Genomic DNA, 55903 nt, shown 5'->3' on the forward strand with positions numbered 1-55903 from the left:
GCTCCCATCGCCCCGCGCCGCCCCCACGCGCCGCGCGCAGCTTCCACTGCACCGGCGAACGCAGCTCCCCGCCCCCCGCGCTGCCCCCGCGCGGTGTTTCGCTGCATGGCGGCGGTCGGCTCATCCTTGCGGTAGTTCCGTCTCTCATAATAGGTAAGTAAACCGCACAGATCTCCTTATTGTCCTTTAAAGAGAAAATAATGCATCTTGGCAGAAAGCCAGATATAGATAAGCGGCGCACCGACGAAATCCTGTACATGTCTAGAAGTAACGTTTTGCTCCTGCATAGGCGGCACCATAATAGTCATCCCCGAAAATATATTCCAACTGGACTCCATCCCTTGGATCCGTATCCGCGTTAATCATCAAATCGTTTCCTAAATAGATCGCGACGTGAGTGATTGTTTTTGAGCCATGTTCTTTAAAAAATACGAGATCCCCTTTTCTTAATTGGCCTTTTGGAACATGGCGCCCATATTGATACTGCCAATTGGACGTACGGGGCAACTTGATGCCGGCTCTACCATATACGTATTGAGTGAATGACGAGCAATCCAATGCGGCCCACGGTTTTTCCGCCCCCCACACATAAGGAACATCAAACTGGTCCTTTGCTACGGCGATGATGTAATCCGCTTTTTCCTCCCAGCTCGCGTTCGGGGATATCGAGGGTGGAGCGGTGGGGACATTGATCACTAGACCGGGGAAAATGTAGTGAGGATCTTCTACGCTCGGATTGGCTTCAAGCAAATAGGAAAGCGGAATCCCATTTTTCTGGGCAATATCCCAAAACGTATCGCCAGCTTGTATTCTATAAGTGGTTCGGGACACCTCGCTCGCCGGGATTAAACCAGACGCCGATTTATGATTGTGAGGAAGGCTGATCAACAAACCTCTCCAAATATTTTTCGGATCTACCAGAGAATTGATCTTTTGCAGCTCGGACACATCTACTTGAAATTCCTTGGCGATGGATGAAAAGGTCTCGTTCCCTTTAGCTGTATATTGATCATATGGAACTGCAAAGCAGGTTTGCGCGAGGATTGCATTTGCAAGTGCAACTGCGGCGATAATAAGCTTTCTCAAATGAACTCCTCCGTTTATTTTTTTTATAGGATATCCTGACCTGCGGTTTCCTTATCCAGACAACGCGTTTTTCCTCTATGAATAAAGAAAATGGGGCTATGATAACAATTGCAATGCATTTGCCAGACTCTGATGATTCTAAAAAACCCGTTATCCTCCTATTCTTGAATAACTTCCCCGCCTCAGGTTACACTGAAATGTATAAGGAACCTCTTGGCAAAGCATGAAATTGTGATATAATAAAGTCAAAGTCAAAGAAAGTCAAAGTCAACAAACGGTAGCCGTATAACGAATTATACGGGGATCTTTGCCGGACGAGGCGGCATTTCGTGTCGGCTTCACGTTTGAGCATGGGGAGGGATGTTGAATTGCGTAATATCTCCGATATTATCGAACGATATCTAAAGGGTATTTTGCATGAGAGTCCTGAAGGAACCGTTGAAATTCAACGCAATGATTTGGCTGACGAGTTTTCCTGTGTTCCATCGCAAATCAATTACGTAATCAGTACAAGATTTACTCTGGAAAAAGGGTACCTGGTGGAGAGTAAGCGAGGCGGCGGTGGTTATATCAGAATCCGGCGAATCGAGCTGCCAGGCCCGACTAGCTTGCACACGCATCTCCATCAGACGATTGGCGATGAGATGGGTCAAACGGCTGCAGAAGGGCTAATATATCAATTGGAGGAAGCCCGATTCTTGAACAGCCGGGAGGCAGCGCTCATGAGAGCGGCCATTTCCAGAGAAGTATTAATGCTTAAATTGCCTGAACGAGATCAGCTTCGGGCAAGGATTATGAAGGCCATGTTGATTTCACTATTAGGTTAATGAGTCTATCCGTAAGGGAGGGGACGTCCTATGCAATGTCAGGAATGCGGCAAACGACCTGCAACACTGCATTTTACCAAGATTGTGAACGGTGAGAAAACTGAATTTCACATCTGCGAAGCCTGTGCGAGAGAGAAGGGAGAGCTTATTCCGGGAACATCAGGTGGATTTTCTATCCATAACCTGCTATCCGGATTGCTGGATTTTACGCCTGGAAATCATACTCAGGGCAGTAAAGCTCCGGAGAACCTTCGCTGTGAAGAGTGCGGGCTGACCTATTCCCAATTTAGCAAAATTGGACGCTTTGGATGCAGCTCCTGTTATAAATATTTCAACGACCGTCTTGACCCTCTCTTCAAAAGAGTGCACGGCAATACGGTACATGTGGGCAAAGTCCCTAAAAGAGTGGGCAGCCACCTTCAAGTCAAACGTAAGCTCGATGATCTCCGCAAAGAGCTGCAATATCGGATTCATCAAGAAGAATTCGAGGAAGCCGCAGCCCTTCGAGATCAAATTCGCGAGCTTGAGAAGAACATTTCCGCAGAGTAGGAGGAGAGTGCGATGGCAAATCTTCGGTTTACAGAACAACCGCTTAGCGAATGGATGAGAAGCGGAGGCAAGGAGTCCGAAATCGTCATTAGCAGCCGTGTCCGAATTGCGCGAAATTTGCTGAACAGGCCGTTTCCTATGCTGGCCACCAACCAGCAGTCCGAGGATGTACTGAATCAGCTGGAAAGCGTATTGACAGACGAGCGGATGCAGCAATTCGGGCAACTCTCGCCGATACTGCTCACGGATTTGGAAGAGCTGGATAAGAAAGTGCTCGTAGAGAAGCATCTGATCAGCCCCAACTTAGCCAATGAGTCCAGAAGCGGCGCCGTATTCATCAGTGAAGACGAAAGCTTAAGCATCATGGCGAATGAGGAGGATCATCTTAGAATCCAATGTCTATATCCTGGGCTGCAGATCGAAGAAGCTTGGGAGAAAGCAACTTCGGTGGATGATATTTTTGAAGCGCATGTGGATTATGCCTTTGATGATAACCGCGGCTTTCTCACCAGTTGTCCTACGAATGTAGGAACAGGGCTTAGGGCTTCGGTCATGATGCATTTACCGGCACTGGTGCTGACTCAGCAAATTAACCGGATATTATCTGCTGTATCCCAAGTCGGTTTGACGGTTCGCGGAATTTATGGCGAAGGCAGCGAAGCTACGGGGAACTTGTTTCAAATCTCAAATCAGATTACACTGGGACAAAGCGAATCTGAAATTATTGAAAATTTGTACAGTGTCGTTATGCAAATTATCGAACACGAGAAGTCGGCCAGAGAGAGATTGCTGTCGGAATCTCGCCTGCGGATGACCGATCGCGTCATGCGTTCCTATGGCATATTGTTATATGCGGGGATTATGGACTCGAAAGAGGCGGCGCAGCGGCTGTCCGACGTCAGACTCGGCGTGGATCTGGGGTTGATCGACACGTTGTCTGTACAGGTACTGAATGAATTGAATGTCATGACCCAGCCTGGTTTTTTGCAGAAAAAGTTCCAGGTCAGCATGTCTCCGAGCGAACGTGATATGTATCGCGCTAAGCTGATTCGAGAGAAATTGGGTAAATAAGAAACAACATTCATGGAGGTGTAGGAGTATGATGTTTGGAAGATTTACGGAGCGTGCCCAGAAAGTATTGGCACTTGCCCAAGAAGAAGCGGTACGGCTTGGACATAACAATATTGGAACAGAGCATATTTTACTTGGATTGATTCGCGAAGGCGAAGGAATTGCGGCTAAAGCGCTGATCGGCCTCGGCCTCGGTCTGGAGAAAATTCAGGATGAAGTTGAGACTTTAATCGGACGCGGCCAAGAGCAGCCAGCGAACATTGCATATACACCAAGAGCTAAGAAGGTCATTGAACTATCCATGGATGAGGCTCGTAAGCTCGGCCATACTTATGTAGGAACAGAGCATATTTTGCTTGGCCTGATTCGCGAAGGCGAGGGCGTTGCTGCGCGAGTGCTGAACAATTTGGGCATCAGTTTGAACAAAGCGCGCCAGCAGGTGCTGCAGCTGCTTGGAAGCAGCGAGGCAGTTTCAAGCCACCATGGTACGCCAGCGAATGTGAATACACCAACGCTTGATAGCTTGGCTCGTGATTTGACGGAGTCAGCCAAAGAGAGCAACCTGGATCCTGTCATTGGCAGAAGCAAAGAAATCGAACGGGTCATTCAGGTGCTCAGTCGCCGGACGAAGAACAACCCAGTCTTGATCGGTGAACCAGGTGTAGGTAAAACTGCGATTGCCGAGGGCTTGGCCCAGAAAATCATTAATAATGAAATTCCTGAAACTCTGCGTGATAAAAGAGTTATGACGCTTGATATGGGTTCTGTCGTGGCCGGAACAAAATATCGCGGTGAATTTGAGGATCGTTTGAAGAAAATAATGGACGAAATCCGTCAAGCCGGGAATATCATTCTGTTTATTGACGAATTGCATACATTAATCGGTGCAGGCGGGGCAGAGGGGGCGATTGACGCTTCCAATATCCTGAAGCCGGCACTCGCTCGCGGCGAGCTGCAATGCATCGGGGCAACGACATTGGATGAGTATCGTAAATACATCGAGAAGGATGCTGCACTAGAGCGCCGCTTCCAGCCAATTACAGTCGACCAGCCTTCCGTCGATGAAGCCATTCAAATTCTGCATGGACTTCGCGACCGTTATGAGGCTCACCACCGCGTGAAAATTACGGATGAAGCGATTGAACAGGCAGTTAAGCTGTCTGACCGCTATATTCAGGATCGCTTCCTGCCGGATAAAGCGATCGACTTGATCGATGAAGCGGGTTCGAAGGTAAGACTGAACTCTTACACGGTGCCGCCTAATCTGAAACAGCTGGAGAATCGTCTTGAGGATATTCGCAAAGAGAAGGATGCCGCGGTGCAAAGCCAGGAGTTCGAGAAAGCTGCGGCGCTGCGCGATACAGAACAGAAAATTCGCGAAGAGCTGGATGTCACGAAGAATCAATGGAAAGAAAAGCAAGGCCGTACCGATTCCGAGGTAACGCCGGAGGATATCGCCCAGGTCGTAGCCAGCTGGACCGGTATTCCGGTGAGCAAGCTGAAGGAAGAAGAAACGGAAAGATTGCTCAATATGGAGCAAATCCTGCATGAACGCGTCATTGGGCAGGACGAAGCCGTGAAGGCGGTCAGCCGGGCCATTCGCCGGGCGCGTGCTGGACTGAAGGATCCAAAGCGTCCAATGGGCTCCTTTATCTTCCTCGGCCCTACAGGGGTCGGTAAGACGGAGCTGGCGCGTGCACTCGCCGAAGCGATGTTCGGCGATGAGAATGCCGTGGTTCGCATCGACATGTCGGAGTACATGGAGAAGCATTCCACTGCACGTCTCGTGGGTGCCCCTCCCGGATATGTCGGGTATGAAGAAGGAGGGCAACTTACGGAGAAGGTGCGCCGTAAACCTTATTCCGTCGTACTTCTGGATGAAATCGAGAAGGCTCACCCGGAGGTATTCAACATCCTGCTGCAAGTGCTCGAGGATGGCCGACTGACTGACTCCAAGGGACGCGTAGTGGACTTCCGCAACACCTTGATTATTCTTACCTCGAACGTCGGGGCGGAAGCAATTAGACGCAATACGCGCCTTGGCTTCACTGCGGTAGAGGATTCAGGAGCCGATTATGACAATATGAAGGGCAAAGTGATGGAGGAGCTGAAGAAAAGCTTCCGTCCAGAGTTCCTAAACCGGATCGATGAAATCATCGTCTTCCATTCCCTGGAGAAATCGCATATCGGCGAAATTGTAACCTTGATGGCCGAAGAACTGCGTAAACGACTGCAAGAGTTCGATGTGGACTTCATCTTGACAGATGAAGCGAAGGAGTTCCTCGCTACAGAGGGCTTCGATCCAGCCTACGGTGCGCGTCCGCTTCGCCGGGCCATTCAGAAGCATATCGAGGATCGCTTGTCTGAAGAGTTGCTGACCGGTAATGTTAAGAAAGGCGACTCGTTGACGATCGATGTGGATAATGGCGGCTTGTCCGTGAAGAAATCGGGGACTTTCTCCAAAAGCGCCAAGTAATATCAAGTTATGCTGCACAGCGCTTAATGCATTTTCTTAGTGCTCGCTGTGATGCAATTTAGGCAAGACAGCTTGGGAAACAGATGTTTCTCAAGCTGTCTTTTCGTGATTATTCCCATATTTACGCAAACCGCCCGAAAAACCTTTACGTTAAATCTGAAACAATGGTAAACTTTGAGTGTTACCCTTCACGGGCTGCAAGGTTGTTAAATTTTGCAGATTTTTAAGGAGAGAGAAATGGTTAAAGTAAAAACGAAGTTTTTTTGCTCGGAGTGCGGATATGAATCGCCGAAATGGTATGGAAAATGCCCAGGCTGCGGTTCATGGAACTCTATGGTCGAAGAAACGGAGAAAGTTGTCAAGACGCAGGGGATGTCCTCTGGTCTATTTCATACGAAAGAAAAGCCGCTTCCCATCATAAATATAGAGAGCGGCAAAGAACCACGCATCGTTACAGGAATCGGAGAGCTTAACCGCGTGCTTGGCGGCGGAGTCGTCCCAGGTTCGCTCGTGCTCGTCGGCGGCGATCCTGGGATCGGCAAATCGACACTGCTGCTGCAGACGTCCTATGAAATGGCCAAGGCTGGGTTGAAAGTCCTGTATATATCCGGAGAGGAATCGATCCGTCAAACGAAGCTGAGAGCGGAAAGACTCGATGCTTTGGCTGAGGAGCTATATGTCCTCTGTGAGAGCGATATGGATTCCATCGAAGCCGCGATTGATGATCTGCAGCCGAATTTTCTCGTCATCGACTCGATTCAAACCGTCTATCTGCCGGAAGTAACCAGTGCGCCGGGTAGCGTATCCCAGGTTCGCGAATGTACCGCACGCTTCATGCGGATCGCCAAAGGCCGAGGCATCGCCACAGTACTAGTCGGGCATGTGACGAAGGAAGGGGCTATCGCCGGGCCGCGTCTGCTGGAGCATATGGTGGATTGCGTGCTGTATTTTGAAGGAGAGAGGCATCATTCTTACCGGCTGCTTCGTGCTGTGAAGAACCGTTTTGGTTCCACGAACGAAATCGGCATATTTGAAATGAATGAATCGGGCTTGACCGAGGTTATCAACCCGTCGGAGCTGTTTCTCTCTGAACGGCCGCTTGGCGTAGCGGGGTCTACGGTTGTGGCGAGTATGGAAGGCACTCGTCCGATGCTGGTGGAACTGCAGGCGCTGATCGCCTCGACGCACTTCCCTTCGCCGCGAAGGATGGCGACCGGAGTCGATCATCACCGGATGGGACTGATTATCGCGGTGCTTGAGAAACGGATGGGCATGTTCCTGCAAAACCAGGACGCTTATGTGAACCTCGCTGGCGGAGTGAAGCTGGATGAGCCGGCTGTCGATCTCGCCATCGCCGTAAGCATCGCCTCCAGTTTTCGCGATGTTCCAACCAAGCCGGATGATGTCATCTTTGGAGAGGTCGGACTAACTGGAGAAGTTCGGGCTGTCTCTCGGGCGGAGCAGAGAGTGAGAGAAGCCGCCAAGCTTGGCTTTAAACGCGTTATTCTGCCGGAGAAAAGCATGAAGGGCTGGCAGAGTCCCGCGGGAATACAATTAATTGGTGTAAATACTGTTGCAGATGCGCTAGCTGTCGCGTTAGATTAGGGGGCATTTATTTCATGAAAGAAAATACCCATGCGGAGAAAATGAATGATTTGCTCAGGCTCGTTGCACCCGGCACTGCTTTTCGCGACGGACTAGAGAATGTGCTTCGTGCCAAGACCGGTGGACTAATCGTGGTAGGGTACAGCCCGGAAGTGATGGAAGTGGTGGAAGGGGGCTTCTCCATTAACTGTGACTTCTCGCCGAACTATTTATACGAGCTGGCAAAAATGGACGGAGCCATCATTATGAGTGAGGATCTCAAGCGAATTCTGTACGCGAATACGCAGCTCATTCCCGATTCCTCCATATCCTCCTCGGAAACCGGGATTCGCCACCGAACGGCGGAGCGCGTAGCGAAGCAGACGGGCAAGCTTGTCGTATCGATTTCCCAGCGCCGGAATATCATTACTTTGTATCAGGGCGCTCTCCGCTATTCCCTGAAGGAAATCGGTGTGATCCTTACGAAAGCAAATCAAGCGATCCAAACGCTAGAAAAATACAGAGCTGTCCTGAATCAGGCGTTAACCAACCTAACGGCTTCGGAATTTGAAGAGCTGGTAACGGTACCCGAGGTCGTCAACGTCATCCAGCGGGTCGAAATGGTTATTCGCATTAAGATGGAGATCAAGCGATTCATTAACGAACTTGGCTCCGAGGGACGATTGATCAGTATGCAAATGGAAGAACTGGTTAGCAATATGGAGGAAGAAGCATGGCTTCTATACAAAGACTATGCCAAGGAGGATAACGATGAAGCGATTCGTGAAATTATCCTTGGATTGAAGCGCTCCAGTGACGATGAGCTCCTCGAAATGAGCCATATCACCAAGCTGCTTGGCTATCCGGCCTCTGCCGCCATGTCCGAAGATTTAGTTTCACCGCGCGGCTACCGTGTATTAAACAAAATTCCGCGCTTGCCTAACGTTATCATTCACAATCTAGTTGAGTGTTTCCGGCAGCTTCCAGGGGTGCTTATGGCGACGATTGACGAGTTGGACGAAGTGGATGGCATTGGGGAAGTTAGAGCCAGAACAATTAAAGAAGGGCTGAAGCGACTGCAGGAACAGGCTTTTATTGATAGACAGATCTAAAGGCAGGTTTAACTCTACTTGGCAATTAAAGTAATTCGATTCATTATCCGATAATAAAATTATTGGAAAATTATACGAGGTGAAGAGATGATTACAAAATCACTTCCGAATGTATTTACCCTGGGGAATTTATTTCTTGGGATGCTGGCGATTATATTTGCATTCGACGGGAAATACAGCATGTCCGCGATCATGGTCATTGTCGCAATGCTGCTCGACGGCTTGGATGGGCGGGTAGCCCGGGCGCTCAACGCTCAAAGTGAATTTGGCAAGGAACTGGACTCTTTATCGGATATCATATCATTTGGCGTTGCTCCGGCACTACTGATGTATTCCATTGCATTCAGCGGCATCCATCCTGGAATCGCGTGGGCCGTCACGGCTATATTCCCCATGTGCGGAGCACTGAGATTAGCCCGGTTTAATGTACAGAAGGGAATACCCGGATATTTCATCGGCCTCCCGATCCCAGCAGCAGGTGGAGTCATTGCTACGCTTTCATTGTTTCATAAAAACATCACGGCACCATATTTTATTTGCGGCATTCTTCTTGTTTCCTACTTGATGGTCAGCTCCGTAAGGTATCCGAACTTTAAGAAGATTGGTCTTCCAAAGAAGGGAGTAGCCCTGGCGCCGCTTGTTGTGCTGATAGCTGTAGTGGTTGCTGTCTTTTTCCCCGAGGAATTATCCAAAATGATCTTCGTTCCGCTAGTTATCTACGCCGCATATGGTCTCAAACAGAACTTCGACAGACTGCTCGGCCGCAGCAAGCAAGCGGATGAAGACGAGGCCGAGGAGGCTTACCATAACCGTTGATTTAAAAAATTAAAAGCATGGCTGCCGGTTGCGGCGTCCATGCTTTTTTTCTTGTATAGCGCATCCCGAGGAGGGAAAGCGTCCCGCGCACAACCTGAAGCGCATCCGCGGAGGGAGCAGCGTGCAGGAGCGTCGCGGTTCCTCCTGCAGGGGAATCCAGGGGCACAAACCCTTGAGCCCCTCCCTAGGTAGGGAGGGGGCGGGTATGAAATCCTTATTTATGACAGGTTAAACAATCCCAAAGTGGAGCATTTCTGTGATTCACGTCTGACGACTTCATCCATGTCGATCTCAAGCAAATTGCAGAGTGCTGACATATAGAAGAGATTACGCCCCAACTCATTGGTGATTGCATCCCGGCAGTTCTCGCACAGTTCTCCTTGAACATGCTTGCGAATGGTTTCCTTCGCTTGCAGTAAATCAGTGCCGGGTTCAAATTGTTGCTTCGTGGCGTGAAGCTCAATGCAACCGCATTCAGTCACAGACTTCGTGACGGAGCGGACGACGGACGCGTTAGTTTGTCCCATTTTAGATAGGACGTCGAGTAAACTGCGGTGACGGAGTAACAAATCGGAAACTTGTTCTTGAAAAGATTGAAGGCTTTGAGCGCTCATTTTTCCATCCACCTCAAATATTATGAATTGAGTTCATTATATGCCACATTTTCCCCTGATATCAAGCCGGAATTGCCGTAGTAGCGGGTATTGTGCAAAACTAACATTTCGATACAGGCCTCGAAATCGGCCAGAAAATCTCACTGTGTTGCAATAAAAGGGGATCTGTGTCAGCTAATTCCTCATGGGGTGTCGGTATGCTGTAGGGATATAACTATACGTTTGGTGAGAGGCTCCATGCTCTGAGAGCACCGCGCGCAGCTCCGCTGCATGATGGCGGTTGGTCGACCACATGCAGCGGATAGAGGTGTTTCAACAAGTCTAGAAGAAATAGGAATGCAGGAAAAATTTACGTACTTGCCCTGCACCTATTTTGCACGTTCATCCTAATGTAAATGGATTTATTGTAGTTAATTTCTGCGGCAAGGAAGGGTTATAGAATTAAATGGATTTCATGTCGTTAGAAGAAGAGAAATAGTCTATTTTAGGGGGATTCTTGATTTTAAGATCATCAAACCCATTTAATCCGCTGAAATATTCGTTTTGAGCATAAATAGATACATGAAATCCATTTAGCGAACATCAATCACCTTAGTAGTGACAGCAGCCTAGCCTGGCATACACACCTTCAGTGGCCCATTAACGCGCCTTGGTAGCATATGAGTCTGATATACGCCCTTCGTGGCACATCAAGCCCCCTAACAGCATATGAGTCTGGCATACACACCTTAGACGGAGCCTTTATAAGACAGAATGGAATGAGATGCTGGCAAGGGCTGAATAGGGAACAACGGGTAAGCTGCATGTGCCCATGCATGTACCCAATTAATTTTTTTGCCGCCGAAGATTACGCCTCCATAAATTGGATCATACTGGATAAAGAACATACTTTATTTGGAGGTGAAGAGGGACATGGTAAAAAGATGGTTAATGATCATGTCCGCTTTGAGCGGTGCATGGCTCGGGTATACGATGGACGGTCTGATCGGTCTATTTCCACAGCCTTTGCGCGCTTGGCTCGGCGGAATGAGCCCTCTGATGTCGCATTTGCTGTTGGCGGCGGTCGGGGCTATTTTGTGCGTATTCATGTTCTCCCTTGTTGCGGATGTCGCATCTGCGAGAATAAGACGGTGGATTGAAGCGATCACCGAAATACCTATGAGTGAAATGATGGCCGGTGCGGCCGGGTTAACTGCAGGACTACTACTTTCTTTAATGGTCTACCCTGTCTTGTCCTTGCTTGGTTCTATGGAGAGCTTCGCACAGTTTGCGATATCGGCCCTGTTAGGCTACATGGGGCTGAGAGTGGGTCTAGCGAAGAAGGAAGAGCTGTCCTCGTTCTGGAAATCGGGCAAATGGGGAACCGCTGGACAAGGGGAAGAACGCAAGCTGGAGGAGCATAAGATTCTCGATACGAGCGTCATTATCGATGGGCGAATCGCTGACATTTGCAAGACGGGGTTTATCGAAGGGACGATCGTCATTCCCGAGTTCGTACTGGAGGAGCTGCAGCATATCGCCGATTCTTCGGATTTGCTCAAACGCAATCGCGGGCGGCGGGGACTGGATATTTTGAATAAAATCCAGAAAGAACTCGATGTCAAAGTGATGATCTACGAAGGGGACTTTGAGGAAATTTCCGAGGTGGACAGCAAGCTGGTCAAGCTGGCAAAGGTACTGCAGGGTAAAGTCGTTACGAATGATTTCAACTTGAACAAGGTTTGCGAGCTGCAGGGTGTGTCCGTACTCAATATTAACGATCTAGCGAATGCTGTTAAGCCGGTTGTATTGCCGGGAGAAGAGATTATGGTTCAGGTCATTAAGGACGGCAAGGAGCATGGTCAGGGGGTTGCCTATTTGGATGACGGCACCATGATCGTCGTTGAAGGAGGCCGGGATTATATCGGCACCATTACCGAGGTGCTTGTCACGAGCGTTCTTCAGACTTCAGCTGGCCGGATGATCTTCGCCAAACCGAAACTGTTGGAAAAAGCCCAGTAAAAGCGTTATGATGGGAATACATGCGTCAACGCACGCAATTCCAACGGATGAGGCAGGGAAATAGAGTGGTACAAGCTAACAGCGCCAGCGCTGGTGTCGTTATCGTGGCCGCTGGCCGCGGTACGCGCATGGGTACGAAGGAGAGCAAGCAGTATCTCATGCTGCAAGACAAGCCCATCGTCATTCACACGCTAGAGGTGTTTGACCGCCATCCTCTAATTACCGAGATCGTGCTGGTTACCGGTGAGCAGGATGTGGAACGGGCCAGAGCGTGGATCGATGAGTACGGGATTACAACTTCAATCAAAGTCATTCCGGGCGGCGCCGAGCGTCAGCACTCCGTATACCAAGGGCTGCTTCAAATGAGCTCAACTTGGGTACTGGTGCATGACGGCGTCCGCCCTTTTGTCACGGAAGAGCAGGTGACATCCTGCTATGAAGCGGCTATAGCGCATGGGGCATCCGTGCTGGCCGTTCCGGTGAAGGATACGGTCAAACAGGTGGATGAGCAGGGCTGGGTGACCGCTACGCCGGATCGCCGCAGTCTGTGGGCCATTCAGACGCCGCAGGCCTTTTGTCGTTCAGATCTCATGCAGGCCCATGAGCAAGCTGAGCGGGATGGATTTGTGGGCACGGACGACTCGATGCTTGTGGAGCGTCTTGGCGTCTCTGTTCGCGTAGTAGAGGGAGCTTATAGCAACATCAAGATAACTACGCCTGACGATTTGGATTACGCCGAGTTTATCCGTGGACACAAGGAAGCTAAGGGGAGAGAATAACGCATGATTAGAATTGGACAAGGGTTTGACGTGCATCAGCTCGTTGAAGGCAGACCGTGCATTATCGGCGGTGTCACGATCCCTTTTGAGAAGGGACTGCTCGGACATTCCGATGCCGATGTACTGCTGCATGCGGTAACGGACGCGGTGCTTGGCGCATTGGGACTCGGGGATATCGGCAGGCATTTCCCCGATACGGATCCGGCATTCAAAGATGCGGACAGTTTGAAGCTTCTTCAACAGGTATGGGCTATGGCCGTAGAACGCGGCTATCGTCTTGGCAATCTGGATGCGACGATTATAGCACAACGGCCTAAGATGGCCCCGTATATCCCACAAATGGTCGAAGTCATCGCCGGGGCGCTTCAGGCTGATCCAAGCCAGGTGAATGTTAAGGCAAGCACGACGGAGCAGCTTGGGTTCAACGGCCGGGGGGAAGGAATTACGACTTTGTGTGTTGTATGCCTGACGAAAGATATGGTATCATCTTAAAATCATTTTTGAAGATTGGATTCGCTTATTCATTCCAGGAGGGGATTGGTTATGACGGAGGTTCGTGTGCGCTATGCCCCGAGTCCAACGGGACATTTACATATCGGCAATGCGAGAACCGCGCTATTCAATTATTTGTTTGCGAGACACCACGGGGGCAAACTGATTATTCGAATCGAGGATACTGACGTGAAGCGCAATGTCGCTGGCGGAGAAGAGAACCAGCTAACTTATTTGAAATGGCTTGGCATCGATTGGGACGAGAGCATTGATGTGGGTGGGGAGTATGGCCCGTATCGCCAGACGGAGCGGCTTGATCTATACCGTAAATACTGGCAGGAGCTCCTTGATAAAGGACTGGCTTATCGCTGCTATTGCACCGAAGAGGAGCTAGAGCAGGAGCGCGAGGAACAGATTGCCCGCGGAGAGACGCCGCGTTATTCCGGCAAACACCGCGATTTGACGCCGGAGCAGTGCGCTGCATTCGAAGCGGAAGGACGTCAAGCAAGCATCCGCTTCCGTGTGCCGGAGAGCCGCACGTATACATTCGATGATTTGGTCAAAGGGCAGATTACGTTTCAATCCGAGACAAGCGGTGACTTTGTCATTGTGAAAAAAGACGGCATTCCAACTTACAATTTTGCGGTGGTGCTTGATGACCATCTGATGAAGATCACTCATGTGCTCCGCGGAGAGGATCATGTATCCAACACGCCTCGCCAATTAATGATTTATGAGGCGTTTGGCTGGGAGCCGCCGGTGTTCGGCCATATGACATTGATCGTCGGCGAGAATCACAAGAAGCTGAGCAAGCGCGACGAATCGGTCATTCAATTCATCGAGCAATACGATCAACTGGGCTACTTGCCTGAAGCGATGTTCAACTTTATTACCTTGCTTGGCTGGTCGCCTGAGGGTGAGGAAGAGATTTTCTCCAAGGAGGAATTAATCTCGATCTTCGATACGAAGCGGTTGTCCCGCAGTCCGGCTGTGTTTGACAAGCATAAACTGGCTCACTTGAACAACCATTACATTAAGCATTCCGATTCCGATAAGATTGCCCGGCTGGCTATTCCGCATCTGCAGAAGGCTGCCCGGCTGCCGGCAGAGCTTACGCCGGAGCAGGAGGCTTGGGCCAAGGCGCTGGTTGCCCTGTATCAGGAGCAAATGACCGCAGCCTCGGATATCGTGGAGTTGTCGGATCTGTTCTTCCGTACACATCTGGAAATGGACGCGGAAGCGGCTGCCGTACTATCCGGGGAGCAAGTGCCGGAAGTGCTCAGCGCATTCCTCGCTAAGGTGGAGGGACTAGCGGATTATACGGCCGAGAATATTGCTGCACTGATCAAGGAGGTGCAGAAAGAGACCGGACATAAAGGCAAAAATCTATTTATGCCGATCCGTGTCGCCCTAACGGGCCAGACGCATGGCCGTGACTTGAATCAGACGATTTATTTGCTTGGCCGGGATCGCACGACCGATCGGCTCAAGGCACAAATTCGCGGCGCATAGGCGGGAACCAGCAAGTAGCAGGTTCCTTTACAAGAAGGCAAATCAAATGTTGTCAGTTTTGGCGCCTTTCGGGTAATATATAGACAGAGTAATCAAAAGTTGTCTTTTTGAATTACCTTCATAGTTTGAAATGCTTGGATCGGGAGAAGTACGTGAGACTATTGTATTGTCCAGAGAGGATAACCGAGGAGCCGACGGCGGCACTGGGGTGGAAGTTATCTCAATACATGCTTCGGAAATGCGCCCGGGAGCAGTGAAGTTGAGCGCGCGGCATACGCGCGGGTAGACTTTAGCCGCGTCGTCCCCGTTAAGGACGCCATGAGGGACGGAGGAGCTTGAAGGCCGCTGCTGTTTGTAGGCAGGGTTAAGGGAGTTCTGATTCCATCCGAAGCAGAGTGGAACCGCGCTTAAGGCGTCTCTGCAGCGAAGGCTGCAGGGGCGCCTTTATTTTATTTTAGCCAGAACGAGAGACCGGAAGAGAAAAGAGGGGAAGCATGATGTTCAAAAGGATGAAATCTGACATTCAAGCCGTATTTGATAACGACCCGGCCGCGAGAAGCTGGTTCGAGGTAATCTTCACCTATTCCGGGCTGCATGCGATATGGAACCACCGGATGGCGCATGCTTTCTATCGTCGGCGGTGGTTTACGATCGCCAGAGTCATTTCGCAGACCAGCCGTTTTTTTACAGGGATCGAAATTCATCCAGGAGCGCGGATCGGCAACCGGTTATTCATTGACCACGGGATGGGTGTAGTCATTGGGGAAACTTGCGAAATAGGGGATGATGTGGTTATCTATCAAGGAGTTACCCTAGGTGGAAGCGGAAAAGAGAAGGGCAAGCGTCATCCGACTATCGGCAACAATGTCGTCATCGGTTCTGGAGCCAAAATTCTCGGTTCGTTTAAAATAGGAGATCAGTCGAATATCGGGGCCAATTCCGTTGTGCTGAAGGAGGTTCCGCCGCAAAGCACGGTAGTTGGAATTCCGGGCAAAGTGGTGCGGCTGCGCGGGAAGCCGCTTGATCGGCTTAGCCATCAGCTTCCGGATCCAGTGATCGACTCGATGAAGGCGTTGCAGCTCCAGCTCGAAGAAATGCAGTCTGAAATTTCCGAATTGAAGCAGCAAATGCGTCAGGAGCAGGTGACGGAGAGTAAGTAATAATATTAACAGTGGCGAAAGGAACGTGAGTATGGCACTGCAAATATATAACACATTAACCCGGATGAAAGAGACCTTTGTGAGCCAAACACCGGGAAAGGCCAATATTTATGTGTGCGGCCCAACCGTATACGGTTATATCCATATTGGAAATGCGCGTCCGATGATCTTTTTTGATGTGGTCAGGAGCTATTTGGAGAATCAGAAATATGAAGTCAACTATGTGGTCAATTTCACCGATGTCGATGACAAACTGATCCGTAAAGCCGAGGAAATGAATACCACAGTGCCTGAAGTAGCCGAAATGTTTATCAAAGCGTACTACGAGGATTTGGATGGGCTGGATATACCACGGGCAACAGCTAATCCGCGCGTAACGGACAGCATGGAGATTATTATTGATTTCATCAAGGATCTGGAAGAAAAGGGCTTTGCTTACGCCAGCGGTGGAGATGTTTTCTTCCGGACGAAAAAGTTCCAGGAATACGGCAAGCTGTCGGGTCAGAATATTTCGGAGCTGCAATTCGGCATTCGAATTGACGTCGATGAACGCAAGGAACACCCGGAAGATTTCGTGCTTTGGAAAGCGGCGAAACCGGGGGAGATTCACTGGGCAAGTCCTTGGGGAGAGGGCAGACCCGGCTGGCATATCGAATGCTCGGCGATGGCGCGCCAACTGCTCGGGGAAACGCTTGATATCCACGGCGGGGGACAGGACTTGCAGTTCCCGCATCACGAATGCGAAATTGCCCAGTCCGAGGCAGCGACGGGCAAACCGCTTGCGAGCTATTGGATGCATAATGGTTATATTAATATCGATGGCGAAAAAATGTCGAAATCGCTCGGCAACGGCGTACTTGTGAAGGATCTTCGTGCCGAATATAAATGCGAGGCCATTCGTTATTTCATGCTGTCAACGCATTACCGCAACCCGCTTAATTTCTCGGAGAAGATCATGGAGCAGGCCGAACGGAGCGTGGAACGCATCGCCAATACCTTGAGCAATTTGCGCCACCGCTTGGAAAGCGCATCGGCAGCACCTGATGAAGTGACTCCCGAGTGGGAGGCGAAGCTGCGCGAAATTTGGCTGACCTTCCATGCGAAGATGCAGGATGACTTCAATACGCCGGATGCCATTACTGCGGTGTTTGAATGGGTGAATGAAGTGAACTCGCTGCTCCAGCGCCCGATCGTTAGCAGAGCCGACCTGGAAGCGGCTCAGAAGCTCTTCTCCGAAATGAACAGTGTGCTGCGCATTGCGAAAGAGGAAGACGCGGAACTGCTTGACGGGGACGTAGAAGCGTTGATAGTCGAACGGACGGAGGCGCGCAAAGCGAAGAACTGGGCACGGGCCGATGAAATTCGCGATCTTCTTGTCGACAAAGGAATCATTCTTGAAGATACGCCGCAGGGGATGAGATGGCGGCGGAAATGAGCGGACGCGAAGAGGTGAACGATAAGGTGCGTGATGAAGTGCAGAAAGAGGCGTCTGACCAGACTGATAAGCCTGAGCCGCTCTCGGATGTAGAAGGCGCAGGCGGGCTGGAAGCGGCGCCGGGCGCTGCTCTGGCCCCTCTCTGGTTCCCGGAGCGGCCTTCTAAGCCCGCGAGACTGCTGCCCCCGCTGGCGCTGGCCTACATTGGCGATGCCGTATTTGAGGTGGCTGTTCGCCAGCATGTGATAGCCCGGCCCAACCTTCGCCCGCACCATTTGCATATTCAGGCAACGAAGTTCGTCTCTGCCAAGGCGCAATCCCGAATGCTTGCGCTCATCGAACCGCAGCTTACGGAGCAGGAGCAGGACGTGGTAAGGCAAGGACGGAATGCAAAATCCGGGACGACCCCCAAGAATGCGAATGTGCTCGAGTACCGTCATGCGACGGCCTTTGAAAGTTTAATCGGCTATCTGTATTACACAGGGGAGCATGATCGCCTCCGTGGACTTATTTTACAGGGCTTTGCGCTGCTGGAACAGGATAAAGGATAACGATGAAGTTATATAACAACAAGGGATAAGGAGCGTTTTTGCTCGAAATCCCCGGGAGGATATCGTATGGACGATCAAGAATGGATCGGCGGGAAGCATTCGCTGTTGGAAGCGATGCGTGCCGGTCGGACAATGAATAAAATATGGGTTGCGGAAGGCGCCCAAAAGCATTTGACCCAGCCGATTATCGCTGAAGCCAAAAAGCACGGAATTATCGTACAATTCGTCGATAAGCGCAAACTGGATCAAATGGCGCCTGGTCTTCAGCATCAAGGTGTCGTCGCTCAGGTTGCTCCTTACGCTTATGCGGAGGTGGACGATCTTCTGAAAAAGGCGGAGGAGCGTGGAGAGCCGCCCTTCCTGCTTATTCTGGATGAAATCGAGGATCCGCATAATTTAGGCTCTATTTTGCGTACAGCGGAATGCACGGGTGTACACGGGGTGATTATCCCTAAGCGCCGTTCGGCGTCCATAACAGCCACGGTATCGAAGACGTCTGCCGGAGCCGTGGAATACGTGCCTGTAGCCAGAGTGACGAATTTGGCTCAAACGATGGAACAACTGAAGGAGTCGGGTGTCTGGATTGTTGGTACGGATGTAGATGCTCAGCAGGAAATGTATGATTCCGGCCAAGTGCTTACCGGTGCGGTCGCTATTGTGATCGGCAATGAGAACAAGGGAATGGGGCGGCTCGTTCGCGAGAAATGCGATGTATTGTTGAAGCTGCCTATGGCGGGCCAGCTTAATTCCCTGAACGCTTCGGTCGCGGCGGGCGTTATTATGTACGAAGTGCTGCGCAAACGCCGCACCGAAGAATAAGCGGCGGCAGCATGCGCGAAATGCGCGACGTTCTTCTGGTTGACGGCTATAACATGATTGGCGGATGGCCTGAGCTTGCCGCACTGTCCAAGGTGGGAATGCAAGAGGCCCGCGACCGGCTGTTGGAAAGGCTGGCCAATCATCAGGCCTTCTCCGGAAGAAAAGTAATCGTGGTTTTCGATGCTTATCGCGTACCTGGTCTTGGGAAGTCTTTTAACCAGAGCCAGGTCGAGGTTCATTTTACGAAAGAGAAAGAAACGGCGGATGAATGCATCGAGCGCTTGGTTCGCGAACTAACGCATCGGCGCAGGCAAATCTATGTCGCTACTAGCGATACCGTAGAGCAGCATGTGATATTTGGACAAGGAGCACTTCGGGTTTCGGCGCGAGAATTGCTGAACCAGGTCGAGGAGAATGAGAGAGAAATCCAATCGAAAATTGCCGAACGCAGCTCCAAATCAAGTCGAAATAGTATAGATGCCAAGCTTAGCCCAGAGGTGCGCATGATGTTTGAACGTTGGCGTAGGGAATGAACGGACAAAATTCGTTATCCTTCCAAATGCTCTTGACAAAGTTCGACTTTACATCTTTTGGTACCTTTATGGTTGACGCTGGTATGCGCCATCATATATACTGATCGTATTACTTGACTGAAGTGACGGGGCACCGTGCGTTGCAGCCGGAGGGATTTGTGGTGAGTGTCAATCTCGAGACGTGGGTTAGGTTTGACTATGAGATCCAAAGTGACGAAGACATTGTCGAAGCGGTCCGCGAAGGCGACAGTGAAGCGCTGGAGTACTTGATTAACAAGTACCGGAGCTTCGTGCGTGCAAAGGCCAGATCCTATTTTCTGATTGGCGCTGACCGGGAGGATATTATCCAGGAAGGGATGATTGGCCTATATAAGGCCATCCGGGACTTTCGGGGGGATAAGCTTGCATCGTTCAAAGCATTCGCCGAGTTATGCATCACTCGGCAGATTATTACGGCGATCAAGACGGCAACGCGGCAGAAGCACATTCCGCTGAATTCGTATGTATCTTTGGACAAGCCGATCTATGATGAAGATTCGGATCGGACGTTGTTGGATGTCATTTGTGGTTCCCAGGTATGTGATCCGGAAGAATTGATCATTAACCAGGAAGAATTCGTCGGTTTGGAAGATAAAATGTCGGAAATTCTAAGCGATTTGGAACGCAAAGTATTGATGTTGTATTTGGATGGACGTTCGTATCAAGAAATTGCCGTTGATTTAGATCGTCATGTTAAGTCGATTGACAACGCTTTGCAGCGGGTGAAACGCAAATTGGAAAGATACTTGGAAGTTCGTGACGGAGCTATGTAAGTGTTTGTGTCGGAGATGCAAGACAATCTGAATAGAGTAGCTAGTGCAAAGACGACTATGGCTATAGTCGTTCTTTTTACGTGTTGAAAAATATAACAAATCCGAGGGTGTCATCCTGCTATGAATTCCGGAGGCAATTAACATGATAAGTGCTGACAAGGGTTTATCTTGGAAAGCGATGTGTTATACTGTTAATAATCAAATAAAGAGAAGCTCGAAGTCTCGTTGACATGGATATGGCCTTATGATAAAGTGTTTTAGGTAGGCCTAAATTTGCGTTTTTTGGATGTTTAGGTTCAATTAAGAGACTTCTCAATTTGATGAAGGTCTTCGGGAGGTGCACATCATGCGGGTAATTATTACGTTAGCTTGTACGAATTGCAAACAAAGAAACTATACAACGACAAAGAACAAGCGTAACCACCCCGACCGCATGGAGATGAAGAAATTTTGCAAGTTTTGTAACGAGCAAGTTCCTCATCGCGAAACCAGATAGTCTTTGGAGGTGTAGTCGCGTATGAAACGAAGTTTTAAATCGTTGTTCTCTTTTTTCTCTGAAAGCTGGGCTGAGCTTAAAAAGGTTCGCTGGCCTAATCGTAAAGAGCTGACCAATTATACGATGATTGTCCTCGGTACAATTGTAGTAGTCGCGATTTATTTTTGGGTACTTGATATCGGCATCTCCGCTGTGATCGAAGCGATAATTTAAGAAGGGTCCTTAGGTGGCTTGATATGGAGAAAAGATGGTATGTAGTACATACCTATTCTGGGTATGAGAACAAGGTCAAAGCCAATTTGGAGAAACGCGTTGAATCGATGGGCATGGAAGACAAGATATTCCGCGTGCTTGTTCCTATGGAAGAAGAAGTGGTGAACAAAGACGGTAAGAAGAAGACCGTTATGCGTAAAGTTTACCCCGGATATGTCTTGGTGGAAATGATCCAGACCGATGATTCTTGGTATGTTGTGCGCAACACGCCAGGGGTTACCGGATTCGTTGGCTCGACAGGATCGGGTTCGAAACCAACTGCGCTTCTGCCTGAAGAGGTAGATCAGATTTTGCGGCATATGGGTATCGAAGAGCCGAAACCGGTCATCGATTTCGAGGTCAAAGAATCCGTGCGTATCAAAGTTGGCCCGTTTGCTAATTTTGTCGGATCGATTGAAGAAATTCTCGTCGACAAGAGTAAGCTGAAGGTTCACGTCAACATGTTTGGACGAGAAACCCCGCTTGAACTGGATTACACTCAAGTGGAGAAAATATAGGTTTCTTAGGCTTCATGTGGGAGGGGAGAAATTCCCGTCTACCACTATTAGGGCAAGGAGGTGTTTTACATGGCAAAAAAGGTTATCAAAATGGTAAAACTGCAAATTCCTGCGGGGAAAGCGAATCCTGCACCTCCGGTAGGTCCGGCGCTGGGTCAAGCAGGTGTCAACATCATGGCATTCTGTAAAGAGTTTAACGCACGTACTGCCGATCAAGCAGGTTTGATTATTCCGGTTGAAATCTCGGTGTTTGAAGACCGTTCTTTTACTTTCATCACTAAGACTCCGCCAGCTGCCGTTCTGCTTCGCGTTGCTGCGAAAGTTGAGAAGGGTTCCGGTGAACCGAATAAGAAAAAAGTAGCTACCGTGAAACGTGATGCAGTTCGTCAAATCGCGGAGCAAAAAATGCAAGACCTGAACGCAGCTTCTGTTGAGGCGGCTATGCGCATGGTCGAAGGTACTGCTCGCAGTATGGGTATCGCTATCCAAGACTAATTCTTGGGGCGGCCGAGCAGCGAAAGTTGCTCTTGATTAATAAGTCAGCCTCGGGCAGCTTGTTAATCAAAGATTGATGGAGTTTTATAAATAGGCAAAGCACATTTATAAAATCCATCTGGATGGAAATATATATTACGAATTGTTTAATATACATTTTCATCCCCAGTGGGAGGAATTTCCGCTAACACCACACAAGGAGGAATATTTTCATGGCTAAACACGGTAAAAAATACCTTGAAGCTGCTAAGCTGATTGACAGCGAAGCAACATATGAGCCTTCAGAAGCCGTTGAATTGGTGAAAAAGGCTGCAAGCGCTAAGTTCGATGAAACTGTCGAAGTAGCAGTTCGTTTGGGTGTTGACCCTCGTAAACAAGACCAAGCCGTTCGCGGTATCGTTGTCCTGCCTCACGGCACAGGTAAAACGCAACGCGTATTGGTATTTGCCAAAGGTGAGAAAGCAAAAGAAGCGGAAGCGGCTGGAGCGGACTTCGTTGGCGATCAAGACATGATCAACAAAATTCAACAAGGCTGGTTCGACTTCGACGTCTGCGTAGCGACACCAGACATGATGAGTGAAGTTGGTAAATTGGGACGCTTGCTCGGTGGTAAAGGCCTTATGCCTAACCCTAAAGCCGGCACAGTTACGTTTGACGTAGCTAAAGCGGTTCAAGAAATCAAAGCGGGTAAAATCGAATACCGTTTGGATAAAGCAGGCCAAATTCATGCGCCAATCGGCAAGGTTTCTTTCAGCGCCGAGCAATTGAATGAGAACCTTCAGGCTCTCGTTGATGCATTGAACCGGGCTAAACCGGCTGCTGCCAAAGGTATTTACTTGAAGAACATCGCGGTATCTTCCACGATGGGACCAAGCGCTCGCGTAAACGCAGCTGCATTCAGATAATACCGCTCCACGATTCGTGGAAAGGGTTTGACATATGTTCTTCCCCTTGGTATACTGAACAAGTTGCTTAGATTTATAATTAAATTTGAATATGCTTACCGTAGACAGTAGGTGCCCCGCAAGGCTTAATTTCCTACCGAGGTGTTGTGATAGAACGTCAACATGCTGCAGGGTGACTGCAGATGATGATTCATCAGGCCTTCGTGATTCTACGGAGGCTTTTTTAATGAACTGATGGCGGTTGAGGTTATCCTTAAACGGCAGGTTCCTTAAAAGTCTTCTAGAGCGAGGTTGAATTCGCTTCGGAGGGGGACGTAAGGCGGGACTTGATCCGGCACGTACCCAGCATATCTATCAGGAGGTGTACAGTTTGGCAAACGCAAAAGTGATTCAAGCAAAGCAGGAAGCCGTTGACGTCGTAACAGCGAAGCTTCGCGAGAGCGCAACGACTGTTGTTGCTGACTATCGTGGACTTAACGTTACTCAAGTTACGGAACTGCGTAAACAGCTTCGTGAAGCTGGCGTAGAATTCCAAGTACTGAAAAATACGCTCGTTCGCCGTGCTACAGCGGCTGCGGAACTTACTGAACTGGACGAAGTATTGACTGGTCCTACAGCGATCGCGTTCAGTGCTGATGATGCAGTAGCTCCGGCTAAAATCATTAGCGAGTTCGCAAAGAAGAATGAAGCGCTTAAAGTAAAAGGTGGCGTGGTTGAAGGCCGTGTAGTTGGTGTCGACCAAATCAAAGCGCTCGCGGATCTTCCTTCCCGCGAAGGTCTTCTTTCGATGCTTCTCAGCGTGCTTCAAGCTCCAGTTCGCAACTTCGCGCTGGCAGTCAAAGCCGTTGCAGACAAAGAAGAAGGCAGCGCAAGCGCATAAGCTTGGCTTACAAGCAGTGAGTTAACGAATTTAAACCAATATGATTATAAAATGGAGGTTCCAACATGAGTAAAGAAACAATTTTAGAAGAAATCAAAGGTATGTCCGTTCTTGAGTTGAACGAACTTGTTAAAGCAATTGAAGAAGAATTCGGCGTAACTGCAGCAGCTCCAGTTGTTGTAGCTGGCGGTGGCGGCGGCGCTGCTGAAGCTGCTGAGCAATCCGAGTTTGATGTAGTTCTGACAAGCGCAGGCGCATCCAAAATCAACGTTATCAAAATCGTTCGCGAAATTACAGGTCTTGGCCTGAAAGAAGCAAAAGAACTTGTAGACAACGCTCCAAAACCACTGAAAGAAAAAGTGGGTAAAGAAGAAGCAGAAGCAGTAAAAGCGAAATTGGAAGAAGCAGGTGCAGGTGTAGAACTGAAATAGTTCTTCGCTCATTTGTGACAACCCCCTTGAACTTGGTTCAAGGGGGTTGTTTGTAAGTGCTTTGTTTTTCTTGATCTTACTTTGTAGTTATTGAAGAAGAATAAAGGCATACTAGGCTTAAGGCGAATGATAGAAACGAAAGAATCAATAAGTATCACTGTTAGGCTGGATTTTAATTTGTCGATATATAGCTGATAAGCAAATTGTGTGGAGGTAAGCCAAAATGGCAGATCACTATTATACCAATAAACCTTCTACTGCTCATGACCGAAAGGTCTGGGATGCCGAATTGCGTGCCCAAAAGTTCCGCTTCGTCAGTGATGCGGGTGTCTTCGCAAAAGGGGGCGTAGATTATGGAAGCAGGGTGCTGATCGAAGCGATGGATATTCCGGAAGAAGCGCAGGTGCTCGATGTCGGATGCGGCTATGGCCCCATTGGGCTTACGGCGGCACGACTCGCAAGTCGTGGACATGTGACGATGATCGATGTTAACCGCCGGGCGGTAGAGCTGGCACAGGAGAATGCAGGCAACAATAAAGTAGCCAATGTTACAATCCTGGAAAGTGATCTGTTTGCGGCATTAGGGGAACAGCGATTTGATGTTGTTTTAACTAACCCGCCCATTCGAGCGGGCAAGGAAACCGTTCATGCTATATTTGAAGGCGCTTATGATCGTCTTCGTGATGGCGGGGCTTTGTGGATTGTGATTCAGAAAAAGCAAGGTGCGCCTTCAGCTAAGCAGAAGCTAGAATCGTTGTTTAGCCAGGTCGATGAAGTGACGAAGGATAAAGGATACAGGGTGTACCGAGCGATAAAGTAATAGTCGTTCGTGAGGGACGCGTATGCAAAGAAAAAAAGGTTGACTCGCAATGTTGATTGTGATATTATTATAAAATGTCAGTATTAGGATGCCCTATATGACTTTAGTTTGCTGAAATGTCAAGGAGTTTTGCTACACAATGAATAAAATCACCTTGTTTGACGTATAATATGTACATTTTAGGCAAATCTACTGAATACGGGGATGTTTGAGGCAGAAACGACACGGATAATGGTGCTCTTTTTTCGAAAGCATTCGATAAGGGCTTTTCTTTATTTGTGCAACAGCTGCAATCCGTCTTGAACCTATTATATAGGCGCAAACACGGGTTCGCAATGTATTTTTTTAAAGTGAGTAGACATGAGGGGTGAGTATAAGTTGGCAGGACATCTTGTTCAATATGGTCGACGCACTCGGCGAAGTTATGCACGAATTAACGAGGTACTCGAAGTTCCGAACCTGATCGAAATCCAACAAAAATCCTACGATTGGTTCCTGGAGGAAGGTCTCCGGGAGATGTTCCAGGACATTTCGCCGATTCAGGATTTTACTGGAAACTTGGTGTTGGAGTTTATCGATTACAGCCTTGGTGAACCAAAGTATACGGTTGACGATGCGAAGGAACGCGATGTAACGTATGCGGCTCCGCTTCGGGTTAAAGTCCGGCTAATTAACAAAGAAACCGGCGAAGTCAAGGAGCAGGAAGTGTTTATGGGAGATTTCCCTCTGATGACGGAAACCGGCACCTTTATTATTAACGGTGCGGAACGGGTTATTGTCAGCCAGTTGGTGCGCTCTCCTAGCGTCTATTTCAGTACGAAAATCGATAAGAACGGGAAGAAAACATATACCGCTACAGTAATTCCAAACCGCGGTGCATGGCTGGAGCTCGAGATGGATGCGAAGGACATCATCTATGTCCGGATCGACCGTACTCGTAAAATTCCAGTAACTGTACTGCTTCGTGCGCTTGGCTTCGGTACAGATGCTGAGATTTTGGATCTGCTGGGTAATGATGAATATATCCGCAATACGCTGGATAAAGACAACACGGACTCTACGGAGAAGGCATTGATTGAGATTTACGAGCGCCTCCGTCCGGGCGAGCCGCCAACGCTTGATAATGCGAAGAGCTTGCTGGTGGCACGTTTCTTTGATCCAAAACGATATGACCTGGCTAATGTCGGTCGTTATAAAATTAATAAGAAGCTTCACATCAAGAACCGTCTCTTCAATCAGCGTCTTGCTGAGAGCTTGATTGATACGAACACAGGCGAAATCATCGCCGAAGCAGGCCAGATGGTTGACCGTCGTCTGTTGGATGAGATTCTTCCTCACCTGGAAGACAGTGTAGGCTTCAAAAACTATCATGTAGCTAACGGTGTTCTCGATGCGAACGACGTGCCTCTTCAAACGATTGATATCTTCTCTCCGATTGAGGACGGAAAGGTCGTTAAAGTCATAGCGAACCGCAATATCGATAAATCGGTCAAGCATATTACGCCTGCCGACATCATTTCGTCGATTAGCTACTTCCTGAACCTGCTGCACGGAATCGGCAGCACGGATGATATCGACCATCTCGGCAACCGCCGTCTGCGTTCTGTTGGCGAGCTTCTACAGAATCAATTCCGTATCGGTTTGTCCCGGATGGAACGCGTCGTTCGCGAGAGAATGTCGATTCAAGATGCGAATGTTATTACACCGCAGGCACTGATTAATATCCGCCCGGTCATCGCATCGATTAAGGAGTTCTTTGGAAGTTCTCAGCTGTCCCAGTTTATGGATCAGACGAATCCGCTCGCAGAGCTGACGCATAAGCGTCGTCTGTCTGCCCTTGGGCCTGGTGGTTTGACGCGTGAGCGCGCGGGCTTTGAAGTTCGTGACGTTCACCACAGTCACTACGGCCGGATGTGTCCGATCGAGACGCCGGAAGGGCCGAACATCGGCCTGATCAACTCCCTTTCTACGTTTGCCCGCATTAACGAGTACGGCTTCATCGAGGCTCCGTATCGTTGGGTTGATCCGAAGACGGGGAAAGTTACCGATCAAATCGCTTATCTGACGGCCGATGAGGAAGATAACTATATCATTGCGCAAGCAAACGCGATTCTGAACGAAGATAATACGTTCCAGGATGAGAACGTCATTGTTCGTTACAACAAGCAGTCGGATAACATTCTGACGATGCCGAGCGACCGTGTCGACTACATGGACGTATCTCCGAAGCAGGTTGTGTCCGTAGCGACTGCGTTGATTCCATTCCTTGAGAACGATGACTCCAACCGTGCGCTGATGGGCTCGAACATGCAGCGGCAGGCTGTTCCGCTTCTAATTCCTAAGGCTCCTCTAGTAGGAACGGGAATGGAGCATAAGGCTGCCAAAGATTCCGGTGTATGTATTGTGTCCAAATACGACGGAATTATCGAGCGTTCCGCAGCAAATGAAATTTGGCTGCGCCGCGTCGAAGAAGTGGATGGCAAGGAAGTTCGCGGCGACCTTGTTAAATATAAATTACACAAATTTATGCGTTCGAACCAAGGAACTTGCATTAACCAGCGTCCAATCGTTAAGCGCGGGGATGTCATCAAGAAAGGCGATATCCTAGCTGACGGTCCGTCGACGGAAATGGGCGAATTGGCACTAGGCCGCAACGTCGTCGTTGCCTTTATGACTTGGGAAGGCTATAACTACGAGGATGCGATCCTGCTTAGCGAGAAGCTGGTGAAGGAAGATGTGTACACTTCCATTCATATTGAAGAATACGAGTCCGAAGCGCGTGATACGAAGCTGGGGCCGGAAGAAATTACCCGCGACATTCCGAACGTAGGGGAAGAAGCCCTTCGCAATCTGGATGAGCGTGGAATTATCCGCGTAGGTGCAGAGATTAGTGCTGGCGATATCCTTGTCGGTAAAGTAACGCCGAAAGGTGTTACGGAGCTGACGGCGGAAGAACGTCTACTGCATGCGATCTTCGGTGAGAAGGCGCGCGAAGTTCGCGACACCTCCTTGCGTGTTCCACACGGAACGGACGGGATTGTTGTTGATGTGAAGGTGTTTACTCGCGAGAATGGCGACGAATTGCCACCGGGTGTTAATCAACTCGTTCGCGTCTACATTGCACAGAAGCGTAAAATCTCCGAAGGCGATAAAATGGCTGGACGTCACGGGAACAAAGGTGTCGTTGCCCGTATTTTGCCAGAGGAAGATATGCCGTTCATGCCTGATGGCACACCTGTTCAAGTTGTACTGAACCCGCTTGGGGTTCCTTCACGGATGAACATCGGTCAGGTATTGGAGATCCACCTAGGTATGGCCGCACTCCATCTGGGAATTCACGTCGCTACACCGGTGTTCGACGGTGCGAACGAATATGACGTTTTCGACACGATGGAAGAAGCCGGAATGCAGCGCAATGGTAAAACTGTCCTCTATGATGGACGGACGGGTGAAAGCTTCGAACGTGAAGTAACTGTTGGTGTCATGCATATGATTAAGCTGGCGCACATGGTTGATGATAAAATTCATGCTCGCTCCACGGGTCCTTACTCGCTGGTCACACAGCAACCTCTCGGCGGTAAAGCCCAGTTCGGCGGTCAGCGGTTTGGGGAGATGGAGGTATGGGCGCTTGAGGCATATGGCGCTGCGTACACGCTCCAGGAAATCCTCACTGTTAAGTCCGATGACGTTGTCGGCCGGGTAAAAACCTATGAATCGATCGTCAAAGGCGAAAATGTGCCGGAACCTGGCGTGCCTGAATCGTTCAAGGTCTTGATCAAAGAGCTTCAAAGCTTGGGTATGGACGTCAAAATCCTAACCGAGAACGAAGAAGAGATCGAGATGAAGGAAATCGACGATGAAGATGACGCGGCTGGAGATAAACTGAGCCTGAACCTGGAAGGCGCGGAAGTCGGCGTAGAATAACACTGGCGGACTGCCGCCTTGTGATAATGATAACCGCAGCGGAAGCTGCCTGCCTGGATTATCGGCCTACCTTTGGGAGGCCGATATTTCCCTAGACAGATAGATCGAATAGACGGACGTATTCAGTGTATTTTGATCTGTGTAGAATGCTAAAATCAGGACTTGGTTAAGGAGGGATGCTCCTTGTTGGACGTCAACAACTTCGAGTTTATGAAAATTGGGCTTGCTTCCCCAGATAAAATTCGTTCTTGGTCCCGCGGAGAAGTGAAGAAACCGGAAACGATCAACTACCGTACGTTGAAACCGGAAAAGGAAGGGCTGTTCTGTGAGAAAATTTTCGGCCCAACCAAAGACTGGGAATGTCATTGCGGTAAGTATAAGCGTGTCCGTTATAAAGGCGTCGTCTGTGATCGCTGCGGCGTCGAAGTGACAAGAGCTAAAGTTCGCCGTGAGCGTATGGGTCACATCGAGCTGGCTGCCCCGGTATCCCACATCTGGTATTTCAAAGGGATTCCAAGCCGTATGGGTCTGGCGCTCGATATGTCGCCGCGTTCATTGGAAGAGATTATTTACTTTGCATCTTATGTCGTTACCGATCCAGGTGAAACTCCGCTGGAGAAAAAGCAGCTCTTGTCCGAGAAGGAATACCGCAGCTATCGTGAGAAATACGGCTACGGCTTCCAAGCTGGGATGGGTGCTGAGGCGGTTAAGAAATTGCTCCAGGATCTCGATATCGACAAAGAGCTTGAGTTTTTGAAAGAAGAGCTGCGCACGGCTCAAGGTCAACGCCGTAATCGTGCGATCAAACGCCTGGAGGTCATCGAAGCCTTCCGTAATTCCGGCAATGAGCCGGAGTGGATGATTCTCGACGTGCTTCCAGTTATTCCGCCAGAGCTTCGTCCGATGGTACAACTGGATGGTGGTCGTTTTGCGACGTCTGACTTGAATGACCTGTATCGTCGTGTAATTAACCGTAACAACCGTTTGAAACGTCTGCTTGATCTCGGTGCACCGGATATTATCGTGCAAAATGAGAAGCGGATGCTCCAAGAGGCGGTTGATGCCTTGATCGACAACGGTCGTCGCGGACGTCCGGTGACAGGCCCTGGTAACCGCCCGCTCAAATCTCTCAGCCATATGCTGAAAGGGAAGCAAGGGCGCTTCCGTCAGAACCTTCTCGGTAAACGGGTTGACTATTCCGGTCGTTCCGTTATCGTCGTAGGGCCTTACTTGAAAATGTACCAATGCGGTCTGCCGAAGGAAATGGCGCTTGAGCTGTTCAAGCCGTTCGTCATGAAGGAACTGGTCAATAAAGGCTTGGCTCACAACATTAAGAGCGCAAAGCGCAAAGTTGAACGCGTCAGCCCTGAGGTATGGGATGTGCTCGAAGAAGTCATTAAAGAGCATCCAGTTCTGCTTAACCGTGCGCCTACCCTTCACCGCCTGGGAATTCAGGCATTCGAGCCGATCCTTGTTGAGGGCCGTGCGATTCGTCTGCATCCGCTCGTATGTACTGCTTATAATGCGGACTTTGACGGTGACCAGATGGCGGTTCACGTGCCGCTTAGCGCTGAAGCTCAAGCTGAAGCGCGGATTCTGATGCTTGCCTCCGGCAACATTCTGAACCCGAAAGACGGTAAGCCGGTAGTTACTCCTTCGCAGGATATGGTTCTCGGCTCCTTCTATCTGACGATGGACAACAAGGAAGCGAAGGGAACGGGGATGATTCTCGGTTCTGCTCATGAAGCCATCTCCGCTTACCAACGGGGAACGGTATCCCTGCATGCGCGTGTGGCCATCCCGGCTAAAGCGCTTGGCAAAACAGGATTTACCGAGGCTCAGCAAAATGCGCTGCTTGTGACGACAGTTGGCCGGATTATTTTCAATGAAATTTTCCCAGCTAGCTTCCCGTACATTAACGAGCCTTCGCGCAACAACCTGTTCCAAGGAACGCCAGATCATTACTTTATTTATGACAAAGGCGCTAACATTGTTGAACGTATTCTGGCCATGCCGCAAACTGGGGGAATCGGTAAAGAGTACCTCGGAGAAATCATCGGCCGCTGCTTTGAAATTTACCATACGACGGAAACGTCGGTTATTCTCGATAATATCAAGCAAACCGGCTTCACCTATTCTACTCGTGCGGGCGTAAGTATTGCTGTCTCGGACGTTGTCGTTCCAGATGCGAAGCAGGAAATCCTGCGTGAGTCGGATGAGAAGGTTCGCGTCGTTACGAACCAATACCGCCGCGGTCTGATTACGAACGAAGAGCGTTACGACCGTGTTATCGATATCTGGTCTAAATCGAAGGATCAAATTACCGATGTGCTCATGAAATCGATGGATCGCTTCAACTCCATTATGCTCATGGTCGACTCTAAAGCACGGGGGAACAAATCCCAGATTACACAACTTGGCGGAATGCGGGGTCTGATGGCTAACCCATCCGGCCGGATCATCGAACTTCCGATCAAGTCGAACTTCCGTGAAGGTCTGACGGTTCTCGAGTACTTCCTGTCGACACACGGTGCTCGTAAAGGTCTGGCGGATACCGCGCTGCGGACCGCTGACTCCGGTTATCTGACCCGTCGTCTCGTTGACGTTGCACAGGACGTTATCGTTCGCGAGGAGGATTGCGGTACGGATAAAGGCTTTACTGTCGGTGTTATCCAAGATGGTAAAGAGGTTATTGAGGATCTGTACGATCGTATTGAAGGACGTTATTCCTTTGAGACGATCAAGCATCCTAAGACGGGTGAGGTTATCGTTCACCGCAATGAGCTGATCGATTCCGATAAGGCGCATGAAGTGGTGGATGCTGGTATTAGTAAGCTGCAAATCCGCTCTGTACTGAGCTGTCGTGCACGCCATGGCGTATGTAAGAAATGTTACGGCCGCAACCTTGCGACAGGCAAGCATGTGGAGATTGGTGAAGCGGTGGGCATCATTGCCGCTCAATCCATCGGTGAGCCGGGAACTCAGCTTACGATGCGTACGTTCCATACCGGGGGCGTTGCCGGAGATGATATTACCCAAGGTTTGCCGCGTATTCAGGAGTTGTTCGAGGCTCGTAACCCGAAAGGTCAAGCCACGATCAGTGAAATCGACGGCGTAATCAAGGAAATTCGCGAAGCCAAGGATCGTAGAGAAATCGAGGTTCAAGGGGAAGCAGAGACCAAAACATACTCTGTTACCTACGGTTCCCGCCTGCGCGTCAGCGAAGGCCAGGAAATCGAAGCGGGCGATGAATTGACAGATGGTTCCATTGACCCGAAAGAAATTCTACGCATCAAAGGAATTCGCGGGGTACAGAACTATATTCTTCAGGAAGTTCAGCGTGTATACCGTAACCAAGGTGTTGAAATCAACGATAAACATATCGAGGTTATGATCAAACAAATGCTTCGTAAGATTCGTATTGTGGATGCAGGGGATACACCTCTCCTCCCAGGAGCTTTCGTTGATCTCTATGAATATGAGATGGCGAATAAGGAAGCAATCCTATCCGGTCAAGAACCGGCGGTTGCCAAACCTGTCCTACTCGGAATTACGAAAGCGTCGCTTGAGACGGATTCCTTCCTGTCGGCCGCTTCCTTCCAGGAAACGACCCGGGTACTTACCGATGCCGCTATCAAGGGCAAAGTAGATAAACTGCTTGGCCTGAAAGAGAACGTCATTATCGGTAAGCTGATCCCAGCTGGTACAGGTATGAACCGTTATCGCAGCGTGCAGTTTGAAGAACCGGAGAATGCGGAAGCTTCTGAAGAAAGTCTTGAGCAGCCGGTCTCGGTTGAATAATTAACATGTAAATGCGGTGCAGCCGAAAGAGTGTGTACACGTTCGGCTGCACCGTTGTTTTATTGCCGTCTCGGGCACGAATATTGTTTCAAACAAATTGCTTGACATGGCCTATATCAAAATGCTAAGATATCAAAGTGCGTGAGTACGGTGAATCCCTGTAAATTGGAGGACTTTGTGATGTCTAACGATAGAGGGCTACAGGACGCTCATGTCAAAATCGGCACGAAGCAAACGATGCGGATCGTTGAGCTAGGCCGTGCAGAAGAAGTTTATGTGGCTGAAGATGCAGATCCGCGCCTTACATCGAAGATTATCGCTCTATGTAACCAATATGGAGTCAAGCTGACTTATGTGGATACGATGGACAATCTCGGCAAGGCTTGCGGGATTGAGGTAGGGGCGGCGATGGCTGCGATTGAAAGAGATAGTTGATAGAAATCGTTTTTGCTGATTTAGGGCAAACCTTTCGGCAAAAACTTTTCCTTTGTTCTTTTATGAACCGCCTGGGTCTGTGGGCTTAAAAGCGGAGGTTTATAAAAGAAACAAGCAATACTTAGGAAGGGGGTGGCAACAACATGCCAACAATTAACCAATTGGTACGTAAAGGTCGTCAGGACAAAGTTTACAAATCCAAATCGCCAGCATTGCATAGAGGGTTTAACGCTCTCAAACGCGAAGCTACTGAATTGAAATCTCCTCAAAAACGTGGGGTGTGCACTCGGGTAGGAACGATGACTCCTAAGAAACCGAACTCCGCACTTCGTAAATACGCGCGTGTTCGCTTGACGAACCGTGTTGAGGTGACAGCTTATATCCCAGGGATCGGACATAACCTGCAAGAGCACAGTGTCGTGCTGATTCGTGGAGGTCGGGTAAAAGACCTTCCGGGGGTACGTTATCATATCGTTCGTGGAGCACTGGATACGGCTGGAGTGAACAACCGTATGCAAGCTCGTTCCAAATACGGCGCGAAACGTCCGAAAGCAAAGAAATAATTAGCTAGCCATTTAAGCTTCATTAATGTTTGAACTAACACTGAAAGGGGGATAACTATGCCACGCAAAGGTCCAGTTGCCAAAAGAGACGTATTGCCGGATCCGGTGTATAACAGTAAACTCGTTACTCGCTTGATCAACCGCATTATGCTCGACGGTAAACGCGGTGTTGCTCAAAGCATCCTATATAACGCTTTTAACATTATTCAAGAGCGCACGGGGAATGACCCGATGGAAGTATTTGAAGCAGCAATCAAGAACATCATGCCGGTATTGGAAGTTAAAGCTCGTCGTGTGGGCGGATCCAACTACCAAGTGCCTATCGAAGTAAAACCAGAGAGACGTACAGCTCTGGGACTACGTTGGCTCGTAAACTACTCCCGCAACCGCGGAGAGAAGACGATGGAAGAGCGTTTGGCTGCAGAGATTATCGATGCATCCAACAACACGGGTGCTTCCGTTAAGAAACGTGAAGACACACACAAAATGGCCGAAGCGAACAAAGCGTTCGCACACTACCGCTGGTAGGATTCGGTTCAACCAATCTTATAAATCTATAATTCGAAGGGAGAAAATTTCATGACCAGAGAGTTCTCCTTGAAGAATACACGTAATATCGGGATCATGGCGCATATTGACGCCGGAAAGACAACGACAACGGAACGGATCTTGTTCTATACTGGCCGGACGCATAAAATTGGCGAAACCCATGAGGGTTCCGCTACGATGGACTGGATGGATCAAGAGCAGGAGCGTGGTATTACCATCACTTCTGCGGCTACAACCGCTTCTTGGAAGGGTCACCGCGTTAATATCATTGATACCCCGGGGCACGTCGACTTCACAGTTGAAGTCGAACGTTCTCTTCGTGTATTGGACGGGGCAGTTGGCGTTTTCAGTGCAAAGGAAGGCGTTGAGCCTCAGTCGGAAACCGTATGGAGACAGGCTGACAAATATAGCGTTCCTCGTATCGCTTATGTCAACAAAATGGATATTATCGGTGCTGATTACCTCAGCGTTGTAAAAGATATGCGCGAGCGTCTGCAAGCGAACGCAGTTGCAATTCAACTGCCGATCGGTGCAGAGGATAACTTTATCGGCATCATCGACATTGTTGCCGAGAAGGCGTATATCTACAAAGACAACATGGGCCAAAACATCGAAGAGACCGAGATTCCTGAGGATTACAAAGCGCAAGTAGAGGAACTTCGTGCTGAGCTGATTGAGAAGGTTGCAGAACTGGATGAAGATCTGACAATGAAATACCTCGAAGGCGAGGAAATCAGCATCGACGAAATCAAAGCAGCACTTCGCAAAGGTGTTGTTGAAGTTAAAATCTTCCCAGTTATTTGCGGATCTTCTTATCGTAACAAAGGCGTTCAGCTGATGCTGGATGCTGTTATCGATTACTTGCCGGCTCCGATCGATGTACCGAGCATTGTAGGACATCTTGAAGACGGTACTGAAGTGGAGCGTCATTCTTCTGACGAAGAGCCGTTCTCGGCATTGGCATTTAAAATTATGACTGACCCTTATGTTGGTAAGCTGACGTTCTTCCGCGTATACTCCGGCGTTCTGCAATCCGGTTCTTACGTGCTGAATGCAACGAAAGGCAAACGTGAGCGGATCGGCCGTATCCTGCAAATGCACGCAAACAGCCGTCAAGAGATCACCGAAGTTTACGCAGGTGACATCGCTTCAGCGGTTGGTTTGAAAGATACGGGAACAGGTGATACACTGTGTGATGAGAAGAACCCTGTTATTCTCGAATCCATGAACTTCCCTGATCCAGTTATCGAAATCGCAGTTGAACCTAAGACTAAAGCTGACCAAGATAAGCTTGGTGTAGCTCTTGGTAAACTGACTGAGGAAGACCCGACGCTTCGTGCTCATACGGACGAAGAAACGGGCCAAACGATCCTTGCTGGTATGGGTGAGCTTCACCTCGATATCATCATCGAACGTATGCGTCGTGAATTCAAGGTTGACACCAACGTGGGTAAACCACAGGTTGCATACCGCGAGACATTCAAGGTTCCTGCGCGTGTTGAAGGTAAATTCGTACGTCAATCCGGTGGTCGTGGACAATACGGTCACGTATGGGTTGAATTCGAACCACTAGAAGCAGGTTCAGGCAACCAATTCGACAGCAAAATCGTCGGCGGTGCTGTACCGAGAGAATATATCGCTCCAGCGCAACAAGGTATTGAAGAAGCTATGAAGAATGGTGTTCTTGCAGGCTTCCCGCTTGTAGACGTTAAAGCCACAATCGTAGACGGTTCATACCATGATGTTGACTCCAGTGAGATGGCGTTTAAAATCGCTGGTTCGATGGCTTTGAAAGCAGCTAAGGACAAATGTCAAGCTGTTCTCCTTGAGCCAATCATGAAAGTTGAAGTTACGGTTCCGGAAGAGTACATGGGTGATGTAATGGGTATGCTGAACTCCCGTCGTGGACGCATCGAAGGTATGGATTCCCGCGGAAGCGCACAAATCATTCGTGCCAAAGTACCTCTTTCCGAAATGTTCGGATATTCAACAACGCTTCGTTCCGGTACACAAGGACGCGGTGTGTTCTCGATGGAGCTTTCCCACTATGAAGAGGTTCCTAAGAACATTTCCGAAGAAATCGTATCGAAACACAAAGGCGAAGAATAATTTTTGTATCTGCTGATCGGAGGGATTTCCTTCATGGAAGCCCCTCCGATCAGTCCAACATAACAATCCATATTTAAGGAGGAACTGTTTAAAATGGCAAAGGCTAAATTTGAACGTACAAAACCGCACGTTAATATTGGAACAATCGGTCACGTTGACCATGGTAAAACTACGTTGACTGCAGCAATCACTACTGTTTTGACTAAAACTTACGGTGGAGGTAGCGCGATCGCATACGACCAAATCGACAAAGCTCCTGAAGAGCGCGAGCGCGGTATCACTATCTCTACTTCCCACGTTGAGTATGAGTCGGCTAATCGCCACTACGCTCACGTTGACTGCCCAGGTCACGCCGACTATGTTAAAAACATGATCACTGGCGCGGCTCAAATGGACGGCGCAATCCTGGTTGTATCCGCAGCTGACGGCCCAATGCCGCAAACTCGCGAGCACATCCTGTTGTCCCGTAACGTAGGCGTTCCTTACATTGTTGTATTCTTGAACAAATGCGACATGGTTGAAGACGAAGAACTTCTTGAGCTTGTTGAGATGGAAGTTCGCGACCTGCTTAACGAATATGAGTTCCCAGGCGATGACACTCCAGTTATCCGTGGATCTGCTCGTGAAGCTCTTCAAAACCCAGATGGCGACTACGCTAAGAAAATCATCGAAATGTTCGAAATCATCGACGAGTACATTCCGCTTCCAGAGCGTCCGGTTGACAAACCATTCTTGATGCCAGTTGAGGACGTATTCTCCATCACTGGTCGTGGTACGGTTGCTACAGGCCGCGTTGAGCGTGGTACTGTTAAAGTCGGCGACGAGATTGAAATCGTTGGTATCCAAGAAGAAACTAAAAAATCCGTTGTTACGGGCGTTGAAATGTTCCGTAAATTGCTTGATTCCGCTGAAGCGGGCGACAACATCGGTGCACTGCTCCGCGGTGTAGATCGTACCCAAATCGAGCGCGGTCAAGTTCTTGCAAAGCCAGCTTCCGTTAATCCGCATACTGAGTTCACTGCTCAAGTATACGTATTGACTAAAGAAGAGGGCGGACGTCACAAACCTTTCTTCACAGGTTACCGTCCACAATTCTATTTCCGTACAACTGACGTTACAGGTATCATCAACCTGCCAGAAGGTACTGAAATGGTTATGCCTGGCGACAACATCGAAGTTACTGTATCCCTGATCGCTCCAATCGCGATTGAAGAAGGAACTCGCTTCTCCATCCGTGAAGGTGGACGTACAGTTGGATCCGGTGCAGTTGTTTCCATCCAAAAATAATAAGGTTACCTAACCTTAAAATGAAGAGCTGTCCTGAAGGTCTTATGACCCCAGGGCAGCTTTTTTGAAGTTTAGGCTTTAGAGCTGGATTGACAGATTCTCATCGAGTTCCTTCCAATATATGTGTTAGAGATTTTTCGATAAAAATGTATAATATTTTGCTTGCATTACATCTGCCTTTTCTATATAATAGTGAATGTTGTTCTGTGACTGTGCGATGATGTGAGAGGTTACTGACACACCCGGCCCCTTTGCCATGGGAGGGTGTTCGGAAAATTTTCGCGGAGTATGTCCGATAATAAATTGGGCGATAGAAGGAGGGACTAAAATGGCAAAGCAAAAAATTCGTATTCGTTTGAAAGCTTATGATCACAGAATTCTTGATCAATCCGCAGAGAAAATCGTTGAAACGGCAAAACGTTCAGGTGCTGGTGTATCCGGACCGATTCCGCTTCCAACTGAGAAACAAATCATTACTGTTCTCCGTGCGGTACACAAGTACAAGGATTCCCGGGAGCAATTCGAAATGCGGACGCACAAACGTCTGATCGACATTGTAAACCCGACTCCACAAACTGTGGATGCCTTGATGCGCTTGGACCTGCCGTCCGGTGTAGATATCGAAATCAAATTGTAATATCAATCGTAAGTCGATTAGGAAAGGAAAAGAGGTGTCAACATGAAAGGTATCTTAGGGAAAAAACTCGGAATGACTCAAGTGTTTACCCCAGAGGGAATTGTTATTCCTGTAACGGTAATTGAAGCTGAGTCCAACGTTGTTCTGCAGAAGAAAGATGCAGATAACGACGGCTATGAAGCCATCCAAATCGGTTATGCCGATAAAAAGGAAAGCAGAGCTACCAAACCTGAATTAGGTCACGCTAAGAAGGCGAATGCAGCACCTAAGCGCTACGTTCGTGAAATTCGCGGTGTTGATATGGCAGCATATGAAGTTGGCCAAGAGGTCAAAGTTGATATTTTTGCTGAAGGCGAATTTGTTGACGTAACAGGCATTTCTAAAGGTAAAGGATTCCAAGGTAATATCAAACGCTGGGGTCAAAGCCGCGGGCCTATGTCTCACGGTTCCCGTTACCATCGCGGGCCAGGTTCCATGGGTTCCATCCAAGCCAACCGTGTTCCTAAAGGCAAAAAACTGCCAGGACATATGGGTAGCGAAACAGTGACGATTCAAAATCTTGAAGTCGTTCGCGTGGATGCTGAGCGCAACGTATTGCTGATTAAAGGATCCATTCCAGGTCCTAAAAATAGCGTAGTGAAAATCAAACAAGCGGTTAAGAAATAATCGCCTTTAAAGAAAGGAGGAACAAGCAATGCCTAAAGTAGCACTTTATAATGTCAGTGGTAGCCAAGTGGGCGAAGTTGAACTAAATGACGCGGTATTCGGTATTGAGCCGAACGTTCACGTTCTTCACGATGCAGTTGTTATGCAGCGCGCTTCCCTGCGTCAGGGTACTCATAAAGTAAAAGGACGCTCCGAAGTTCGCGGCGGCGGCCGTAAACCATGGAAACAAAAAGGCACAGGTCGTGCTCGTCACGGTTCGATCCGCTCCCCGCAATGGGTTGGCGGCGGAATCGTGTTTGGTCCGACTCCACGCAGCTATGCGTTCAAATTGCCTAAGAAAGTTCGCCGTTTGGCGATCAAATCGGCTCTTTCTTCGAAAGTGATCGATCAAGACATTATCGTACTGGATGCGCTTAGTCTGAACGCTCCTAAGACGAAAGAGTTTGCAGCGATTCTGAACAACCTGAAAGTAGATCGCAAAGCATTGATCGTAGCTCCTAGCTATGATGATAATGTGGCGTTGTCCGCACGCAACATCCCAGGTGTTAAATTCGTTGCAGCTGACGGCATTAATGTTCTTGACGTGCTGACGCACGACAAACTGATCATTACGAAAGAAGCAGTTCAGAAGGTAGAGGAGGTGCTCGCGTAATGAAGGATCCTCGTGATATAATTAAACGTCCAGTGATTACGGAACGTACGGCTGATTACATGGGAGAGAACAAATACGTTTTCGAAGTAGACATTCGTGCGAACAAGACCGAAATCAAACAAGCTGTAGAAGCGATCTTTAATGTAAAAGTGAGCAGTGTGAATACGTTGCGTGTTCCTGGTAAGCCGAAACGTTACGGACGCCACTTCGGGTATACTCCTGAATGGAAGAAAGCATTCGTTACGCTGACAGCTGACAGCAAACCGCTTGAATTTTTTGAATCGGTATAATAGAACGTTAGAGCAAGGAGGGAAAAACAGTGCCAATTAAAAAGTATAAACCGACATCTCCGGCTAGACGGAATATGTCTGTATCCACTTTTGAAGAAATTACTACGGATCGTCCGGAGAAATCGTTGCTTGCTCCACTGAGCAAAACGGCTGGACGCAACAACCACGGTAAAATTACGGTTCGCCACCACGGTGGAGGACATAAACGTAACTATCGCATCATCGACTTCAAACGCAATAAAGATGGAATTCCAGGTCGCGTTGCTACAATCGAGTATGACCCGAACCGGACTTCCAACATCGCTCTGATCCACTACGTTGACGGCGAGAAACGCTACATTTTGGCTCCGAAAGGACTGAAAGTAGGCGACATGATCGAGTCAGGACCTGGGTCTGACATCAAAATCGGTAATGCTCTTCCTTTGGAGAACATTCCAGTAGGTACAGTTATCCACAACATTGAACTTCAACCAGGCAAAGGCGGACAACTTGTTCGTGCGGCTGGTACAGAAGGACAATTGCTCGGTAAAGAAGATAAGTACGTATCCGTTCGCCTGTCTTCTGGCGAAGTGCGTAAAATTCTTAAAGTTTGCCGTGCAACCATTGGTTCTGTGGGTAACCAAGACCATGAATTGATCAAGATCGGTAAAGCTGGCCGCGGTCGTTGGCTCGGCAAGCGTCCATCTGTACGCGGTGTCGTCATGAACCCGAACGATCACCCACACGGTGGTGGTGAAGGTCGTGCGCCAATCGGACGTAAGTCTCCGCTTTCTCCATGGGGCAAACCGACGCTTGGTTACAAAACGCGTAAAAAAGGCAAAGCTTCTGATAAATATATCGTTCGCGGCCGCACGAAGTAATCCGCTGCCAGCGGATCACTTCCTGGTCACGATAATAGAAGATATCAACAGCTGGCATAAGCCGGCTTAAGCCCGAAAGAGATCAAGTCATTTTCAAAGTGGCGAAGGGAGGAAAAATACATGAGTCGCAGTCTGAAAAAGGGGCCATTCGTAGATGGTTACCTGCTGAAGAAAGTGGAAGAAGCGAGCGCATCGAACAAAAAGGTAGTTATCAAAACTTGGTCCCGTCGCTCCACGATTTTCCCGCAATTCATTGGGCATACGTTCGGTGTATATGATGGCCGCAAGCATGTTCCGGTATATGTTACTGAGGATATGGTCGGACATAAACTCGGCGAATTTGCTCCAACCCGTACCTATAAAGGTCATACGGACGACGATAAGAAAACGAGACGCTAAGGGATAAGTTCTTCGTTTGAGAGGAGGTAACACACTATGGAAGCTAAAGCACATGCAAGATCCATCCGTATTGCTCCGCGGAAAGCAAGATTGGTTATCGATTTGATCCGTGGCAAGCAAGTTGGCGATGCTATCGCAATTCTCCGCCACACGCCTAAGGCGGCTTCCCCGATTGTGGAGAAGCTTTTGAATTCGGCAATTGCGAATGCTGAGCATAACTATTCTCTGGATGTTAATAAATTGGTTGTTACGGAAGCGTACGTAAACCAAGGTCCTACAATGAAACGTTTCCGCCCGCGGGCAATGGGACGTGCAAGTCGGATCAACAAACGCACCAGCCACATTACTTTGGTGGTATCCGAAAAATAAGGAGGGAAAACGCGTGGGCCAAAAAGTAAATCCGGTCGGACTACGAGTAGGGATTATCCGTGATTGGGAATCCAAATGGTACGCAGGCAAAGATTTCGGTGATCTTTTGCTTGAAGACGTGAAAATTCGTGAGCACCTGAAAAATAAACTGAAAGACTCCGCGGTATCTCGGATCGAAATCGAGAGAGCGGCTAATCGTGTGAATGTAACGATCCATACTGCTAAGCCGGGCATGGTTATCGGTAAGGGCGGTTCGGAAGTTGAAAACCTGCGTAATCAAATTACGAAAATCGCAGGCGGCAAAAAAGTTCACATCAATATCTCTGAAATCAAAAATCCTGATCTTGACGCGATTCTAGTCGCTGAAAGCATCGCACAACAATTGGAGCGTCGTGTTTCTTTCCGTCGTGCGCTAAAACAAGCGATTCAAAGAACAATGCGTTCCGGTGCAAAAGGAATCAAAACAGCAGTCAGCGGTCGTCTTGGCGGTGCTGAGATTGCTCGTTCAGAAGGCTACAGTGAAGGAACTGTTCCACTTCATACGCTTCGTGCTGACATCGACTACGGTACGGCTGAAGCTCATACGACCTATGGACGTCTTGGCGTAAAAGTATGGATCTATCGTGGAGAGGTTCTTCCTACGGCTAAGAAACAACAAGCTGCCCAGGAAGGAGGCAATTAATCATGTTGGTACCTAAACGTGTAAAACACCGCAAGCAACAGCGCGGTAGTTTGAGGGGTCAAGCTAAAGGCGGAACTGAACTGAACTTCGGTGAATACGGCCTGCAAGCTCTTGAGCCTACATGGATTACGAACCGCCAAATCGAGGCTGCGCGTATTGCGATGACTCGTTACATCAAACGGGGCGGTAAAGTATGGATCAAAATTTTCCCTGACAAGCCAATTACTCAAAAGCCTCTTGAAGTGCGGATGGGTAGCGGTAAAGGTAACGTTGAGAAATGGGTTGCAGTTGTGAAACCAGGCAAAATCATGTTTGAGCTTGCTGGTGTACCCGAGGAAATCGCTCGTGAAGCTATGCGGCTTGCCGCTCACAAACTGCCAATCAAAACAAAGTTTGTGAAACGTGAAGAATTGGGTGGTGAAGCAAATGAAAGCTAATGAACTTCGCAACTTAACCACTGCTGAAATCGAACAGAAAATCGCGGGTTTTAAGGAAGAGCTTTTCAACCTCCGTTTTCAATTGGCCACCGGCCAGCTCGATAACCCGACTCGGATCCGTGACGTGCGGAAAGATATAGCTCGTGCTAAAACCATTTTACATGAAAGAGAACTTGGTATTACTAGCTAATACTGCGCTCCACGTAAGCGAAGCGCCTAAGTCCAGGAAGGAGGCTAACCATGAGCGAACGCAATGCCCGTAAAGTTCAAGTTGGTAAAGTTGTCAGTGACAAAATGGATAAAACCATCGTTGTAGCTGTTGAGACTTACAAGAAGCATGATTTGTACCATAAACGCATTAAATATACGAAAAAATTTAAAGCGCATGATGAGAACAATACTGCAAAAATTGGTGATACGGTTAGAATCGTCGAAACTCGTCCGCTGTCTAAAGACAAGCGTTGGAGACTCGCAGAAATTATCGAAGCAGCGATTATTATCTAACAGCATGGCAGCTTAAACTGAAAGGAGGAAATAACCATGATTCAAGCATTCTCACGATTGCATGTAGCCGACAACTCCGGTGCGAAGGAATTGATGTGTATCCGCGTGCTAGGTGGTACTGGTCGTCGTTCAGCGCATATTGGAGATCTCATCGTTTGTTCCGTAAAACAAGCAACACCAGGCGGCGTTGTCAAAAAAGGTGACATCGTTAGAGCGGTAATCGTTCGTACAAAACGTTCCGTTCGTCGTAAAGATGGTTCTTATATCTCGTTTGACGAAAATGCAGCGGTTGTTGTTAAAGACGACAAGAGCCCACGCGGTACACGTATTTTCGGACCTGTTGCTCGTGAACTTCGCGATAAAGATTTCATGAAAATCATTTCCTTGGCTCCGGAAGTTATCTAGTACGTATGTGAAACAGGAAGTTCGACGAAACAGGAGGTGTAAAGAATGCCTAGACTGAAAAAGATTCTGGAATCCCATAACAATAAATTGCACGTCAAAAAAGACGACACGGTTATCGTGATCACAGGCAAAGACAAAGGCAAGAAAGGCCGCGTCATCGCTGCGTATCCTCGTGAGAACCGAGTGCTTGTGGAAGGCGTGAATATGGTTAAGAAACACCAAAAACCTAATCAGCTGAACCCGCAAGGTGGAATTATTGAAAAGGAAGCTCCGATTCACGTATCGAACGTCATGCACGTTGATCCTAAGAGCGGAAGCGTAACCCGTATCGGTTACAAAGTATTGGACAACGGCAAAAAGGTTCGTATTGCAAAAAAATCGGGTGAAGTAATCGACTAATCCAGCAACGCAAAGAAAGGAGGTCCATGATTCATGGCAGCAAGATTGAAAGAACGCTTTTTGAATGAAGTAACGCCTGCTTTGATTCAAAAATTCAACTATACAACGGTAATGCAAGTACCTAAAGTCGAGAAAGTGGTAATCAACATGGGTGTTGGTGAAGCTGTAGCTAACTCGAAAGTGCTTGATTCCGCAGTTAACGATTTGCAGTTGATCGCCGGACAAAAGCCGGTTATCACACGCGCTAAGAAATCCATCGCTGGATTTAAGCTTCGTGAGAACATGCCGATCGGTGTGAAGGTAACCCTTCGCGGCGAGCGTATGTACCATTTCCTCGACAAATTGTTTAACGTAACGCTTCCACGTGTACGTGACTTCCACGGCGTGTCCAACAAAGCGTTTGACGGACGTGGGAACTACACGCTTGGCCTTAAAGAACAATTGATTTTCCCTGAGATCGAATACGATCAAGTGGATAAAGTTCGCGGTATGGACATCGTTATTGTAACGACGGCTAAAACGGATGAAGAGTCTCGTGAATTGCTCACAGGACTGGGAATGCCTTTTGTAAAGTAAGGTAGGTTGTAATGAATTCTCCGAAACTATTTAGGAGGTGTCAGGCTAAGTGGCAAAAACTTCGATGAAAGTTAAACAACAACGCACACCGAAATTTAAAGTACGGGCGTATACCCGTTGTGAGCGTTGCGGTCGTCCACATTCGGTACTGCAAAAGTTTAAAATATGCAGAATTTGTTTCCGTGAATTAGCTTATAAAGGCCAGATTCCTGGCGTGAAAAAAGCAAGCTGGTAAACAATCAACAACGGGAAGGAGGTTTACACGTATGACTATGTCAGATCCAATTGCAGATATGCTTACTCGTATTCGTAACGCGAACACAGTTCGCCACGAAACGGTGGAACTGCCTGCCTCAACGATCAAAAAGCAAATCGCCGAGATTCTGAAGCGTGAAGGCTTCATCCGCGATGCAGAATATATCGATGACAACAAACAAGGGATGATCCGTCTTTTCTTGAAATACGGCCCGAACAACGAGCGCGTTATTACTGGCTTGAAGAGAATCAGTAAACCAGGTCTTCGCGTTTACACGAAGAGTAATGAAGTTCCTCGTGTACTGGGCGGTCTGGGAATCGCGATTATTTCCACTTCCAAAGGAGTTATGACCGACAAAGAAGCACGTCAGTCTAAAGCCGGCGGCGAAGTTGTCTGCTACGTTTGGTAATTAACGTCACAAAACAAGGAGGTGCAGCAAATGTCTCGAATTGGTCGCAAACCAATTACAGTACCAAGTGGTGTGGATATCACACTCGATAATAACGTAATTACGGTAAAAGGACCGAAGGGTTCTTTGACTCGTGAACTTCACAAGGACATGAAAGTCATTGTTGAGAACAATGAGGTTACAGTGGAACGTCCTTCTGATCATAAAACACATCGTTCCCTACACGGTACGACACGCAGTGTAGTGAGCAACATGGTGAACGGAGTAACCGAAGGATTTACAAGAAATCTAGAGTTGGTTGGGGTTGGATACCGCGCAAGCAAAGCCGGAGAAAAGCTCGTACTCAACGTTGGGTACTCCCATCCAGTAGAGATCACTCCAGAGCCAGGCATTACATTTGAAGTGCCTTCTAATACGAAAATCATCGTTAGCGGAATTAACAAAGAGCGTGTTGGAGAATACGCTGCTAAAATTCGTTCCGTGCGTGAGCCTGAGCCGTACAAAGGCAAAGGGATTAAGTACGAAGGTGAACGTATTATTCGTAAAGAAGGTAAAGCCGGTAAGAAGAAATAACTTTCTTCTTAGCGGATCAATCCTTCTGGCGAGTTGAACGGTATGTGTTGTTTACGTAAACCGAAGGGAGTGAAATGGAAGTCATGATTACTAAAGCTGATAAGAACAAAGCTCGTCTGAAAAGACATTTGCGTGTACGGAGAAAAATCCAAGGAACGGCTACTCGTCCAAGATTGAACGTATTCCGTTCTTCCAAACATATTTACGCACAACTGATCGATGATGTGGCTGGGGTAACTCTGGCATCGGCATCGACGCTTGATAAAGAATTGAGCGGAAGCATCTCCGGCGGCGGCAACGTTGAGTCTGCTAGCAAAGTTGGCGAACTGATCGCGAAACGTGCTCAAGATAAAGGCTTCAAAAATGTTGTGTTTGACCGTGGAGGATATTTGTATCATGGACGTATTCAAGCTCTGGCTGACGCAGCCCGCGAAGCAGGCCTTGAATTCTAAAATAATCACTAAAAGGAGGTTAACGACTTGCGTGTAGATCCGAATACTTTAGAACTGACTGAAAGAGTTGTAAACATTAACCGCGTAGCTAAAGTAGTAAAAGGCGGACGCCGTTTTAGCTTCAGTGCGCTAGTAGTTGTCGGGGACGGCAAAGGCTGGGTTGGCGCTGGGATCGGTAAGGCAGGCGAGGTTCCTGATGCGATTCGCAAAGGAATCGAAGATGCCAAGAAAAACCTTGTATTCGTTCCGCTTGTAGGAACGACAGTCCCTCACCAAGTAATCGGTCACTTCGGTGCAGGCCGCGTTCTTCTTAAACCGGCTTCCGAAGGTACCGGGGTAATCGCAGGCGGTCCAGTTCGTGCAGTACTTGAACTAGCTGGCGTAGGCGACATTCTAACAAAATCTTTAGGTTCTTCGAATTCCATCAACATGGTCAACGCGACTTTGGAGGGCTTGTCCCGTCTGAAACGCGCTGAAGATGTTGCGAAATTACGCGGTAAATCCGTCGAAGAACTTCTCGGTTAAGGAGGGAATCTCATGGCAAAACTGCAAATTACCCTCGTACGTAGTTTGATCGGCACATCGGAGAAACAACGCACGACCGTTCAAACTTTGGGATTGCGTAAAATCAACCAATCCGTGGTTCAACAAGACAATCCTGCCATTCGTGGTATGATTAATCATGTAAGCCATCTGGTATCCGTTGAAGAAATCCAAGGATAACTCCCTGACAAGTATTAGCGGATTTCGCTATTCAATTATAATGGTACACCGATCGGTTGCCATTATTCGCAAGTGAAACAATAAATAAGGAGGTGCAACGAACGATGAAGTTACATGAGCTATCCCCTGCTCCTGGTTCCCGTAAAGAACGCAAACGTGTTGGACGCGGTACAGGAAGTGGTATGGGTAAAACATCAACTCGTGGTCACAAAGGTCAAAATGCTCGTTCCGGCGGTGGTGTCCGTCCGGGCTTCGAAGGCGGTCAAAACCCGTTGTATCGTCGCTTGCCAAAACGCGGATTTACGAATCCAACGCGGAAAGAGTATGCGATTGTGAACACCCAGGAATTGAACAACTTTGCGGCGGATACAGAGGTTACTCCTGAGCTGTTGTTTGAACAAGGAATCGTGAAAAACGCAAAAAGCGGCATCAAGATTCTCGGCAACGGTGAAATTACTGTCAAACTGACGGTTAAAGCGAATAAGTTCTCTCAATCCGCGGTAGAGAAAATCGAGGCTGCCGGCGGTAAAACCGAGGTGATCTAATGTTTAAAACCATGAAGAATATATGGCACGTTAAAGATCTGCGTACCCGTATTTTGTTCACTCTCTTTATCTTTATTATTTATCGGATCGGTACGTTTGTTCCGGTTCCTGGCGTTAATAAGGAAGTGTTCAAACAGACTAACACTGCGGGAAGCGATTTGCTCGGGCTATTGAATACCTTCTCGGGTGGCGCGCTGCAGAATTTCTCGATTTTTGCAATCGGGATTTTCCCTTATATCACAGCCTCCATTATCATACAGCTTCTGTCGATGGACGTAATTCCAAAATTGGCAGAATGGGCGAAACAAGGTGAGCATGGTAAGAGAAAGACGGCTCAAGTCACTCGTTATGCAACGGTTGTCTTGGCTCTGATTCAAGCCTTTGCGACATCGATCGGTTTCAACCGCTTGTATGGTACTGATATGGTGCCGAATGCGACATTCGGGGATTACATGTTAATCGCGATCGTCTTGACCGCGGGGACATCATTCCTAATGTGGCTCGGTGAGCAAATCACGGAAAAGGGTATCGGCAACGGTATTTCGCTGATTATCTTCGCGGGTATCGTCGCTTCGATTCCGACGCATATTCAAAATATCGCGATGTCCGATTTCATTGTTTCTGGGCAAACGTTCATGAACATTGTTAAAGCAATCGCGATTATCATCGTGTTGGTGCTAATTGTGATCGGTGTTATTTATATCCAACAAGCGATACGTAAAATTCCGGTACAATACGCTAAGCGGGTTGTAGGGAACAAAATGTATGGCGGGCAGAACACGCATATTCCGCTCAAAATCAATGCAGCGGGCGTTATTCCAGTTATCTTCGCTTCATCCCTGTTGCAGTTTCCTGTAGTCATCGCTAGCTTCTGGTCAACACATGGCTGGGCACAATGGATCAGCAGTAATATGAACATTGACCGTCCGCTGGGTATCGTGTTGTACGTCGTTATGATTATTGGATTCACGTTCTTCTATACGTTTGTACAGATGAACCCGCAGCAAATGGCAGATAACATGAAGAAGAATGGCGGATATATTCCGGGGATTCGTCCGGGGAAAACGACGGCCACTTATCTGACTCGGGTACTGTCCCGATTGACGATGACGGGGGCTCTGTTCCTCGCCTTTATCTCTGTGCTGCCGGTTATTCTAGGTGCGTTGGCAGGATTGCCGCGCAGTGTTCAAATCGGTGGTACGTCCATTCTGATCGTTATCGGTGTTGCGCTTGATACGATGAAGACGATCGAAGGGCAATTGATTAAACGTCACTATAAAGGCTTCATTAATAAATAGGGGATAGGTTCCAGGATTGAGCTTGGTCAACGAACTCTCCTGGCGCCTATTGTTCTGTTTTCTTAGCGAAGTGAACCAGTCTCGAAGGGAGTGCTTGACATGAACATTCTATTCATGGGACCTCCTGGAGCGGGAAAAGGAACACAAGCAGAGGCGATCGTTAACGAATTTGGCATTCCCCATGTATCGACAGGCGATGCATTTCGTCTGGCGATTAAGCAGGGAACACCTGTGGGGCTAAAAGCCAAGGAGTATATCGATCAAGGCCTGCTGGTACCTGATGATGTAACGGTTGGGATCGTTCGCGAGCGGCTTCAGCAGTCCGATTGCGAAAAAGGTTTCTTATTGGACGGATTTCCAAGAACCCTTTCGCAAGCGGAAGCGCTGGAGGAACTGCTTGGCGAATTGAACCGGAAGCTTACGCACGTCATCAACCTGAAAGTGGATCGTAACAAATTGCTGGCTCGTCTTACGGGACGACGGATTTGCAAATCTTGCGGCTCTACTTATCATGTGATCTTTAATCCTCCTAAACAGGAAGGTGTTTGCGATAAGTGCGGCGGAGAATTGTACCAACGTTCTGATGATAATGAAGAGAGCGTAGGCACACGGCTGGACGAATACATCAATAAGACAGCGCCACTTCTTCAGTATTATGAAGAGAAAGGGCTGCTGCGCGAAATTGATGGAGAACAGGAAATCGATACGGTAACGAAAGAAATCGTATCTCTACTGCGAGGTTAAGTAATGATCATTTGTAAATCCGAAACGGAACTAGGCTTTATGAGAGAAGCAGGGCGGATCGTCGCGGAGACGCACAGGCTCATGGCACAATCGATTGAGCCCGGGATTACGACGGGGGAACTCGATCAGATTGCTGATAAGTACATTCGCAGTCAAGGCGCGGTGCCGTCTTTCAAAGATTACAACGGCTTTCCTTACAGCATTTGCGCTTCGGTTAACGAAGAATTGGTACATGGATTTCCCGGCAAACGCAAACTGAATGAAGGCGACATTATTAGTCTTGATATCGGTGCGGAGTATCGCGGTTATCATGGAGACTCGGCATGGACGTATCCGGTTGGCGAGATTTCCGATGAGGCAAAGAAGCTTCTCGAAGTCACTGAAGGATCTCTCTTTGCTGGCCTTGAGCTCGTCAAGCCAGATGTTCGCTTATATACGATATCGCATGCTATTCAGCGTTACATTGAAGATGCAGGATTCTCGGTCGTTCGGGAATATGTCGGTCACGGCATTGGAGCGAAACTTCACGAGGAACCACAAATTCCGAATTACGGTATTCCAGATCGTGGCCCGCGCCTGAAGCCAGGCATGGTTCTAGCTATTGAACCGATGGTCAACGTAGGTAAGCGGTATGTAAGAACGCTGGAAGATAATTGGACAGTCGTTACAGTTGACGGCTCGCTCTGCGCTCACTTCGAGCATACCGTGGCAGTTACGGCTAACGGTATGGAAATTCTCACTAAGCTGGACGTATAGGCGATGAAGGTGAATCACCGCTCTGAAGCCAAGGTCGGCCAAATGGTGAGAGTGTTGAAAGGCAAGGATGCCGGGACGGTTGCAGTTGTTGTAGCGATTGTGGACGCCAAGTTCGTACTTATCGCCGATGGGAACAAACGAAAGTTTGATCAGCCTAAAAGGAAGAATGTACAGCATCTCGAACTTTCGCCAGTCATTAGCAGCGAGGTTGTTCACAGTTTGCAGGAAAGCGGACGGGTAACGAATGCGAAGCTGCGCCACGCAGTACTTTCATTTGTCAAATCCGCCAATTTAAATGCTGAAGAGAAAGGAGACTGACTGTGGCTAAGGAAGATGTCATTGAAGTCGAAGGTGTAGTTATAGAACCACTGCCGAATGCTACTTTCAAAGTTGAGCTTGAGAACGGTCATCAAATTCTCGCTCATGTTTCCGGTAAGCTGCGGATGCATTTCATCCGTATTCTGACGGGAGATAAAGTGGTCGTTCAACTATCACCGTACGACCTGACAAAAGGTCGTATTACTTACCGTAAATAGATACCATACCAATTATAACAATTGTGTGGTATGATATTCAGGTTGAGTAAGTTTATCATCGCAAAGAGTTTTGCGATAATCTGTGAAACGAAGTTTTCTCAAAGTTAGTTTTACATCCGTAAAACTAACCTAATTCTTACGAAGAGAGTTTTGCTTTGCAAAACAAGCTTGAGGCTTTCGAAGTCAGTTTTACATCCGTAAAACAGTCAATCCTTACGAAGAGAGTTTTGCTTCGCAAAACTTTAGGGAGGTAATCAACATGAAGGTAAGACCTTCTGTAAAGCCTATCTGCGAAAAATGCAAAGTCATTCGTCGCAAAGGCCATGTAATGGTAATCTGTGAAAATCCTAAGCACAAACAAAAACAAGGTTAATAGAAGGGGGTGTAGCGTAAAATGGCTCGTATAGCTGGTGTGGACTTACCACGTGACAAACGCGTTGAGATCGCCTTGACTTACATTTTCGGAATCGGTAAAACGACTTCCCAGAAAATCCTGAGTACTACAGGCATCAATCCGGACACTCGTGTTCGTGATTTGACGGAAGATGAGGTTAGCAAACTACGCGAAACGATCGACAGAGAGGTTAAAGTTGAAGGTGACCTGCGTCGTGAAATTTCCTTAAATATTAAACGTTTGATCGAAATTGGCTGCTACCGTGGTGTACGTCATCGTCGTGGCCTGCCTGTTCGCGGACAACGTACGAAAACGAATGCCCGTACTCGTAAGGGTCCTCGTCGTACAGTAGCGAACAAGAAGAAATAAGAAGGGAGGATAACAGACAATGGCTAAACCAAAAAAAGTCGTACGTACTAAACGTCGTGACCGTAAAAATATTGAGACCGGTGTTGCGCATATTCGCTCCACCTTCAACAATACAATCGTAACGATTACGGATCCGCATGGTAATGCGATCTCTTGGGCCAGCTCCGGCGGCCAAGGGTTCAAAGGTTCCCGTAAATCTACTCCATTTGCTGCTCAAATGGCTGCAGAGACAGCTGCTAAAGCGGCAATGGAACACGGCATGAAATCCGTCGAGGTTATGGTTAAAGGTCCTGGAGCCGGCCGTGAAGCCGCTATCCGTTCCCTGCAAGCGGCAGGCCTTGAAGTTAACATGATTAAAGACGTGACTCCAATCCCGCATAACGGTTGCCGTCCTCCAAAACGCCGTCGTGTTTAATGAAGTTGCATAAAGTGTGGTATAACAACATTGCAACTTGGTAACAATGGTTGTTTAGGCATACTACATGATACACTTCAAGAGACATGGCAGTTTTTTAGGAACGACGTTTTGAAGGAGGGGTAATTTCGTGATAGAAATCGAAAAGCCGAAAATTGAGACCGTAGAAGTTAACGATGATGGCACCTATGGGAAATTTGTAGTAGAACCACTTGAGCGTGGATATGGCACCACTCTGGGTAACTCGCTGCGTCGGATTTTGCTCTCTTCTCTACCGGGTGCAGCGGTAACCTCGGTCCAGATCGATGGCGTTCTGCATGAATTTTCGACCGTTCCAGGTGTAATGGAAGACGTTACGGAGATCATTCTGAATCTGAAAGCTCTCTCTCTCAAAATCCATTCGGACGAGGAGAAAATCCTTGAGATCGATGCGGAAGGCGAAGGAGTTATTACGGCAGGTGATATCCGTGCGGATAGTGATGTAGAAATCCTGAATCCGGAATTGCATATTGCTACGCTTGAGCCGGGATCAAGGCTTCACATGCGCATATTCGCAGGCCGGGGGCGCGGTTATGTTCAGGCAGATCGGAACAAACGAGATGATCAACCAATTGGTGTCATTCCTGTTGATTCGATCTATACCCCGATTGCACGTGTCAACTACGTTGTAGAGAATACGCGGGTTGGCCAAGTGACCAACTACGACAAGCTTACGCTTGAAGTGTGGACAGACGGCAGTATCAAACCAGAAGAAGCGGTAAGCCTCGGAGCTAAGGTTTTGACCGAGCACCTTTACTTGTTCGTGGGTCTCACGGACGAAGCGAAGGACGCAGAAATCATGGTAGAGAAGGAAGAGGACAAGAAAGAGAAAGTGCTGGAGATGACCATCGAAGAGCTGGATCTTTCTGTTCGTTCTTACAACTGCCTAAAACGTGCCGGTATCAATACCGTGCAAGAGCTGACGACGAAAACCGAAGAAGATATGATGAAAGTTCGTAACCTCGGACGCAAATCTTTGGAGGAAGTCCAAGAGAAGCTGGATGAGCTTGGACTCGGACTTCGTACGGAAGAATAGATTGCTTGAATCGTTTTAGCGAAGGAGGGAATACACATGGCATACCAAAAGTTGGGCCGTAACTCTAGTGCACGTAAAGCTTTGTTCCGTGACCTGGTAACTGACCTGTTCTTGTACGAGCGGATCCAAACGACAGAAGCGAAAGCAAAAGAAGTTCGTTCGATCGCTGAGAAGCTCATTACAAAAGCAAAACGCGGAGATTTGCATGCCCGTCGTCAAGTAGCAGCGTTCGTTCGCCGCGAATCGATCGATGGAGAGCAAGATGCAATCCAAAAGCTGTTCACTGAAATTGCTACTCGTTACTCTGAGCGTCCAGGCGGATACACTCGTATCCTGAAGCTGGGACCTCGTCGTGGCGACTCTGCCCCTATGGTTTATCTTGAACTGGTAGACCGGGCTTAGTTCTTCGTGAATGGTCTCTATTTTCCCGCGAGGGGACATAGCTTATTCATAAAGAGAGCGACTGCGTGAAGGGGCCTAGACTCCTGCTCTGCGGCTTTCAGCCCCGAACGAGCCTGGGTGGCTTGAACGGGGCTTTGCTCTTATAGGAGAGCAGTAGCGCATCCGTTTGCGGCGCGCTCTGACCTCTATTTATATGTGATGCAAAACTCTCTGTATGCAAGCCTAAATATGGCTCATTCGCTCGGAGAGTTTTACTTTTTTGAAGGATGAAATGAAGTAAGGGCCAGGAAGGTGGCAAGGTTGTTGCGTAATTTACTAATGACGGTCTGTTATGACGGAAGTAGTTATTATGGCTTTCAGACGCAGCCTGGCGGCAACACGATTCAAGATTGCTTGGAGGCGGCTATACGGAATCTAACGGGCGAGGTAGTCAAAATCCATGGGTCAGGCCGTACGGATGCAGGTGTTCATGCTCGGGCACAGCCGTTTCACTTTATTACCTCATCGCAAATTCCGGTGGAGCGCTGGTGTCTTGCGTTAAACGCACGCTTGCCTTCAGATATTCGTGTAATGGGTGCTGAAGAGGTCGATCTTGACTTTCACGCGAGACGCTCGGCCAAACGGAAGACATACCGTTATACGATTAATGCTAATCGGGTTCCTGACGTATTCCAAAGAAACTATCAACTTCACCATCCGGGAAAATTGGACATTTCAGCAATGCAGCAAGGCTTGAGTTATCTCATAGGAACACATGATTATACCTCGTTCGCTTCTCGCCATTCGACAAAAGCAAGTCATATAAGGACGATCGATGAAGCTAGAATCGAGGTGGATACCTCCTTGGCGAAGCCGGCTTCCCGAGATCAAGGAGTAGTGCATTTGTATATTAGCGGCAATGGCTTCCTCCAGCATATGGTTAGAATTATTGTAGGAACGCTGCTGGAAGTAGGCCAGGCTAAACGCCCTCCAGAGCAGATGAAGCAAATCCTTGAAGCGATGGATCGCAAGGCGGCTGGCCCAACGGCAGAGAGTAAGGGGCTTATGCTGTGGAGCGTGGAATATGAGTAAATGTACAAGGCCATTGTGATATTTTTGGTGGATAGTTTATGAAACGATCTTGTCAATGAAACGTATCATACTCAACAAATTTCTAGGAGGGCTGCATTATTATGAAATGTCCTGTATGTAATGATGTTCGTATGAGAGAAGTTGAGAAGGATGGCGTGTTAATTGATGTTTGTCCAGACTGCAAAGGTGTATGGCTGGATCGAGGAGAACTAGAGAAGCTGCTTGGCGAGATTCGTGAACTGCGGCCGGCGTTTGATGAATGGTACGAGAGCCGGGAAGGCGGACAAGTCAATCAACGGAGCGAGCATCAGTATCGCCAGCCATCGCCTGACCCCAATTATAATCATGGATATGGGGCGCCCCCTTCGCAGCAGAGTTATAACCCGGGATATGGCAACCAATCTCCGCAGCAAGGCTACGATTCCCGCTATCATGAAAGCAAATATAATAAGAAGCAGTATAAATATAAAAAGAAGAAGTCCGTTCTGGACGTGCTGGGAGACTTATTCGACTAAAGTCCACATATATTGAACTTACTCGTTAAAAAAGACTTGCGTAATAAATTTGCATCCTGTAAAATATAAGTTGTGTTTTCTTATGGCTATCCCACAGCCCCCAATAAGAAGACAATACAACCATGATAAATTTAATGCTATTAAGCATACGAACGAAGATAAATTTACCAGCGCCGTTCTGCGCCCAAAGAGCATGAACTACTCTGGTATCTATGAACCATTTCGGACGAGAATGAAGGAGGATCTTTACATGCGTACCACCTATATGGCTAAGCCAAGTGAAGTTGAACGCAAATGGCATATCATCGATGCCGAAGGCAAAACGTTGGGCCGTTTGGCAAGCGAAGCTGCTGCACTCATTCGCGGCAAACACAAACCAGAATTTACACCTCATGTTGACGGCGGAGACTTCGTCATCGTAATCAATGCAGAGAAAATCACTCTAACAGGAAACAAAATGGAGAACAAGAAGTACTATCGTCACTCCCAGCACACAGGTGGTCTTAAAGTGACGGTTGCTCAAGACCTTCTGAAAACAAGACCTGAGCGCATGATCGAATCTGCCGTTCACGGCATGCTTCCAAAAACTCGCCAAGGTGAGAAAATGAAGCTGAGATTGAAAGCATATGCGGGTACTGAGCATCCACATGCAGCACAAAAACCTGAAGTTTACGAACTTCGCGGATAATTAAAAGGGAGGACAGTTTCATGGCAAAAGTACAATACTATGGGACAGGTCGTCGTAAACATTCGGTAGCTCGTGTTCGCCTTGTACCGGGTGAAGGACGCATTGTCATCAA

Annotated in this window: 70 protein-coding genes and 1 other annotated feature (1 of these 71 only partly in view); of the genes, 67 read left to right on the forward strand and 3 right to left on the reverse strand. The window is 48.4% G+C overall.

The window, feature by feature from the left end; all coding sequences use genetic code 11:
* A partial coding sequence (locus CZ379_RS26610; RefSeq protein ID WP_234404861.1) for a hypothetical protein occupies positions 1-241 on the reverse strand: 241 nt, incomplete at its 3' end.
* 20 nt (positions 242-261) lie between these two features.
* Positions 262-1086 (reverse strand): NlpC/P60 family protein, encoded by an 825-nt coding sequence (locus tag CZ379_RS08115; RefSeq protein WP_110931189.1) that lies wholly within the window; start codon positions 1084-1086, stop codon positions 262-264.
* A 368-nt stretch (positions 1087-1454) separates the two neighbouring features.
* On the opposite strand from CZ379_RS08115, the gene CZ379_RS08120 reads away from it, so the two are divergent.
* The 7 genes from CZ379_RS08120 to pssA all read left to right on the forward strand — a co-directional run bounded on the left by CZ379_RS08120 (position 1455) and on the right by pssA (position 9521).
* The gene (locus CZ379_RS08120) at positions 1455-1913 is read left to right on the forward strand and encodes a CtsR family transcriptional regulator (protein ID WP_110931190.1); all 459 of its coding nucleotides are present in this window, start codon (positions 1455-1457) and stop codon (positions 1911-1913) included.
* 30 nt (positions 1914-1943) lie between these two features.
* The gene (locus CZ379_RS08125; RefSeq protein ID WP_110931191.1) at positions 1944-2462 is read left to right on the forward strand and encodes a protein-arginine kinase activator protein McsA; all 519 of its coding nucleotides are present in this window, start codon (positions 1944-1946) and stop codon (positions 2460-2462) included.
* 12 nt (positions 2463-2474) lie between these two features.
* Complete coding sequence (locus CZ379_RS08130) at positions 2475-3533, forward strand: protein-arginine kinase McsB (protein ID WP_110931192.1); 1059 nt, start codon at positions 2475-2477, stop codon at positions 3531-3533.
* A 28-nt stretch (positions 3534-3561) separates the two neighbouring features.
* Positions 3562-6009 carry an ATP-dependent protease ATP-binding subunit ClpC gene (gene clpC, locus CZ379_RS08135; RefSeq protein ID WP_110931193.1) on the forward strand — a complete coding sequence of 816 codons (2448 nt, stop codon included), beginning with the start codon at positions 3562-3564 and terminating at the stop codon, positions 6007-6009.
* 237 nt (positions 6010-6246) lie between these two features.
* Positions 6247-7614 carry a DNA repair protein RadA gene (gene radA, locus CZ379_RS08140; RefSeq protein WP_110931194.1) on the forward strand — a complete coding sequence of 456 codons (1368 nt, stop codon included), beginning with the start codon at positions 6247-6249 and terminating at the stop codon, positions 7612-7614.
* 14 nt (positions 7615-7628) lie between these two features.
* Positions 7629-8705, forward strand: coding sequence for a DNA integrity scanning diadenylate cyclase DisA (disA, locus tag CZ379_RS08145; RefSeq protein ID WP_110931195.1), 1077 nt, complete (start codon positions 7629-7631; stop codon positions 8703-8705).
* Positions 8706-8792: 87 nt separating this feature from the next.
* Positions 8793-9521, forward strand: coding sequence for a CDP-diacylglycerol--serine O-phosphatidyltransferase (gene pssA, locus CZ379_RS08150; RefSeq protein WP_110931196.1), 729 nt, complete (start codon positions 8793-8795; stop codon positions 9519-9521).
* A 218-nt stretch (positions 9522-9739) separates the two neighbouring features.
* On the opposite strand, the gene CZ379_RS08155 is transcribed toward pssA, so the two are convergent.
* Entirely contained in the window at positions 9740-10135 is a 396-nt protein-coding gene (locus tag CZ379_RS08155) for a nucleoside triphosphate pyrophosphohydrolase family protein (protein ID WP_110931197.1), read from the reverse strand.
* Between the two features lie 912 nt (positions 10136-11047).
* On the opposite strand from CZ379_RS08155, the gene CZ379_RS08160 reads away from it, so the two are divergent.
* The 60 genes from CZ379_RS08160 to rpsI all read left to right on the forward strand — a co-directional run.
* Positions 11048-12136 carry a PIN/TRAM domain-containing protein gene (locus tag CZ379_RS08160; RefSeq protein ID WP_110931198.1) on the forward strand — a complete coding sequence of 363 codons (1089 nt, stop codon included), beginning with the start codon at positions 11048-11050 and terminating at the stop codon, positions 12134-12136.
* Positions 12137-12183: 47 nt separating this feature from the next.
* A complete protein-coding gene (ispD, locus tag CZ379_RS08165) occupies positions 12184-12915 on the forward strand; it encodes a 2-C-methyl-D-erythritol 4-phosphate cytidylyltransferase (RefSeq protein ID WP_110934284.1) in 732 nt (243 codons plus the stop codon).
* A 3-nt stretch (positions 12916-12918) separates the two neighbouring features.
* Positions 12919-13407, forward strand: coding sequence for a 2-C-methyl-D-erythritol 2,4-cyclodiphosphate synthase (ispF, locus tag CZ379_RS08170; protein ID WP_110931199.1), 489 nt, complete (start codon positions 12919-12921; stop codon positions 13405-13407).
* 51 nt (positions 13408-13458) lie between these two features.
* Positions 13459-14919: a glutamate--tRNA ligase gene (gene gltX / locus CZ379_RS08175; RefSeq protein WP_110931200.1), complete on the forward strand. Its 1461-nt coding sequence runs from the start codon at positions 13459-13461 to the stop codon at positions 14917-14919.
* 497 nt (positions 14920-15416) lie between these two features.
* Positions 15417-16079 carry a serine O-acetyltransferase gene (gene cysE, locus CZ379_RS08180; protein WP_110934285.1) on the forward strand — a complete coding sequence of 221 codons (663 nt, stop codon included), beginning with the start codon at positions 15417-15419 and terminating at the stop codon, positions 16077-16079.
* 31 nt (positions 16080-16110) lie between these two features.
* Complete coding sequence (gene cysS, locus CZ379_RS08185) at positions 16111-17514, forward strand: cysteine--tRNA ligase (protein ID WP_110931201.1); 1404 nt, start codon at positions 16111-16113, stop codon at positions 17512-17514.
* Complete coding sequence (locus tag CZ379_RS08190) at positions 17511-18065, forward strand: Mini-ribonuclease 3 (protein WP_110934286.1); 555 nt, start codon at positions 17511-17513, stop codon at positions 18063-18065. The genes cysS and CZ379_RS08190 overlap by 4 nt, the downstream gene beginning before the upstream one ends.
* 66 nt (positions 18066-18131) lie before the next feature.
* Positions 18132-18884 carry a 23S rRNA (guanosine(2251)-2'-O)-methyltransferase RlmB gene (gene rlmB, locus CZ379_RS08195; RefSeq protein ID WP_110931202.1) on the forward strand — a complete coding sequence of 251 codons (753 nt, stop codon included), beginning with the start codon at positions 18132-18134 and terminating at the stop codon, positions 18882-18884.
* Positions 18885-18895: 11 nt separating this feature from the next.
* Positions 18896-19417, forward strand: a complete 522-nt coding sequence (locus CZ379_RS08200) for an NYN domain-containing protein (protein WP_110931203.1) — start codon at positions 18896-18898, stop codon at positions 19415-19417.
* Between the two features lie 158 nt (positions 19418-19575).
* Complete coding sequence (sigH, locus tag CZ379_RS08205; protein ID WP_407668607.1) at positions 19576-20229, forward strand: RNA polymerase sporulation sigma factor SigH; 654 nt, start codon at positions 19576-19578, stop codon at positions 20227-20229.
* A gap of 346 nt (positions 20230-20575) precedes the next feature.
* Complete coding sequence (gene rpmG / locus CZ379_RS08210) at positions 20576-20725, forward strand: 50S ribosomal protein L33 (RefSeq protein WP_071784256.1); 150 nt, start codon at positions 20576-20578, stop codon at positions 20723-20725.
* Between the two features lie 21 nt (positions 20726-20746).
* On the forward strand, positions 20747-20938 hold the full coding sequence (gene secE / locus CZ379_RS08215) for a preprotein translocase subunit SecE (protein ID WP_055105057.1): 192 nt from the start codon (positions 20747-20749) through the stop codon (positions 20936-20938).
* A gap of 23 nt (positions 20939-20961) precedes the next feature.
* Positions 20962-21495 carry a transcription termination/antitermination protein NusG gene (nusG, locus tag CZ379_RS08220; protein ID WP_110931204.1) on the forward strand — a complete coding sequence of 178 codons (534 nt, stop codon included), beginning with the start codon at positions 20962-20964 and terminating at the stop codon, positions 21493-21495.
* 69 nt (positions 21496-21564) lie between these two features.
* A complete protein-coding gene (gene rplK, locus CZ379_RS08225) occupies positions 21565-21990 on the forward strand; it encodes a 50S ribosomal protein L11 (protein ID WP_110931205.1) in 426 nt (141 codons plus the stop codon).
* Positions 21991-22202: 212 nt separating this feature from the next.
* Positions 22203-22895: a 50S ribosomal protein L1 gene (rplA, locus tag CZ379_RS08230; protein WP_110931206.1), complete on the forward strand. Its 693-nt coding sequence runs from the start codon at positions 22203-22205 to the stop codon at positions 22893-22895.
* A gap of 80 nt (positions 22896-22975) precedes the next feature.
* Positions 22976-23129: a sequence feature (ribosomal protein L10 leader region), on the forward strand.
* A 136-nt stretch (positions 23130-23265) separates the two neighbouring features.
* Positions 23266-23775, forward strand: a complete 510-nt coding sequence (gene rplJ / locus CZ379_RS08235; protein ID WP_110931207.1) for a 50S ribosomal protein L10 — start codon at positions 23266-23268, stop codon at positions 23773-23775.
* A 65-nt stretch (positions 23776-23840) separates the two neighbouring features.
* Positions 23841-24206, forward strand: coding sequence for a 50S ribosomal protein L7/L12 (gene rplL, locus CZ379_RS08240; protein WP_110931208.1), 366 nt, complete (start codon positions 23841-23843; stop codon positions 24204-24206).
* A gap of 223 nt (positions 24207-24429) precedes the next feature.
* The gene (locus CZ379_RS08245) at positions 24430-25026 is read left to right on the forward strand and encodes a class I SAM-dependent methyltransferase (RefSeq protein WP_110931209.1); all 597 of its coding nucleotides are present in this window, start codon (positions 24430-24432) and stop codon (positions 25024-25026) included.
* A 378-nt stretch (positions 25027-25404) separates the two neighbouring features.
* Positions 25405-28950: a DNA-directed RNA polymerase subunit beta gene (gene rpoB / locus CZ379_RS08250; protein ID WP_110931210.1), complete on the forward strand. Its 3546-nt coding sequence runs from the start codon at positions 25405-25407 to the stop codon at positions 28948-28950.
* A gap of 183 nt (positions 28951-29133) precedes the next feature.
* Positions 29134-32751 carry a DNA-directed RNA polymerase subunit beta' gene (gene rpoC, locus CZ379_RS08255; protein ID WP_110931211.1) on the forward strand — a complete coding sequence of 1206 codons (3618 nt, stop codon included), beginning with the start codon at positions 29134-29136 and terminating at the stop codon, positions 32749-32751.
* A gap of 180 nt (positions 32752-32931) precedes the next feature.
* A complete protein-coding gene (locus tag CZ379_RS08260) occupies positions 32932-33186 on the forward strand; it encodes a ribosomal L7Ae/L30e/S12e/Gadd45 family protein (protein WP_110931212.1) in 255 nt (84 codons plus the stop codon).
* Positions 33187-33329: 143 nt separating this feature from the next.
* Positions 33330-33749: a 30S ribosomal protein S12 gene (gene rpsL / locus CZ379_RS08265; protein ID WP_019635764.1), complete on the forward strand. Its 420-nt coding sequence runs from the start codon at positions 33330-33332 to the stop codon at positions 33747-33749.
* Between the two features lie 57 nt (positions 33750-33806).
* Positions 33807-34277: a 30S ribosomal protein S7 gene (gene rpsG, locus CZ379_RS08270; protein WP_110931213.1), complete on the forward strand. Its 471-nt coding sequence runs from the start codon at positions 33807-33809 to the stop codon at positions 34275-34277.
* Positions 34278-34328: 51 nt separating this feature from the next.
* The gene (fusA, locus tag CZ379_RS08275; protein WP_110931214.1) at positions 34329-36407 is read left to right on the forward strand and encodes an elongation factor G; all 2079 of its coding nucleotides are present in this window, start codon (positions 34329-34331) and stop codon (positions 36405-36407) included.
* Between the two features lie 93 nt (positions 36408-36500).
* Positions 36501-37694, forward strand: a complete 1194-nt coding sequence (gene tuf / locus CZ379_RS08280) for an elongation factor Tu (RefSeq protein WP_110931215.1) — start codon at positions 36501-36503, stop codon at positions 37692-37694.
* 328 nt (positions 37695-38022) lie between these two features.
* Positions 38023-38331: a 30S ribosomal protein S10 gene (gene rpsJ, locus CZ379_RS08285; protein WP_006037947.1), complete on the forward strand. Its 309-nt coding sequence runs from the start codon at positions 38023-38025 to the stop codon at positions 38329-38331.
* A gap of 42 nt (positions 38332-38373) precedes the next feature.
* On the forward strand, positions 38374-38997 hold the full coding sequence (rplC, locus tag CZ379_RS08290; protein WP_110931216.1) for a 50S ribosomal protein L3: 624 nt from the start codon (positions 38374-38376) through the stop codon (positions 38995-38997).
* Between the two features lie 28 nt (positions 38998-39025).
* Positions 39026-39649, forward strand: a complete 624-nt coding sequence (gene rplD / locus CZ379_RS08295; RefSeq protein ID WP_110931217.1) for a 50S ribosomal protein L4 — start codon at positions 39026-39028, stop codon at positions 39647-39649.
* Positions 39649-39939 (forward strand): 50S ribosomal protein L23, encoded by a 291-nt coding sequence (rplW, locus tag CZ379_RS08300; protein ID WP_110931218.1) that lies wholly within the window; start codon positions 39649-39651, stop codon positions 39937-39939. The genes rplD and rplW overlap by 1 nt, the downstream gene beginning before the upstream one ends.
* 29 nt (positions 39940-39968) lie before the next feature.
* Positions 39969-40799, forward strand: a complete 831-nt coding sequence (gene rplB, locus CZ379_RS08305; protein WP_110931219.1) for a 50S ribosomal protein L2 — start codon at positions 39969-39971, stop codon at positions 40797-40799.
* Between the two features lie 120 nt (positions 40800-40919).
* Complete coding sequence (gene rpsS / locus CZ379_RS08310; RefSeq protein ID WP_055105076.1) at positions 40920-41198, forward strand: 30S ribosomal protein S19; 279 nt, start codon at positions 40920-40922, stop codon at positions 41196-41198.
* Positions 41199-41234: 36 nt separating this feature from the next.
* Complete coding sequence (gene rplV / locus CZ379_RS08315) at positions 41235-41567, forward strand: 50S ribosomal protein L22 (protein WP_110931220.1); 333 nt, start codon at positions 41235-41237, stop codon at positions 41565-41567.
* 13 nt (positions 41568-41580) lie between these two features.
* On the forward strand, positions 41581-42249 hold the full coding sequence (rpsC, locus tag CZ379_RS08320; RefSeq protein WP_110931221.1) for a 30S ribosomal protein S3: 669 nt from the start codon (positions 41581-41583) through the stop codon (positions 42247-42249).
* Positions 42250-42251: 2 nt separating this feature from the next.
* Positions 42252-42686: a 50S ribosomal protein L16 gene (gene rplP / locus CZ379_RS08325; protein WP_110931222.1), complete on the forward strand. Its 435-nt coding sequence runs from the start codon at positions 42252-42254 to the stop codon at positions 42684-42686.
* Positions 42676-42876 (forward strand): 50S ribosomal protein L29, encoded by a 201-nt coding sequence (rpmC, locus tag CZ379_RS08330; protein WP_019635776.1) that lies wholly within the window; start codon positions 42676-42678, stop codon positions 42874-42876. The genes rplP and rpmC overlap by 11 nt, the downstream gene beginning before the upstream one ends.
* Before the next feature lie 50 nt (positions 42877-42926).
* Positions 42927-43190 carry a 30S ribosomal protein S17 gene (rpsQ, locus tag CZ379_RS08335; protein WP_110931223.1) on the forward strand — a complete coding sequence of 88 codons (264 nt, stop codon included), beginning with the start codon at positions 42927-42929 and terminating at the stop codon, positions 43188-43190.
* 36 nt (positions 43191-43226) lie between these two features.
* A complete protein-coding gene (gene rplN, locus CZ379_RS08340) occupies positions 43227-43595 on the forward strand; it encodes a 50S ribosomal protein L14 (protein WP_110931224.1) in 369 nt (122 codons plus the stop codon).
* 45 nt (positions 43596-43640) lie between these two features.
* Positions 43641-43994 carry a 50S ribosomal protein L24 gene (rplX, locus tag CZ379_RS08345; protein ID WP_110931225.1) on the forward strand — a complete coding sequence of 118 codons (354 nt, stop codon included), beginning with the start codon at positions 43641-43643 and terminating at the stop codon, positions 43992-43994.
* A gap of 33 nt (positions 43995-44027) precedes the next feature.
* A complete protein-coding gene (gene rplE / locus CZ379_RS08350; RefSeq protein ID WP_019635780.1) occupies positions 44028-44570 on the forward strand; it encodes a 50S ribosomal protein L5 in 543 nt (180 codons plus the stop codon).
* 49 nt (positions 44571-44619) lie between these two features.
* Positions 44620-44805, forward strand: a complete 186-nt coding sequence (locus CZ379_RS08355; RefSeq protein WP_013312154.1) for a type Z 30S ribosomal protein S14 — start codon at positions 44620-44622, stop codon at positions 44803-44805.
* 31 nt (positions 44806-44836) lie between these two features.
* Positions 44837-45235, forward strand: a complete 399-nt coding sequence (gene rpsH / locus CZ379_RS08360; RefSeq protein ID WP_110931226.1) for a 30S ribosomal protein S8 — start codon at positions 44837-44839, stop codon at positions 45233-45235.
* 30 nt (positions 45236-45265) lie between these two features.
* Positions 45266-45808, forward strand: coding sequence for a 50S ribosomal protein L6 (rplF, locus tag CZ379_RS08365; protein ID WP_110931227.1), 543 nt, complete (start codon positions 45266-45268; stop codon positions 45806-45808).
* An 83-nt stretch (positions 45809-45891) separates the two neighbouring features.
* Entirely contained in the window at positions 45892-46260 is a 369-nt protein-coding gene (gene rplR, locus CZ379_RS08370) for a 50S ribosomal protein L18 (protein WP_110934287.1), read from the forward strand.
* Positions 46261-46287: 27 nt separating this feature from the next.
* The gene (gene rpsE, locus CZ379_RS08375) at positions 46288-46785 is read left to right on the forward strand and encodes a 30S ribosomal protein S5 (protein ID WP_110931228.1); all 498 of its coding nucleotides are present in this window, start codon (positions 46288-46290) and stop codon (positions 46783-46785) included.
* 12 nt (positions 46786-46797) lie between these two features.
* On the forward strand, positions 46798-46983 hold the full coding sequence (rpmD, locus tag CZ379_RS08380; RefSeq protein ID WP_110931229.1) for a 50S ribosomal protein L30: 186 nt from the start codon (positions 46798-46800) through the stop codon (positions 46981-46983).
* A gap of 104 nt (positions 46984-47087) precedes the next feature.
* Positions 47088-47528, forward strand: coding sequence for a 50S ribosomal protein L15 (rplO, locus tag CZ379_RS08385; protein ID WP_110931230.1), 441 nt, complete (start codon positions 47088-47090; stop codon positions 47526-47528).
* A complete protein-coding gene (gene secY, locus CZ379_RS08390; protein WP_110931231.1) occupies positions 47528-48826 on the forward strand; it encodes a preprotein translocase subunit SecY in 1299 nt (432 codons plus the stop codon). Before rplO ends, secY begins: the two co-directional genes overlap by 1 nt.
* A gap of 99 nt (positions 48827-48925) precedes the next feature.
* On the forward strand, positions 48926-49570 hold the full coding sequence (locus CZ379_RS08395) for an adenylate kinase (RefSeq protein ID WP_110931232.1): 645 nt from the start codon (positions 48926-48928) through the stop codon (positions 49568-49570).
* A 3-nt stretch (positions 49571-49573) separates the two neighbouring features.
* Positions 49574-50326, forward strand: a complete 753-nt coding sequence (map, locus tag CZ379_RS08400) for a type I methionyl aminopeptidase (protein ID WP_110931233.1) — start codon at positions 49574-49576, stop codon at positions 50324-50326.
* Positions 50327-50329: 3 nt separating this feature from the next.
* A complete protein-coding gene (locus CZ379_RS08405; RefSeq protein ID WP_110931234.1) occupies positions 50330-50644 on the forward strand; it encodes a KOW domain-containing RNA-binding protein in 315 nt (104 codons plus the stop codon).
* Positions 50645-50646: 2 nt separating this feature from the next.
* A complete protein-coding gene (gene infA / locus CZ379_RS08410; protein WP_059040336.1) occupies positions 50647-50862 on the forward strand; it encodes a translation initiation factor IF-1 in 216 nt (71 codons plus the stop codon).
* Between the two features lie 259 nt (positions 50863-51121).
* Positions 51122-51235, forward strand: coding sequence for a 50S ribosomal protein L36 (rpmJ, locus tag CZ379_RS08415; RefSeq protein ID WP_068779123.1), 114 nt, complete (start codon positions 51122-51124; stop codon positions 51233-51235).
* Positions 51236-51256: 21 nt separating this feature from the next.
* Positions 51257-51625, forward strand: coding sequence for a 30S ribosomal protein S13 (gene rpsM / locus CZ379_RS08420; protein ID WP_110931235.1), 369 nt, complete (start codon positions 51257-51259; stop codon positions 51623-51625).
* A gap of 19 nt (positions 51626-51644) precedes the next feature.
* A complete protein-coding gene (gene rpsK, locus CZ379_RS08425) occupies positions 51645-52040 on the forward strand; it encodes a 30S ribosomal protein S11 (protein ID WP_110931236.1) in 396 nt (131 codons plus the stop codon).
* 130 nt (positions 52041-52170) lie between these two features.
* Positions 52171-53115 carry a DNA-directed RNA polymerase subunit alpha gene (locus CZ379_RS08430; RefSeq protein WP_110931237.1) on the forward strand — a complete coding sequence of 315 codons (945 nt, stop codon included), beginning with the start codon at positions 52171-52173 and terminating at the stop codon, positions 53113-53115.
* A gap of 36 nt (positions 53116-53151) precedes the next feature.
* A complete protein-coding gene (gene rplQ, locus CZ379_RS08435; protein WP_019635795.1) occupies positions 53152-53517 on the forward strand; it encodes a 50S ribosomal protein L17 in 366 nt (121 codons plus the stop codon).
* A 303-nt stretch (positions 53518-53820) separates the two neighbouring features.
* A complete protein-coding gene (truA, locus tag CZ379_RS08440) occupies positions 53821-54588 on the forward strand; it encodes a tRNA pseudouridine(38-40) synthase TruA (RefSeq protein WP_110931238.1) in 768 nt (255 codons plus the stop codon).
* 101 nt (positions 54589-54689) lie between these two features.
* Positions 54690-55103, forward strand: a complete 414-nt coding sequence (locus tag CZ379_RS08445) for a TFIIB-type zinc ribbon-containing protein (RefSeq protein WP_110931239.1) — start codon at positions 54690-54692, stop codon at positions 55101-55103.
* A 250-nt stretch (positions 55104-55353) separates the two neighbouring features.
* On the forward strand, positions 55354-55791 hold the full coding sequence (rplM, locus tag CZ379_RS08450; RefSeq protein WP_110931240.1) for a 50S ribosomal protein L13: 438 nt from the start codon (positions 55354-55356) through the stop codon (positions 55789-55791).
* 20 nt (positions 55792-55811) lie between these two features.
* On the forward strand, positions 55812-55903 hold the 5' portion of the coding sequence (gene rpsI / locus CZ379_RS08455; protein ID WP_110931241.1) for a 30S ribosomal protein S9. 301 nt of this gene lie beyond the right edge of the window; only the first 92 of its 393 coding nucleotides appear in the window; the start codon lies at positions 55812-55814; the stop codon falls past the right edge of the window.

It is taken from the genome of Paenibacillus bouchesdurhonensis (assembly GCF_900155685.1).
GTDB lineage: Bacteria > Bacillota > Bacilli > Paenibacillales > Paenibacillaceae > Fontibacillus > Fontibacillus bouchesdurhonensis.

What these genes read in the sequence shown, in the direction of transcription:
- CZ379_RS08125 (WP_110931191.1), top strand. Translation starts at nt 1,944, where the DNA reads ATGCAATGTCAGGAATGCGGCAAACGACCTGCAACACTGCATTTTACC.
- CZ379_RS08130 (WP_110931192.1), top strand. Translation starts at nt 2,475, where the DNA reads ATGGCAAATCTTCGGTTTACAGAACAACCGCTTAGCGAATGGATGAGA.
- clpC (WP_110931193.1), top strand. Translation starts at nt 3,562, where the DNA reads ATGATGTTTGGAAGATTTACGGAGCGTGCCCAGAAAGTATTGGCACTT.
- radA (WP_110931194.1), top strand. Translation starts at nt 6,247, where the DNA reads ATGGTTAAAGTAAAAACGAAGTTTTTTTGCTCGGAGTGCGGATATGAA.
- disA (WP_110931195.1), top strand. Translation starts at nt 7,629, where the DNA reads ATGAAAGAAAATACCCATGCGGAGAAAATGAATGATTTGCTCAGGCTC.
- pssA (WP_110931196.1), top strand. Translation starts at nt 8,793, where the DNA reads ATGATTACAAAATCACTTCCGAATGTATTTACCCTGGGGAATTTATTT.
- CZ379_RS08155 (WP_110931197.1), bottom strand. Translation starts at nt 10,135, where the DNA reads ATGAGCGCTCAAAGCCTTCAATCTTTTCAAGAACAAGTTTCCGATTTG.
- CZ379_RS08160 (WP_110931198.1), top strand. Translation starts at nt 11,048, where the DNA reads ATGGTAAAAAGATGGTTAATGATCATGTCCGCTTTGAGCGGTGCATGG.
- ispD (WP_110934284.1), top strand. Translation starts at nt 12,184, where the DNA reads ATGAGGCAGGGAAATAGAGTGGTACAAGCTAACAGCGCCAGCGCTGGT.
- ispF (WP_110931199.1), top strand. Translation starts at nt 12,919, where the DNA reads ATGATTAGAATTGGACAAGGGTTTGACGTGCATCAGCTCGTTGAAGGC.
- gltX (WP_110931200.1), top strand. Translation starts at nt 13,459, where the DNA reads ATGACGGAGGTTCGTGTGCGCTATGCCCCGAGTCCAACGGGACATTTA.
- cysE (WP_110934285.1), top strand. Translation starts at nt 15,417, where the DNA reads ATGTTCAAAAGGATGAAATCTGACATTCAAGCCGTATTTGATAACGAC.
- cysS (WP_110931201.1), top strand. Translation starts at nt 16,111, where the DNA reads ATGGCACTGCAAATATATAACACATTAACCCGGATGAAAGAGACCTTT.
- CZ379_RS08190 (WP_110934286.1), top strand. Translation starts at nt 17,511, where the DNA reads ATGAGCGGACGCGAAGAGGTGAACGATAAGGTGCGTGATGAAGTGCAG.
- rlmB (WP_110931202.1), top strand. Translation starts at nt 18,132, where the DNA reads ATGGACGATCAAGAATGGATCGGCGGGAAGCATTCGCTGTTGGAAGCG.
- CZ379_RS08200 (WP_110931203.1), top strand. Translation starts at nt 18,896, where the DNA reads ATGCGCGAAATGCGCGACGTTCTTCTGGTTGACGGCTATAACATGATT.
- rpmG (WP_071784256.1), top strand. Translation starts at nt 20,576, where the DNA reads ATGCGGGTAATTATTACGTTAGCTTGTACGAATTGCAAACAAAGAAAC.
- secE (WP_055105057.1), top strand. Translation starts at nt 20,747, where the DNA reads ATGAAACGAAGTTTTAAATCGTTGTTCTCTTTTTTCTCTGAAAGCTGG.
- nusG (WP_110931204.1), top strand. Translation starts at nt 20,962, where the DNA reads ATGGAGAAAAGATGGTATGTAGTACATACCTATTCTGGGTATGAGAAC.
- rplK (WP_110931205.1), top strand. Translation starts at nt 21,565, where the DNA reads ATGGCAAAAAAGGTTATCAAAATGGTAAAACTGCAAATTCCTGCGGGG.
- rplA (WP_110931206.1), top strand. Translation starts at nt 22,203, where the DNA reads ATGGCTAAACACGGTAAAAAATACCTTGAAGCTGCTAAGCTGATTGAC.
- rplL (WP_110931208.1), top strand. Translation starts at nt 23,841, where the DNA reads ATGAGTAAAGAAACAATTTTAGAAGAAATCAAAGGTATGTCCGTTCTT.
- CZ379_RS08245 (WP_110931209.1), top strand. Translation starts at nt 24,430, where the DNA reads ATGGCAGATCACTATTATACCAATAAACCTTCTACTGCTCATGACCGA.
- CZ379_RS08260 (WP_110931212.1), top strand. Translation starts at nt 32,932, where the DNA reads ATGTCTAACGATAGAGGGCTACAGGACGCTCATGTCAAAATCGGCACG.
- rpsL (WP_019635764.1), top strand. Translation starts at nt 33,330, where the DNA reads ATGCCAACAATTAACCAATTGGTACGTAAAGGTCGTCAGGACAAAGTT.
- rpsG (WP_110931213.1), top strand. Translation starts at nt 33,807, where the DNA reads ATGCCACGCAAAGGTCCAGTTGCCAAAAGAGACGTATTGCCGGATCCG.
- fusA (WP_110931214.1), top strand. Translation starts at nt 34,329, where the DNA reads ATGACCAGAGAGTTCTCCTTGAAGAATACACGTAATATCGGGATCATG.
- tuf (WP_110931215.1), top strand. Translation starts at nt 36,501, where the DNA reads ATGGCAAAGGCTAAATTTGAACGTACAAAACCGCACGTTAATATTGGA.
- rpsJ (WP_006037947.1), top strand. Translation starts at nt 38,023, where the DNA reads ATGGCAAAGCAAAAAATTCGTATTCGTTTGAAAGCTTATGATCACAGA.
- rplC (WP_110931216.1), top strand. Translation starts at nt 38,374, where the DNA reads ATGAAAGGTATCTTAGGGAAAAAACTCGGAATGACTCAAGTGTTTACC.
- rplD (WP_110931217.1), top strand. Translation starts at nt 39,026, where the DNA reads ATGCCTAAAGTAGCACTTTATAATGTCAGTGGTAGCCAAGTGGGCGAA.
- rplW (WP_110931218.1), top strand. Translation starts at nt 39,649, where the DNA reads ATGAAGGATCCTCGTGATATAATTAAACGTCCAGTGATTACGGAACGT.
- rpsS (WP_055105076.1), top strand. Translation starts at nt 40,920, where the DNA reads ATGAGTCGCAGTCTGAAAAAGGGGCCATTCGTAGATGGTTACCTGCTG.
- rplV (WP_110931220.1), top strand. Translation starts at nt 41,235, where the DNA reads ATGGAAGCTAAAGCACATGCAAGATCCATCCGTATTGCTCCGCGGAAA.
- rplP (WP_110931222.1), top strand. Translation starts at nt 42,252, where the DNA reads ATGTTGGTACCTAAACGTGTAAAACACCGCAAGCAACAGCGCGGTAGT.
- rpmC (WP_019635776.1), top strand. Translation starts at nt 42,676, where the DNA reads ATGAAAGCTAATGAACTTCGCAACTTAACCACTGCTGAAATCGAACAG.
- rpsQ (WP_110931223.1), top strand. Translation starts at nt 42,927, where the DNA reads ATGAGCGAACGCAATGCCCGTAAAGTTCAAGTTGGTAAAGTTGTCAGT.
- rplN (WP_110931224.1), top strand. Translation starts at nt 43,227, where the DNA reads ATGATTCAAGCATTCTCACGATTGCATGTAGCCGACAACTCCGGTGCG.
- rplX (WP_110931225.1), top strand. Translation starts at nt 43,641, where the DNA reads ATGCCTAGACTGAAAAAGATTCTGGAATCCCATAACAATAAATTGCAC.
- rplE (WP_019635780.1), top strand. Translation starts at nt 44,028, where the DNA reads ATGGCAGCAAGATTGAAAGAACGCTTTTTGAATGAAGTAACGCCTGCT.
- rpsH (WP_110931226.1), top strand. Translation starts at nt 44,837, where the DNA reads ATGACTATGTCAGATCCAATTGCAGATATGCTTACTCGTATTCGTAAC.
- rplF (WP_110931227.1), top strand. Translation starts at nt 45,266, where the DNA reads ATGTCTCGAATTGGTCGCAAACCAATTACAGTACCAAGTGGTGTGGAT.
- rplR (WP_110934287.1), top strand. Translation starts at nt 45,892, where the DNA reads ATGATTACTAAAGCTGATAAGAACAAAGCTCGTCTGAAAAGACATTTG.
- rpmD (WP_110931229.1), top strand. Translation starts at nt 46,798, where the DNA reads ATGGCAAAACTGCAAATTACCCTCGTACGTAGTTTGATCGGCACATCG.
- rplO (WP_110931230.1), top strand. Translation starts at nt 47,088, where the DNA reads ATGAAGTTACATGAGCTATCCCCTGCTCCTGGTTCCCGTAAAGAACGC.
- secY (WP_110931231.1), top strand. Translation starts at nt 47,528, where the DNA reads ATGTTTAAAACCATGAAGAATATATGGCACGTTAAAGATCTGCGTACC.
- CZ379_RS08395 (WP_110931232.1), top strand. Translation starts at nt 48,926, where the DNA reads ATGAACATTCTATTCATGGGACCTCCTGGAGCGGGAAAAGGAACACAA.
- map (WP_110931233.1), top strand. Translation starts at nt 49,574, where the DNA reads ATGATCATTTGTAAATCCGAAACGGAACTAGGCTTTATGAGAGAAGCA.
- CZ379_RS08405 (WP_110931234.1), top strand. Translation starts at nt 50,330, where the DNA reads ATGAAGGTGAATCACCGCTCTGAAGCCAAGGTCGGCCAAATGGTGAGA.
- rpmJ (WP_068779123.1), top strand. Translation starts at nt 51,122, where the DNA reads ATGAAGGTAAGACCTTCTGTAAAGCCTATCTGCGAAAAATGCAAAGTC.
- rpsM (WP_110931235.1), top strand. Translation starts at nt 51,257, where the DNA reads ATGGCTCGTATAGCTGGTGTGGACTTACCACGTGACAAACGCGTTGAG.
- rpsK (WP_110931236.1), top strand. Translation starts at nt 51,645, where the DNA reads ATGGCTAAACCAAAAAAAGTCGTACGTACTAAACGTCGTGACCGTAAA.
- rplQ (WP_019635795.1), top strand. Translation starts at nt 53,152, where the DNA reads ATGGCATACCAAAAGTTGGGCCGTAACTCTAGTGCACGTAAAGCTTTG.
- CZ379_RS08445 (WP_110931239.1), top strand. Translation starts at nt 54,690, where the DNA reads ATGAAATGTCCTGTATGTAATGATGTTCGTATGAGAGAAGTTGAGAAG.
- rplM (WP_110931240.1), top strand. Translation starts at nt 55,354, where the DNA reads ATGCGTACCACCTATATGGCTAAGCCAAGTGAAGTTGAACGCAAATGG.